Below are 57671 nucleotides of genomic sequence, written 5' to 3'. Positions count from 1 at the left end.
GTTTGTCGAACTGCAGTGGGACAAGTGTTTCCTCCCCCTTTTTTACAGTGCCCTTAATCTCTGTTCCTTCAATATAAAATGGATGCTTTTCACCGTTTATTCCTGTGATATACAATTGTACTTTTTCTCCGGTTTTTAAAGAGATGGTACCAGGATCCCATCGGTATACCTCGATTTCCTTGCCGTCTTTCAGGTTCGCTTTGTATTCTACTGTCACCATATGGATTTCACGTATTTTTCCTTCAGTGGCTGCCTGGTTAAACACAGCCGCATCCCCAGCTTTAAGCATAAACCATGCCGAAATAGCTGCCAGCATGATTCCTGCCGTCAAAAAAAATAATAGTGTCTCTTTCTTTAATACCAAGAATTTCACTTATAAACCCCCTCTGATAATTTGTCCTATTTATATCTATGCTGTAAGGGATGGAAAACTTGTCTCTTTTTTAAAATTTGTCTATTAAAAAAACTTGATGAAGGATTGACCAATAGCTAAAAGGTCAATGATGGTATAAAGAAGTTTTATACAGAATTCAATACCATTTTCCTGTGGAAACGTTTATAGTAAATTCAGGAACAAAAAATGGGTGGTCATGTTGTTGCGGTTAAGTAAAGAAAAGATTGTTAATCTACTCAAAATAATTATCCCGATGTGTTTGTTAATTCTTGCACTGGCTGAAATAAAAAAGTTTATAAGCCATTTAAATGTGGAGCTCCTAGAAAATGAAGTAAGTCAGCTGCATCTCTGGATGTTGATTCTTATTGTAGTCATTACATTTGCAGCCTTAATTCCAATGGTCCTCTATGATTTTATCCTTGTTCGGATCTTAGGAAAAAGGGTATCCAAAGTAGAGCTGTTGGAAAAATCGTTTATAGCGAATTCCTTTTCGAATTTAATAGGATTTGGAGGAATAGCGGGTGCAATGTTAAGAGCCTATTTTCTAAGTAAGCTCGAACAGGATAAACGTCGGCTTCTTGGAGCTATAGCAGCTGTATCGCTATTTTACCTAACGGGAATATCTGTTCTCGCGTGGGTCACAGCTATCGGCTTTCCACATTTTCCGCTATTTAGTGATAGTAAGTGGCTTTTTCTTGCTGTTCTCGGTGTATGTTTGTACTTGCCAATATTTTTGGCTTTTCATTCCTATAAGGCACAAAAAGACGCTGTATCGTTGATTACCGTGAAAACAAGAACTGCGCTTATCGTTGTTTCTGTTTTCGAGTGGGCGGCAGTATTTGGAGCTATCTATTTATTATCGATTATTTTAGGGATCCGAATTTCAGCAGGGGAGCTATTTCCAATCTACGTTGCGGCCGCATGTGCCGGGATTATTAGTATGATTCCTGGAGGCTTGGGTTCCTTCGATTTAGTTTTTATTTGGGGGATGCAGGAATTAAATCTTCCACAGGAAAAAGTCTTGGTCTTGTTATTGTTATATCGGATTGGGTACTATATCATTCCGTTTATCTTTAGTTTTATTTTCTTTGTGAAAATATCATGGAAAAAGTGGAACCAGTCCTGGAATGGCATTCCGAAAACGATTTTACAAGGTTTAAGTCATGTTATTTTAACGATACTTGTATTTTTATCGGGTTTAATTTTGCTTTTATCTGCAAGTATACCGGGAATCATTTCTAGGCTTAAAATAGCCAAGGAGTTAGTAGCTTTTCCTGTTATTAATATTTCCCATCAGCTTTCTGTAGCAGCGGGTTTTTTACTCTTGGGGTTATCACGCGGAATTGAATATCGGGTAAAAAGAACGTATGAATTAACCATGCTGGCATTAATCCTTGCCGCTTTATTTTCAATCTTTAAAGGTATTGATTATGAGGAAGCTATCTTTTTAATCGCCGTGGCTTTGCTCTTGAGAGCTTCAAAAGGGCATTTTTATCGGGAAAACTATTGTTTGACATGGGGGAAAACCACCTTTGATATTGCCGTTATTTTGGTTATTACTTCTATGTATTTGTTCATTGGTTATGTAAATTTACCTACAGCAAAAATGGGAATCCCCAGAACACTTGAACCATACATACTGGTCGATTATCGGGATTTATTTATTAGTGCATTAATTGGGTTAATCATTGCATCTGCTATATTGCTAGTGGGGTACCTGATAAGTAAACCCGAGAAATGGAAATATCTTTTGTCTTCCAATCAGGAAGATGAAATTTATCGACATATTCACAAATACAGCGGGAAGGGGCTTGCCCATTTAATTTTCCTGCATGATAAATTTATTTTTTGGAATCAGAAAAAGAACGTATTAATCACCTATCAAAGGTATGCTGATAAATTCATTATCTTGGGGGAACCGATAGGGGAAAAAAGCGAACTTTCAAATGCAATTGAAGAATTTCAAGAATTGGCAGATTTGCACGGATTTACCTTGGTATTTTACGAAGTGGGGGAGGCAATGCTGCCGTATCTCCATAATCATGGGTTTGCTTTTTTTAAGCTAGGAGAAGAAGGTATTGTCGATTTAATCCAGTTTTCACTTTCCGATAGTGAGATCTTCGGGAATCTAAAAAAACAATATTCATTTGAAGTAGTAAAACCACCGATTTCTAAAGAACTATTCAATGAATTGCGAACGGTTTCAACCGAGTGGCTTCAGGGGAGAAGAGAGAAAGGTTTCTCCCTTGGGTGCTTTGATGAAGATTATTTGAACAAGGCACCTGTTGCTGTAGTTCGTGATTCAAACAATCAAATGCTTGGATTTATGAGTATTATGTATGTATATGATGAGAAACAAACCATTTCTGTGGATTTAATTCGATTTAGGGCGGAACTGCCATCTGAAATTATTGATTATGCCTTCTTGGCAGTGATGGAGTGGGCAAAAGAACAGGGATATCAACGTTTTAATATGGGAATGGCTCCATTGGCAAATGTAGGTCTGTCAAAGTTTGCTTTTTTGAGTGAAAAAATTGCCGCGCAAATCTTTTTGCATGGACACTTTATCTACCAATTTCAAGGCTTACGAAAATTTAAGCAAAAATACACCGAAATATGGGAGCCAAAATATTTAGCATATCGAAAAAAATCTTCTTTGCCAATCACAATGGCACAAATTACCCTATTGATTTCTAGAGGAAGACCATAGATAATGAAACGGTTTAGTATGAATATTTTTTTTTGCACTGTTAAACGAAAATAATTTTTTAATCTGTAGATTGGAGCGGAAGGCGCTCGACTCCTGCGGGAGTACGGGGCTAAGGAGACACTACAGGCGCGGTACTCTCGCAGGAGGCTCCCCCGGCGCACATCGGCGGGTTCGCTGAGCGACTGGAGCGGAAATCAACAGCCAAATTTAGGGCAAGTCCACGTATACCATAATAACGAGTTAGGGTGTTTTATTTGAAAAAACTACTTATTCTATTTTTTGTCATTTATTTAAGTTCGACTCCAAAAATAGATGTATTGGCACAATCTTCACAGGATCAAGAGTTACAACTAAAGAGCGAGGCTGCTGCGCTGTTGGACACTGAGACTAATGCTGTTCTCTATGCAAAAAATGCTGATCAGCGTATGTATCCAGCAAGCTTAACTAAAATTGCTACGGCCATTTATGCAATTGATAAAGGAGATTTAGATAGCATTGTGCAAGTCAGTGCTAACGCTGTAAGGCAAGATGGGACGAGGGTATACCTAGAAGAAGGGGAACAAGTTCCACTTAAGAAACTGATCCAGGGAATGCTGATTAACTCAGGAAATGATGCAGCCGTCGCCATTGCTGAACATATTGATGGAAGTGTAGAAAAATTCTCAGAGAATATAAATCAGTATTTGCAAACGGTTATTGGTGTAAAAAATACTCATTTTGCAAACCCTAATGGATTGTTTGATGAAAACCATTATACTACTGCAATGGACTTGGCAATAATTACGAATTACGCTATGAAAAACCCTGTCTTTGCTGAGATATTCGGAACTAAAGAATTGCAATGGCAAGGACAATCCTGGCAGACTCAGCTTTACACACACCACTTGATGTTAAAAGGGGAACTGCCTTATCCAGGAATAACAGGTGGGAAAACAGGCTATGTAACAGAGTCAAAACAAACCTTGGCTACTACAGTAGATAATGGCAATCTGAAAATGACAGCTGTGGTATTAAAATCAGACCTAAAAAAAGATAAATATGACGATACAGCCATGTTGTTTGATTATGGAACTGCTCATTTTCAACATGCTAGCATTAAGCAGGGAGATATTTTTAAGGTGGATGATAAAGATTTTGTTCCTGATCATGACCTTATGATAACCGAGGAAAAGGATGGAGCAGTAAAAAAAGTGGATGAAAATGGCCTGTTATCGATTGAAAATAAAAGTGGACAAGTCCTCCAACAGGTTCAGTTAACCTACAAGAAACCAATAGTTAAAAAGGAATTACCGAAGAAACAAACCAAGGAGTCAAGTTCTAGTTCTCCGCTTGTATATAGTGCTGGAGGGTTTGGACTCATTTTGATTGCATTTATTGCGATATTATTTGGTGCAGGCAGGAAGTTTAACCGAAATTTATAGGCAAACGAAAAAGCCATGAACAATCATGGCTTTTTTTATAGGTTGAGGCTAATAACATGAAAAGAGGAACATAATCATGGCGATAAAGTAAAGCAAGCAAGGCCCATATTGCCGGACTCTATGGCGAGTATATGGCTGTCGGGTCCTATCGGGATATTATCCTGCAAACATCTATGAAATCGTAACAATAATGAATAGTTCAGGTATTTTTTCAGGTACTTAATTATTGCCATCACTTATGCAATAAAAAAGACTAAAGTAAAACCTTTAGTCTTAAAAATGTAATTAGGAAAGTCTGCTCTCTACAGCTTGACATACTTCGTCAGCTGACATTCCATTTGCATCAATGACAGGAGCTTTGGTTACAGTATCCTGCATACCCATCACATTAGAATCAAGGCCTGTAACAACACAGCAATCACAGTTTTGTGCATCTGTCTCTTGCTTTAATTCCACTACCTCATGCCCTTTATTCCTAAGAGCTTGTGTAATATTTGTAAGAGATTGTTCTACTCCAACTCTAGCCATATCAAACACCTCCTCCTATTAATTAGGATGCCACGGGGTTTCAGAAATATTCCGCATAATCAAGGATATTGTTTCTAAAACTATGATAGGGAGGTGTAGATAGTGGGCAAACATAAAAAAAATCCATCTAAAATGGTACTTGGTTCACCGGAAGTGGAAGGACAAGGAACCACTACAACTGAAACTGGCTCTAGGATGGAACCGTCATCGAGAAAAAAACAGAAACGACCATAATCATATAAAAGGGCACCATAATCGGTGCCCCATAAAATTACTTATACATTTCAGCAGCAAGCTTCTGTATCTCACTGCTCTCAAGATATTCATCATAGCTCATTTGCTTATCAATTAACCCGTTTGGTGTTAATTCAAAAATACGGTTTGCTAAGGTTTGAATGAATTGATGATCATGGGATGCAAACAACAACGAACCTTTGAAATTAATTAGTCCATTATTTAGAGCAGTAATCGACTCTAAATCTAAATGGTTCGTAGGCTCATCGAGTAGCAAAACATTTGCTCCGCTTAACATCATTTTAGAAAGCATACAACGAACTTTTTCGCCACCAGATAAAACTGAGGCTTTCTTTAACACCTCTTCACCTGAGAACAGCATTCTGCCTAGGAACCCACGCAAGAAACTCTCACTATCATCTTTTGGAGAGAATTGACGCAGCCAATCAACTAAGCTTAATTCACAGTTCTCAAAGAATTCGGAGTTATCTTTAGGAAAGTACGCTTGTGAGGTAGTGATCCCCCATTTAAAGGTACCACTGTCCGCTTCCATCTCACCCATTAAGATTTTAAACAAAGTAGTTTTTGCAAGCTCATTAGCCCCGACTAAAGCAATCTTATCGCCTTTGTTCATAATAAAACTAATATTGTCTAAAACTTTTACTCCATCAATGGTTTTAGATAATCCTTCGACCCTTAATAAATCATTACCAATTTCCCGGTCCGGTGTAAAACCTACATATGGATAACGGCGGGAAGATGGCCGGATATCTTCAAGAGTAATTTTATCGAGTAGTTTTTTCCGAGAAGTTGCCTGTTTTGATTTTGAAGCATTGGCACTAAACCGAGCGATAAAGCTTTGTAATTCCTTGATTTTTTCTTCTTTCTTTTTATTAGCATCTTGAGACATCTTTAATGCCAATTGGCTTGACTCATACCAGAAATCGTAGTTGCCAACGTAGATTTGAATTTTTCCAAAATCCAAATCGGCAATATGGGTACAAACTTTATTTAAAAAGTGACGGTCATGGGAAACAACAATAACAGTATTTTCAAAGTTAATTAAAAACTCTTCCAGCCATTGGATTGCTTTAATATCCAAGTGGTTGGTCGGCTCATCTAATAGTAAAACGTCAGGTTTGCCGAATAAAGCTTGGGCCAGCAATACCTTAACCTTTTCAGAACCGGACAGATCAGCCATTTTTTTGTCATGTAAATCTTCACCAATTCCCAGTCCTTTTAAAAGGATTGCAGCCTCAGACTCGGCTTCCCAACCATTTAATTCTGCAAATTCTCCCTCTAATTCAGCTGCTTTCATGCCATCCTCATCAGTGAAATTTTCTTTCATATAAATGGCGTCTTTTTCTTTCATGACCTCATAGAGCCGTGTGTGTCCCATGATAACAGTTTGCAGAACAGGAAATTCTTCGTATTCAAAATGGTTTTGCTTTAACACAGCCATTCGTTCGTTCGGTCCCATTTGAACAGAACCTGTTTGGGCTTCAATATCTCCGGCAAGGATTTTTAAAAAGGTAGATTTGCCGGCACCATTTGCCCCAATTAGCCCATAGCAGTTACCAGGTGTAAATTTAATATTAACATCCTCAAATAATTTACGGTCACCATATCTTAAACTTACATTACTTACAGTTATCATTTAATTGCATCCTCCAAAAAACATATTGCTTTAAATTATACCATTTATTCACCGTAAGAGCGAACTTTTCAAGGTGGAAAGATATGCAAACTAAATTTTAATAAATAAACCAAGGGGAATTTCCCAAAAAAAATTTTCAAGTTTTCACACTTTATTCATAAATTTGTTGTAGAATTGATTTATGAAGTAGAAGAAGGTGAGAAGGATGGCAAAAAAACAGCTTTCTGAACTCGTTAACAAATTAAAAAAGGCTGGCATTAAAGCAAGTTTAACGAAACCTAAATCCAATTACCATTTATCCTTGTTGCAGCTTAAAACCCCAACTTCCGTAAATTAATATTGGTTAATTGGACAAAACGGTTAATCTTATAGATTAACCGTTTTTTTATAATGAAGAGGGCTATTGAAGCTGGTCCATAATTTTGTCATAGACTTCCTGTTTGTTAAAATCTTTTCCCATTGGAAACTTTGTCACAAATTTGTTATCTTCATTAACCAAATAGGCAAAGGTAGTATGAATAAACTGGCCGTTGCCGGGGTCCTTATATTGAAACTGTAAGGGTTCGGTTATTTTTCGAAGCGTTTTTTGATCGGTTTCAATATTCTTGTTTTCCCCAGTTAAAAACAGCCAATCTCCATTGTTTTCAATTTTAAATCCATTCATATACTCTGTTAATTCTCCTGGTCGGTCGCGATACGGATCTATAGTGACTGTAATAAATTCGATATTCTTGCCAAAGACACTGTTCTTTTCTAAATCCTGTTTTAACTCGACCATTTTTTGGGTTGTCATTGGGCAAACATCTGGGCAATGAGTATAAACAAATTCCACCAGTTTTAACTTGGTTTTGTCTTCTCCAAATGTATATTTTTCTCCATTTTGATCGATTAAGGCAGCATCTCCGGGAATAGAGGCATTAGCATCACGGATTAGGAAAAACGATATTCCAGATGTTACCCCTATAAAAATTGCTAAACTGCATATGATATAAATCCTTTTCATTGAATCCCCTCCTATAATAAAGATAATCAAGTTTATTTAAAAAAGGTATGGATATTTTGTGAACTAAACTAACAGTTTAAGGAATCGGGATTGACAAATGGTTCCATACGATTTATGCTAAAAAATGTAAGCCCTTACTTGAAAATTAAAATATAGGAGTATGTTTTTATGTTAGGTGTCGTTCTTAACTAATCCAAACAATTGGATAATTTCATTTCAATCTGACCCCATTTTTAAAGATGGAATCCGGGTTTTATTAACTATGGATTGAAATGTAGTTAAGAACAATGGGCAAAACATAAGCATACATCAAAATTATGTAGCTGTGTACACTCGTGTAGACAGTTTTTATTTTGTTCAAGTAAGAGTATGCAAGATGATTACACTTAAGCTATATTTGCCGCATTGACTAGTTCAGTGCGGCTATTTTATTTCTGGGAGGAAAAACAAGTTGAATCTAAATACATTTGAAACATTGGAATTTAATCAAATTAAAAATTGTATAACTCGATATGCATTAACTGTGGAAGGCAAGAGCAGAATTGAACAAATGAAACCGTCCGTGAATAAGAACCAAATAGAGGCATGGTTGGAAGAAGTTTCGGAGGCAGTACAGTTATTAAATAAAAGTGCCAGTGTTCCTGTTCATGGATTGGACGGCTTAGGACAGATTCTAGGATCTTTAAATAAAGGTACGGCTTTAAGGCCGGATCAATTAACCAAGCTTTATAACTTTTTAGATAGCTGTGCAAAAATGCGGCGTTACATGAAGGAAAAAGCATATGATGCTCCCAGGGTATCTTCCTATATCCATTCCATCGAAGAATTGCCAGAATTAGGTAAAGAAATTACTCGTTGTATTAGGAATGGAAGGGTAGACGATTATGCAAACAGGGAATTATTAAAGATTAGAAAACAAATTGTGCTTCAGGAAGAACGATTAAAGGAAAGAGTCATGCAAATGATTCGCTCGAACAAATATAAAACTTATTTGCAGGAGCATATTGTCGGACAGAGGAATGGCCGCTATGTGGTTCCAATTAAAAAGGAGTTTCGGAGTAAAATAAAGGGAACAGTTTTGGATACCTCCGCATCTGGTGCTACTCTTTTCATCGAGCCCGAAGAGGTTTCTAACCTGCAAGAACAATTAAATTGGCTAATTTCTGAAGAAAAGGTGGAGGTCCTAAAGGTGCTCCAATATTTAACAGGTTTGGTGGAGGAGAAGGAGCCCGAACTTAGGTTGGCCGTTGAAACGATGATTCATTATGATTTTCTATTTGCTAAAGCAAAGTATTCCCGTTCTATCAATGGCTGTAAGCCGTTTGTTAATGAATTAGGCATTCTTGAGTTATGTGATGCAAAGCATCCCTTATTAGGGGAAAATGCGGTACCATTATCGTTAAAATTGACTCAAGATCATTCTTCACTCGTTATTACTGGACCTAATACGGGAGGAAAAACTGTAACGATGAAAACGGTTGGTTTATTAACTTTAATGGTCCAGTGTGGTCTTCATATTCCGGCAGCTGAAACAAGTAATATAAATATTTACCAGCGTATACTGGTTGATATTGGGGACGGTCAAAGTATAACTGAGAATTTAAGCACCTTTAGTTCGCGAATTGTCAATATAATTGAAATATTAAAAGATGCAAATGATCAGACATTAGCTTTGCTGGATGAACTAGGAGCGGGGACGGATCCGGGAGAGGGAATGGGTCTAGCCACGGCCATACTAGAAACATTACATGACAAAGGGGCAACCCTGCTAGCTACAACTCATTATAGCGAAATAAAGGATTTTGCTGAAAAACATCCGGGATTTATCAATGGATCGATGGAGTTTGATTTAAACACCCTTAGTCCGACTTACAGGTTAACGATTGGCCGAGGTGGTGACAGCCAAGCGTTTGCGATTGCATTAAAATTGGGGGTACACCCGAAGATTATTGAAAGGGCACATTTTGTTACTTATAAAGAAGACAAAGAGTATAGCTCTGAAAAAATGGACTATTGGATACAAAGGGAACTAGATAGGCAGATTATTATCAATAAACATAAAGTTGACAAGTCAATTTCAAATAAAGACAGCATTGTTGTCTTCCATCAAGGAGATAATGTGAAAATAACCCCGAGCAATGAATATGGAATCGTTTATAAAGGACCGGATCACCTTGGAAATTATGTCGTTCAAATAAAAGGTGAAAAGCTGACAATCAATCATAAAAGGCTAAAACTTTATATCCCTGCAGCAGACTTATACCCACCTGATTATGATTTCGATATTATTTTTCAATCGAAGGAGTATCGTAAAAAGAGTAAAATCCTCTCCAAAAGACATGATGACAACATTATAATTGACATAAACGATTGAACTTCCAACCAGCTTTAAATGCTTATTAAAAAGGGATGACATCTTGTGTCATCCCTTAGTTTTCTTCGCTTTGTCATCCTTGGGGATTGCTTGTAGAAGGGTTTTCCTTGGATTGGAAATATTTCGCTGCAAGCAGCTGTTTCACCTGGTTATAGCTCAATCCAGATTGGCTATTTAGCCTTTGGACCTCTTCGATGTCTGTTCCTACTATTGTATATCTTTTCTGATTAGATGACATATCCATCATACCTCCGATAAATTATATAATGATTGACAATGAAAAAGTAGTTTTTTGGACATACTATAAGTAAAAGGAGGCGGTTCCAATTTTTTTTGGTAAACGGGCAAAAGAGGAAGAAATAGAAACAGTCCTGGTAGAAACCGAAATTTATTCTTGTATGGATGAAAGCTGCATTGGTTGGATGAGAAAGGATTTTGCAGCAGACGATTTGCTTTGTCCAATGTGTGGAACAGAAATGTTATTAGAAATTAGAGAGTTACCAAAAATTTAATAAAAAGAGGCAAAAGACTGTCTTAGTGACAGTCTTTTATTCTGCTTCAAAGTCGAAGTAGTTCTCGTCGTAAGCTCTTTGAGCAGCCTCTAACGAAGGAAACAGCGCATCATCATCTTCAATAACGTGAAGGGTCTCATTTAAAAACAGTGCTAGTGAATTTGGATCTTTTGGATGCTGCACAATTTCTGCTTGCTTAACATTTGCCACAGATGGTACATGAGGGTTACGATAAATCACAAATACTTCATCACCGGGTTTTGCTTCGTTAATATTAAAAAAATCCATCCAGTATCCTTCCTTTATAAGTTCTCATTTTGCTGGCCAATTTCAGCCCCTGCTATCAGTGTATTAGCCTCTTCTAAGAATTCATGTTCGTCCACTGATTCTCCAGGTATGTTTTTTAAGTTTGGAAATACAGCTCCATTATTAATGGTAAATAACCTATCTTTTGGCGCGGTTGTAAGATAGTCCTTTTTCTTCGCCACCCAATCATCCCCTTTATATAACAGGTTTTACAAGGAAACTGTCATTTATGTCTGGCTTTTTCTCTCTGTTTAGGTAATTTTTTAAAAATATGCCTTATTAAACTTAACTGTTGATTTTTGCTCCAGCCGCTCGCTTTTCGGCGGCGTGCCGTGTAGGCTCCTCCAATCCCATACACTTGCATGAACCGAGTGTTTTTACACCCCAATCACCAGAGTTTAAAAAATCAACAATTATTTTGTGACAAAGTCATAAAATAAAAACCCTCCATATGGAGAGTTTTTTGGTCATTCTGCTTTTTTAGCCAAACAGCGTTCACATTCCATCATGTAGGATTCGGCTTGTTCTTCCATTACCTGACCACACTCAGGACATTCCTTTTTAGGTATGTTACGAAAGAATTCAACTGGACTCATTAACACAAAAACCCCTCCCTTTAATAGTACAGATTAAAATACTAAAACTTGTTAAAGTACGGATAGAAAAAAATATAGGATTATTCCACTTTCTCTGCTAAACAGCGTTCACATTCCATCATGTAGGACTCGGCTTGATCCTCCACTACCTGACCACATTCAGGACATTCCATTTTAGGCGAGCTGTGGAAAAATTCAACTGGGTTCATTAACACAAAAACCTCTCCCTTTAATAATACAGATAAAAGTAATGAAACTTGTTGTAATACAGGAAGGATAAAAAGGATTATTCCGCTTTTTCGGCTAAACAGCGCTCACATTCCATCATGTAGGATTCGGCTTGTTCTTCCATTACCTGACCACACTCAGGACACTCCTTTTTAGGCATGTTGCGGAAAAATTCAACTGGACTCATTAACACAAAAACCCCTCCCTTTAATAATACAGATTGAAAAATACAGATTTGTTATAATACAGAAAGGATAAAAAAATATAGCTTATTCCACTTTCTTTGCTAAACAACCTTCGCACTCCATAATGTAGGACTCGGCCTGTTCTTCCATTACCTGACCACATTTAGGACATTCCTTCTTGGGTAAATTGCGAAAAAACTCAACTGGACTTAACAACATTTAACCGCCTCCTTTATAATACAGAATGTTAAATTTAATCTTGTTATAGTACAGTATAAACAATAATAATAAAAATGTGTAGCCTTTTTTTAAAAAAAAACAGGATTTTTTTGAAGATTAAGACTTTTTGTCTACTGTTCATTTTACCTTCCCATTTCAAGCTTTAAGATCACTGAGTGATATAATTGGGAAACTAAAATTCGGATAAACTAAATGAAAAGCATTTCCTTCTTGTTGTTTTTATACTTTCATAACTTGTTGGTTTGCATTACAATCGTATTAGAAACTTTAAGAGATAGGGGAGATGCGGATTAATGAATGGTCTTATTGGGGATTTTTATCCTTACTTTTTTATAATTGCTATAGGTTTAACCTTTATGGCTTCATATACAGCATTAGATATGTATTCCATTATTCGTTCATCTGAGAAGAATAAAAGCTGGTTGTTCCTAGGTGGTACCATTGCCATGGGAATTGGTATATGGGTTACCAATTTCTTCGGGCTGTTAACATCAGACGATAAGCTGTTAGCCAATTATAATATTCCGCTTACTATTCTTTCCATTTTTATTGGAATTGCCTTTACAGCGATGGCATTTTTACCATTTTACGGAAGAAAAGTTGGCGTTTATCACTTACTATTAGGCAGTTTGTTTCTTACAGTTGCTGTACTTGCTATTCATGTTGTGAATATTTATTCGATGGGGCTCAACATCCAGTATAATATTTATTTATTTATCTTTTCATGTTTAGTCATTTTTGCTGCTCTGTTCTTATCATTATGGATGTTATTTTCCACAAAAAGCTTTACAAAAGATAATATCATTTGGTTAAAGCCTGTCAGTGCAATTATTATTACCTTAGCATTTGCCGAGGGGCATGTTCTTTTGAAAAAAGCATCGGTTATTTCTGCAGCTGAGGAAATGGCCAAGACAAGTTCAGCCAATATATTTATTATTTATTTAGTATTATTTGTTTCTATATTAATTATGGGCGGTCTTATTGTATCAAGTACCCTCATTAGTAAACAGCTGGCGGCCAGTGATACCAATTTAAAGGATATTAAAGCAGCATTAGATGCATCAACGATTGTCGCCATAACCGATGCAAACGGCACGATTATGTATGTAAATGATAAATTTGAAGAAATATCCAAGTATTCCCAGGAGGAAATAATTGGGAAGAACCATCGGATCGTTAATTCCGGCTACCACTCCAAAGAGTTTTTCCATAACATGTGGAAAACTATTCAATCCGGAAAAGTTTGGCGTGGGGAAATCCGAAACAAAGCTAAAGATGGATCACTTTATTGGGTGGATACGACCATTGTTCCTTTTTTGGATAAAAAAGGAAAACCATTTCAATATATCGCGATACGATCGGATATTACCAAACGGAAGCAAGCTGAGCAGAGTCTTTTAGAATCCATCAAGGAAGTAAGGGATATTACGTTTGCCCTTAATCAATCCTCGATTGTTGCTATTACAGATGAAAAAGGAAGAATTACCACGGTAAACGATAAGTTTTGTGAGATATCTAAATACACCCGAGACGAATTGATTGGTAACGATCATAGAATTTTAAATTCCGGTTATCATTCAAAAGAGTTCTTTAAAGATTTATGGAGAACTATTGGAACCGGGAATGTCTGGGTCGGTGAAATTTGCAACCGTGCGAAGGATGGTTCGCTGTATTGGGTGGATACCACCATTGTTCCTTTTTTAAATGACAAAGGGAAACCATACCAATATGTTGCAATACGAACGGATATATCAGATAGAAAACTGGCGGAAGAAAATCTGAAAGAAACGATTAAAGAAGTGACCGATATAAAATTCGCCTTGGATCAATCCGCAATAGTGGCATTTACGGATGCCAAAGGGAAAATTACCAATGTCAATGACAAGTTCTGTGAAATTTCCAAGTATACCCGTGAGGAAATTATCGGTCAGGATCATAGTATGTTAAATTCCGGTTATCACTCAAAAGAATTTTTTAAGAATATGTGGAGGACAATCGGCCAAGGTAAAGTATGGAAAGGGGAAATCCGAAACAAGGCAAAAGATGGCAGTTATTATTGGGTAGATACGACAATCGTTCCTTTTATCAATGAACAGGGGAAACCATACCAATACTTGGCAATTCGCAATGATATTACAGAGAGAAAACGTCAGGAAGAGGTCCTTCATCGTCAAGACAAATTAGCTGCAGTTGGCCAACTCGCGGCAGGGGTTGCCCATGAAATCCGTAATCCTCTGACGTCCATGAAGGGGTATGCCGAGTTCTTACAGCTAGATGAGAAAGATCCGGAGCGCTTGGAGTTTTTGAATATTATTCTTGATGAAATAGATCGGGTAAATAATATTGTCGAGGACTTTATGGTATTGGCAAAACCAAAAGCTGTAGAACTCGAAGAAAAGAATGTCGTACCGGTGATAAAAAATGTTGTGTCCTTGCTTGAGTTTGAAGCCAGAAAGAAAAATGTCCGAGTGCATTTTGACTGCAATCGAGAGATTATTCAAATCGAGTGTGATGAAAATCGGTTAAAGCAAGTGTTCTTAAACTTTATCAAAAACGGTATTGAAGCGATGCCAAATGGCGGCGATCTCCATGTGAAAACCATGATACAGGATGATAATGTTCATATTTCCATACAGGATACGGGAGTAGGTATTCCTAAGGATAAATTGACGAAATTAGGTGAACCGTTCTTTACCACAAAGAAAAATGGCAATGGACTAGGGCTCATGATGAGCTTTAAAATTATTGAAAGCCATAATGGGAAAGTATTTGTAGAGAGTGAGCCAAATAAAGGGACCACGTTTAATATACTGCTGCCGGCCAAAACCGCTTAAAAATAACGGAAAAACTTTTTTCCGTTATTTTTTTGTCTGAAATTCAAGATATTAAAAAAATCGATATCGTTTGCTAGGAGGTCACAGGGCGATGTCTAAGGCGGTTGTGTTTACCAAAAGATGAAATACCTGCTAATGGAGGAAAGGATCGGTCGGATGGAAATGTTATTGTAATATAATTGAAGTGGTTGTAAACCAATTATCATCCTCTTGTTCTTTTAATCGTCATATTTCATGTTAAGATGAACCTAACAGTTAGCTTTAAAGAACATGGGAGGTATGAAAATGCTTTATAAATTCAAAACATTTATCGCTGCATCAGTACTCTCAATATCTGTTGGCGCTAATGTTCAAGCAGCAGTACTAACTGTTGGAACCGGTGGATTTTCGCTGGATGCCCAACAATCTGCTGTAAAAAATCTTGAAAAATGGAATACGATTTCATCAAGAATAATTCCTACTGATTTGCAACCGATTATTGGACAGGCTAATCAGAATACAGTGAACGCTGGTCATTCATTTTGGTTGAAAACAAATGCACTTCAAACAGCTGCACCGGTTATTACCACAGAACCTTCAACAGAGAATGTACAGCAAAGTGTAATCTCAATGCCTGCAACTATATCAAATACTCAACTGGTAGCGACACAACCAGATTCAGTTCAGGAGAATGTGGCTAACAAGGTAGAAGAAACCAAGACTGAACAAAAATCAGAGCAAATAGCCGAAGCTACTGAACAACCTGTAGAAAAGGTTGTAAGCGAAACACCTTCTGAACTGCCGGAAGTTGCTAATACTGAATTAAAAGTGGACGAGCAGGTTCCGTCTGAAGACGAGATAAATACCAGCACTGAAACTTCCGAAACGGCTGACACTAATACTGCTAAAGAACTAACTGTTACAGCCACAGCCTATACAGCATCTTGCGAAGGTTGCTCCGGAATTACAGCCACAGGTGTTAACATAAAATCTGATCCTAACCAAAAAGTAATTGCTGTCGACCCTAAAGTTATTCCTCTTGGTACGAAAGTGTATGTGGAGGGGTATGGGGAAGCGGTTGCTGCTGATACGGGAGGCGCCATAAAAGGAAATCGTATTGACGTCTTTATACCTGAAGAACAGGATGCAATGGATTGGGGACGAAAAGAAGTAAAATTGCAAATAATAAATTAAAAAACAAAGCTGCATGTTTGTTTGCAGCTTTGTTTTTTTTATCCCAAAAACTTGGATAAATCTTTCTCCTCTGTAAATTTGCCTACATAATTTTTAGTTTTTCCGGACTCGTCCTTGATGGCAGTTATGATTAGCCACTCTTTGTAAATATCATTATTTTTTCTCTTATTCCAGATGTATCCTTCCCAAATCCCATTTGTTAATAAACTATTCCACATATTTTTATAAAACTGCAGGTCGTGTTCTCCGGATTGCAGGACACTTGGCGTTTTGCCGACTACATCATCTTGAGTATATCCGGTAATTCGTGTAAAGGCTGGGTTAATCCGTTCGATGATCCCATCTGCATCTGTAATGCAAATACCATCAATAGTTTGGTCCACAATTTTAGCCGAAATCTCCAATTTATCATGATAGTAAAGCCAAAAGACAATGACCAAACTGGCTAATGAGAATTCCGATAGTGACATAAACCCAATTGCATAAGATCCTGTAAAATTAAAAAGAACCGATAAAATGACTGGTGGGAAAAATCCACCAAGTGCTCCCAGAGATGATACAATACCATTCACAATGCCGTCTTGCCTTGAAAAATAAAAGGGCACCAGTTTGAAAATGGTCCCGTTTCCGACGCCGGCAAAAATAGCAACCAATAGGCAGCCAAATGAATAGATAGGCAAAGAGGGTGTAAAGGATAGCAAAAATCCAGCAAAAGTTAAACAAAAAAATACGGCTATCAAAATTAAAAAAGGATTAAACTTGTCTCCTAGCCACCCTCCCAAAGGTCTTAGCAAGGTGGTGATAATGATAAACCCTGCAGTCCTTAAACCCGCGTCTACACTGGATAATTCAAAATGATTTACCAAAAAGGAGGGAAGGTAAATGGTAAATGCCAAAAACGAACCAAAGGTAATAAAATAAAACAAGCTTAAAAACCATAGTTTTGGATTTTTATATACATGAAGGAATTGTTCCTTTACTGGAAGAGTAACTTTAGGTTCCTTTTTGTCACCAAAACAAAAATTTAAAAAAGCAAAAAGTAATAAAACAACCAAATAAAACCTAATGGTTGTTCTCCAGCCAAACGCATCAGCAAAAAATGGAGCCAAAAAACAAGTGAACGCTGTGCCGATATTTCCTGCTCCGTAAATGCCATTAATTATCCCCTGTCTTGACTTTGGAAAATATTTAGGCAGAGATGTTACACCAACAGAAAATAAAGCACCACCGATACCGAGAATGATGCCACCTGCTATCAGCGAGTAAAATGCATGTGCGTAACTAATGATCATAATGGGTAATATTAATAGGAAAAAACTAATCGTTAAAACGACCCTCGCTCCAAAACGGTTTGTCCAGTAGCTAAGTGGAATTCGAAACAAAGAACCCAGGATAATTGGAACGGCTGCAGCCCAGGAGATTTGTGTTGAAGATAGTGGGACTTCTGCATTAATAAATGGCATTAAAGAAGAAATAACCACCCAAACCATACATCCTGAAACGAGACTCCCAGTTTGTATGGTAAGTTGTATGTTTCCTTTTTTCATTGGGGTCCCCCCTGATACCTTTTGAAAAATAAGTACTTAAAAAACATAAGAAAGGTTTATTTATATTCTAAACGAGTATAATACAATTTTTCTTTGCCATCAGTGACGAATGGCACAATACTTCGCAGTTTCTGATAAATCTTTAGGAAAGTGCTAGTATCATTTGGAAATAAGGACAGTTCCTACTATAAATATAAGAAAATAAACCAAGGAAGCATGGACACGATTTTCTATATCATAATGAAATCATAATAATGGTATAATTGACTTCGAAAAAAAGAGAAATCAAAAGGGGAGAGCGCATTGAATTTCCAAACGGCAGTAACAAGTGAAGAACGGCTCAACATTATGAAGGACCTATCCAATCGTTTTCTTTCAAGAGCACATGAAGTAGATATGGATGGCCGATTTCCTTATGAAAACATCCAGGATCTTAAGAAGACAGGCTATACGGCTTTAACTGTCCCAAAAGAATATGGCGGCCAACAAATAACGCTTAACGAATTGATTCGCCTCCAAGAATTGATTGCAATGGGCGATGGTTCCACTGCATTAGCAATTGGCTGGCATATGGGAATTATCATGAATTTACATGAAAAACAAAGCTGGCAGGAGCCAATTTATAGGGAAATGTGCGAAAAGGTAAAATCAGGAGCATTGATAAACAGTGCTGCAACCGAACCAAGAACTGGAAGTCCAACAAGGGGAGGGAGACCGGAAACCACCGCAAAGAAGTCTAATGGTAAGTGGACTATTAACGGAAGGAAGACCTTCACTACTATGTCCCCAGTTTTAGACTATTTTATTGTTAGCGCCAGCATAGAAGGGACAAATGAGACTGCAAACTTCCTGATTCCTAGAGAAGCCGAGGGGTTAACAATTGAAGAAACGTGGGACAGTATTGCCCTTCGAGGGACAGGAAGCCATGATTTAGTATTAGAGGACATAAGAATTCCTGAGGAAAATCTTGTAGAAAAAATAGTACCGAGCAAAAAAAGTGCACAAGGATGGCTCTTACATATTCCTGCCTGTTATCTTGGAATTGCCAAAGCTGCCAGGAAGTACGCGATTACGTTTGCCAACGAATACACACCAAATAGTATACAGGGGCCGATTATCAGCCTGCCGAATGTTCAGCAAAAAATTGGCGAAATAGAATTGAAAATTATGCAAGCCGAATACTTCTTGTATGGAACTGCTAAACAGTGGGACAATGCCGATTTAGAAGAGAAGAATACGATGGGACCAGCCCTAGGGGCAGCAAAATTAACCGTTACTAACCTAGCCTTGTCAGTTGTAGATTTAGCCATGCGAGTGGTTGGTGCTAAAAGTCTTTCTCTAAAAAATCCACTGCAGCGCTATTATCGTGACGTAAGAGCGGGACTACATAACCCTCCAATGGATGATATGACGATTCAACTACTTGCAAAACACAGTATTAATTCACAGCTTCAGAATTGAAAGGAAGAAGTTAAGAGTAAGATGATGCTTTGTGGGATACCTTATTAATCAAAGGGGTGAGGGATATGCCAAGAGGCAAAGAACTAGAGCAGCTTCCGATGGCCAATACGCTGCCAGGTGCCGGAAAAGATGTGAGTAAATATCGAAGAGAAAAGGTAACGGGTATAGTGGGAAATGAGCGACCGCACCCGAGCAATATAGATAAAAATTAGGCAGGAACTTTATTCCTGCCTAATTTTTTATTCCTCCACAAGTTCATTTATTTCCACAACGGTTCGTTCTTCAAGAGGTCCACGCAAATGGACAGTAGCAGTTCTGCCATCTTCATTCAATTGGTCGATCCATATAGAAACACCATTGTATTTTACTTCAATATCTGCGGATGAAGATAAAATTTGTTTAATTCGTCTTGTATCCATATTGCCACTCCTTATATTTTGATATTTTTTTCTTTATAGTTGACTCTGTTAAACAATAATGTAGATTTTTTAACTCTGTTGATTTGAACGGATAAGCTCGATTCCTACGGGAGTACAGGGATGGGGGATCCCGCGGGCGCTTTCATCTTCGTGGAGACTCCCCGGCACGCCCTCGGATTCGCTGAGCGACTGGAGCGGAAATCAACAGCTAAATTTAACAAAGCCTTATAGATATAAAGGGTCGATCCTGATCCCGTTTATCGTTCCAGGCTCGTCAATCGTTTCTAAATCTTTAATATAAGTATCAAGCTCTTCCTGGAGTGCTTTGGGTGCACCAGGTTTAAAATGCCAATTCCCGGGTTCATCAACAAAATAAGGACTCTTTGTAAATTCAGGCCTGATTCGCGGCACTACATCTCCCTCATTTCAAGTTTCTTAATACAAAAATAGGATTTACAACCCGAATATAATTCATACAAATATGAGTCTAAAATCGTATTGCACAAATAACAGTTCAAGTATATGATATGTAGAATAATCTAACAGTCAAAAAATTGTAAATATAAACCAATTCTAAAAGCAATAATAAAGAAGAAAATGTTGAAACTAATTAGCAATATTATCGTCTTATATAAATGAGAAAACACAGTCATGTCCAATTAACCCCGTGCATACACATAAAAAGGGATTATAAGACCGGAAAAAAAGTCCAAGCTTTGGTAAAATTAACGCTGATTTATTGTTTTTCTTTTTTTATAAAATGTGCTATAGTAATTGGGGTTCGTTTACCGATGCTAAATCTGGTAAGTGAGAGGAGAATTAAAATGGAACAAATAAGTTTCACAAAAAAATTAACTAAAAATAATTTTACATTTTTTGTGATTGCAGTAGTGTTATTTTGGATTAAAACCTACGCAGCCTATCAGATTGAATTTAATTTAGGAATTGATAATAAGCTTCAGGAATTTTTATTGGTGATCAATCCACTGAGCTCTGCGCTATTCTTCTTTGGAATCGCCTTGTTGTTTAAAAAACGGACTAAACTTGTTATGATTATCACAAACTTTATTTTGTCATTCCTGCTATATGCAAATATTGCCTATTATCGCTTTTTTAGTGATTTCATTACAATTCCAGTTATCATGCAAGCTAAAACCAATGCAGGTCAGTTGGGAGACAGTGCCCTGTCATTAATGTCACCGCTAGATGTTTTTTATTTTACGGACTTTATCATTCTAATTGTTCTAGCTTTAACACTCTTTAAACAAACTATGGAAACAAATAGAAAGTCCTATAAAATTGTCCTATTGTTTTCCATCACTACGTTTTTATTTAATTTAGGGCTTGCTGAGAAGGATCGTCCACAGCTGTTAACACGTTCTTTTGACAGAAATTACTTAGTCAAATATCTTGGTGCTTATAATTTCACAATTTACGATGCAATACAAAATATTCGTTCTTCTAGTCAGCGTGCCTTAGCAGATTCTAGTGATGTAACCGAGGTTGAAAATTATCGTAAAGCCAATTACGCTGCTCCAAATCCAGATTATTTTGGTAAGGCAAAAGGCATGAACGTAATTTATATTTCCCTGGAATCCTTCCAGTCGTTTATGATTGATTACAAAATGCCTGACGGACAGGAAGTTACTCCATTCCTTAACTCGTTAACACGCAACCAGAATACATTTTATTTCCCTAACTTTTTCCACCAAACTGGACAGGGGAAAACATCTGATGCCGAGTTCTTAATGGAAAATTCGCTTTACCCAATGAGCCAGGGAGCGGTATTTGTGAATAAAGCACAAAATACCTACCAGGCGATGCCTGCTATTTTAAAAGGGCAGGGATACACTTCTGCCGTATTCCATGGCAATTACAAAACATTCTGGAACCGAAATGTTATGTATAAAGCCTTTGGTTATGACCAGTTCTTTGATGCCGAGTATTACAACATGACAGAGGAAGACACAAAGAACTATGGCTTGAAGGATAAACCATTCTTTACTGAATCTATGCCGCTGTTGTCTAGCTTAAAGCAGCCATTCTATACGAAGTTTATTACTTTATCGAATCATTTCCCATTTGAAATGGATCCAGGTGATACTGATTTTCCTGCTGGAGATACAGATGACCAAGTTGTAAATCAGTATTTCCAATCTGCCCATTATATGGACCAAGCATTGGAACAGTTCTTTAACGATTTAAAAGCCTCTGGTTTATATGACAATACAATGGTCGTAATGTATGGTGACCATTATGGAATTTCAGAGAACCATAATGATGCGATGTCAAAAGTGTTGGGTGTAGATGAGATTACACCAGTTACGAATGCTAATTTGCAGCGAGTTCCATTATTTATCCATGTTCCTGGAGTAACTGGCGGCATTCAGCAGCAATACGGTGGTGAAGTGGATGTTCGTCCTACAGTGCTGCATTTATTAGGAATTGATACAAAAGACTACCTTGAGTTTGGTTCCGACCTTTTATCACCAACCCATCGAAATTGGGCACTATTTAGAAATGGTGACTTTATGTCACCTGATGTGATACAGGTTAAAGGTAAGTGTTATTCCACGCTAACTGGGGAGTTATCCGAAAATGCCGAAGCTTGTAGCGCTATTCAAGATAAAGTAAATACTGAGCTTCAAATGTCAGATGAAATTGTCTATAAAGACTTGTTACGTTTCTACAAGCCAGAAGGCTATACGTCGATTAATCCTGATGATTATGAATATTTAGGACCAAAAGGCAAAACAACTAAAAATGCAAAAACAACAGATAGTACAAAAACAACAGAAAGTGATTGATGAGGGAGAAGAGTAATCTTCTCTCTTTTATATTCTTAAAGTGGCATTGTCGGATGCAAAAAAAACTTTAATTTACCCCCATAGAATTGACAGTTACAACGAATAATTTGGTATCAAACAAATCAAGTTACTCGGGAGGTTAGATCTATGGGAACAACAATCATTGATATCGACAAATTACTCGAGGCTACATCCAATCTGCCATCTGAGAAAAATAATTACATAATAAAACGAGTTGAAATTGATAAATTACTTGAATGGACAAAAGATTGGTAAATAACGTAAGCTCCTCCAAATAGAAAAAATACATACATGAACCCTCTAGTGAACTAGAGGGTTTTTTTCTGTTCTACTAGGCTGTTGATTTCTGCACAGTCACGCAGCACAACCCGCAGAAGTGTTGGGGGACACCTCGGGGGTGAAAGCATCCGCGGGGTTCCACCACTGCCCCGTATTCCCGCGGGAGTCGAGTGCCTTCCGCCGCTCCAATCAGCAGAGTAATGAATCAACATTATCGTTTGGGAAATAATCTAATGCTTCTGCTGCTTTAAAGCAAAAAATTAATTTATGGATATCTATTGCTTTTGAACCAGAAAAATACTAGAATAATTTTTAATATAATAAATATTTTAAAAAATCAAATTAAGGGTATTGAGGGGGATCTTTATAATGAAAAAAGGGAGAACAGCACTTTCCTTGGCATTAGTGGGACTGTTGCTTTTATCAGGGTGTGGGAAAAGCGAGACATCAAGTGGCTCTAATGAGGCGGATTCAGGTAAAGAAAAAAACGAATTTACGATAGGAATTTCCCAATTTGCTCCGCATCCATCACTTGATGCGGCAACTGAAGGATTTAAGAAGGCATTAGAAGACAAAGGGATCAAGGTGAAATACGATGAGCAAAATGCTCAGGCGGATATGAACAACACCGCGACCATAGCTAAAAACTTTGTTGGTGACAAGGTGGATTTAATTTTTGCTAATGCTACACCTAGTGCCACAGCTGCGTTAAATGCCACAAAGGATATTCCAATCGTTTTTACTTCGGTAACAGACCCAGTAGGGGCGGAATTGGTGGAAGCGTTTGATAAACCAGGCAAAAACATAACGGGAACAACCGATAACCATCCTGAAGCGACCAAAAAGACTATTAGCTTTATTTCGGATGAAGTAAAAGCGAAAAATATTGGTGTCATTTACAATTCGGGTGAACAGAACTCTGAGGTTCAAGTAAAAGAAGTCAAAAAGATAGCAGAAGATAAAGGCGCAAAAATAATAGAAGTATCCGTGTCCACCACAGCAGAGGTTAAACAAGCTGCAGAATCACTGGTTGGACGGGTAGATGCTATCTATGTACCAACAGATAATACTGTTGTCACAGCCCTCGATACAGTTATTGATGTTGCCAACTCGAAAAAAATACCACTATTCGTCGGTGAATTGGATTCTATGAAAAAGGGAGCTGTAGCTGCTAGTGGTTTTAGTTACTATGATTTAGGTTACCAGTCCGGAGTTATGGCAGCAGATATTTTAAGCGGAAATAAAAAGCCATCAGAAATCCCAGTTGAACTGCCAAATAGCTTGAAACTTGTAATAAATAAAAAGGCTGCAGAAGCCCAAGGACTGAAAGTCAAAGATGAATGGAAAAGTCTTGGCGAATTCTATGATGGAAATGAATAAATAAAACAAAACAAGAGGAGCCCTTTTCTACGGGACTCCTTGATTATTTTAATTGAAACGAGGACTGCGATTGCAAAATAGTCCTAAAGAGAGGATGATCTCAATGTTTACAGCCATATTTGGATCATTTGAAGCAGGTATCATCTATGCGATTATGGCACTGGGCGTCTATCTTTCCTTTCGTATTCTGGATTTCCCAGACTTAACGGTGGATGGAAGCTTTGTAACTGGAGCTGCTGTTACAGCGGTGATGATTGCTGGTGGAGCAAATCCATTCTACGCAACGATTATGGCTTTGTTTGCTGGGTTTGCAGCCGGTTGTATGACAGGACTGCTTCATACTTTTGGAAAAATTAATAATTTGCTATCAGGAATTTTGATGATGATCGCACTATACTCCATTAATTTGCGAATCATGGGAAGGTCCAATATTCCTCTATTAAATGCGGATACTACGTTTACGAAAATCAGAGGTGTCTTTGATGAGGCAGGAATTGACTCATTCTTTAACGGGATATTGTCAACAGTAGGGCTTTCAGACAGCCTTCCTGAAACTTGGGGAATTCTCATTGTGATGATTTTTGTTACTTTCGTGATTAAATTCATTACGGATTGGTTTCTGCAAACGGAGATTGGTTTGGCTATTAGAGCTACCGGGGATAACAAACGGATGATACGTAGTTTGTCAGCGAATACAAGCATCCTTGTCGTGCTTGGATTAGGTTTATCCAATGCCCTAGTTGCTTTTTCTGGTGCCCTGATTGCCCAGCAGGGCGGCTTCGCTGATGTCGGAATGGGAATAGGCATGATTGTAATCGGTTTAGCTTCAGTGATAATTGGTGAAGCTCTCTTTGGTACCAAGACGATTGCCAGGACAACTCTTGCAGTAATTGGAGGTTCAATTATTTACCGCATAGTCGTAACTTTGGCATTAAGAGTTGAATTTTTAGATCCAGGGGACATGAAATTAATTACAGCCATTATCGTCATTATTGCCCTAACTACTCCAAAGATTATCGACAGTTCAAAAGAAAAAAAGCGCAAAGCCCAAAAACGGACCCGCATGATACAGGCGTCTGCACAGACTAGGGGGGAGAACCATGCTGCAATTAAATCAGATTCATAAGATTTTTAATGAAGGCACCCCTGACGAGAAAATGGCAATAAACCAAGTAGATCTTACGCTTAAACCCGGTGATTTTGTTACGGTAATTGGAAGCAACGGTGCCGGAAAGTCTACCTTAATGAATATCATTTCAGGTGTTTTAATACCTGACGTAGGAGAAGTTCGTATTGCAGATAAAGATGTTACGAATATGTCAGAATTCAATCGATCGAAAATGATTGGTCGTGTTTTTCAGGACCCGATGGCAGGTACTGCCCCTAGTATGACAATCGAAGAAAATCTAGCAATGGCCTATTCGCGAAATAAAACACGTACACTCCGCAGAGGAGTAACGAAGAAACGGAGAGAATACTTCCGAGAGGTCCTCGAATCCCTTCATTTGGGGCTTGAAAATCGGCTCAACGCTAAAGTAGGCCTATTATCAGGGGGAGAAAGACAGGCATTATCATTATTGATGGCTACGTTTACGGAACCTTCTATTTTGCTTTTGGATGAACATACTGCCGCTCTTGACCCTTCAAGAGCAGAATTAATTACAAATTTGACAAAGGAAATTGTAGATAAATATCATCTGACTACCCTAATGGTGACACATAATATGCAACAGGCGATTGATCTAGGCAACCGGTTAATTATGATGGATAAAGGCCAAATTATTTTGGAAGTCAATGAGGAACAGAAGAATAAACTTACAATTGAAGGACTTCTTGCCGAGTTTAAACGAATTCGCGGTGCGCAAATGGCAAGTGACAGGGCAATTCTCGCTTAAGGTAACGCCACACAGTGACAATCCAACTGTACTATTAGTTGGATTGTTTTTTAAATTAGGTGACTATAGTACATATAGTGTTATTCTATAACTAAGGATAATTTCTAAGCGAGGTGACGAAATGGAACTCGATACGATTTTAGCTAAGTTAAAAGATCATACATCAACCATTTTAGGCAGTAATAAATATTCGAAATATGCTGTACTACTTCCTCTAATCCAAAAGGAAGATGGAATACATGTATTATTTGAGAAACGTTCCCTTAATTTAAGAAGGCAGCCGGGGGAGATTTGTTTCCCAGGTGGAAGAATGGATTCTTGTGATACGGACGAAAAATCTACAGCGATCCGTGAAACAGTGGAAGAATTGGGGCTTCCTAAAGAGGATATTACTGAAGTATTCCCATTAGATTTTATGGTTACCCCTTTTGAGATGATGGTCTATCCTTTTGCAGGAATTATTGCCAATCCGGATAAGATTTGCCCGAACCCCTCAGAGGTTGGAGAAATATTTACTGTACCCTTAGCTTATTTTATGAATCATAAGCCAGAAATCTATCATATAGAATTTAAAGTCGAGCCGGAAAAAAACTTTCCCTTTGACTTAATTATCGGCGGTGTAAATTACAATTGGAGAACAAGGGGAATGGAAGAATATTTTTACCGCTATGAAGATAAAGTCATATGGGGACTTACGGCAAGAATTCTTGCCCATTTTATCGAGATTATCGAATAGTTTTTTAAAGGCTCTGTTAAACAAGAATATTGATTTTTTACTCTGTTGATTGGAGGAGAAGGCGCTCGACTCCTCGAAAATGCTTTCGCATTTTCTTCGTGAGTGGGCGGATTCGAGGATGAATTTCAATGTCCTGCGCGCGTGCGGGGCTGGGGAGACCCCGCAGGTGCTTTCTTTCATCGCCTAGGAGACTCCCCGGCACGCCCGCGGGTCGCTGAGCGACTGGAGGGGAAATCAACAGCCAAATTTAACTGAGCCTTTTTCAAAGTAATTCGCTTGTGGATATTACTTTGACAGTATTTCTTATATGGACAATTGTACGCATTGATAGGAAAAAGTGCTTGAATATTTTAAAATATGCACTAAAATTAAGCTTATATTTTGTAGTTTAGGGAGTTGTAGGAATGAAGGTCGTAAAGTTTGGTGGGTCCTCCTTAGCGTCTGGTGGACAGATAAACAAAGTATTTGAAATTGTCACTTCAGACTCAGAGCGGAAAGTGGTCGTGGTTTCTGCTCCCGGGAAAAGATATCCAGATGATGCAAAAGTAACTGATTTATTAATTGAGTGTGGTCAAGCAAGTTTGTTGGAACAAGATTATCAGGAGTTAGCTGAGAAAGTTTTACAGAGGTATTCAACAATTGCAGAAGAATTGAGACTTCCTCTTGCTATCATGGACGAAATCCGTGCTGATTTATTATCGCGGCTTGAAAGTGACAAAAGCAAGCCTGACCGGTTCATGGACAGAATCAAAGCAAGCGGGGAAGACAATAATGCCAAGCTGGTTGCCGCTTATTTCCGAAAAATGGGAGTTGAGGCTTACTATGTTGACCCCAAGAAAGCGGGTTTACTCGTCAGTGATGAGCCTGGGAATGCCCAAGCGTTGCCTGAGGCATATGAACAATTGCAGGTACTCCGTAGTTATCCTGGCATAAGTATTTTTCCAGGTTTTTTTGGATACAGCAAAGAGGGAGATGTTTATACCTTTTCTAGAAGCGGTTCGGATATCACTGGCTCCATTTTAGCTAATGCACTAAAGGCAGAATTGTACGAAAATTTCACAGATGTAGATGCTGTTTACTCGGTTAACCCGTTTATTGTGGAAAAGCCAAAGGAAATCAAAGAATTAACCTATCGGGAAATGCGAGAGCTATCTTATGCTGGTTTTAGTGTACTGCATGATGAGGCACTTGTGCCTGCGTTTCGTGCCGGGATTCCAGTGCAGGTGAAAAATACCAATAACCCCAGCGCTCCCGGAACGAGAATTGTCGCAGTACGGGACAATACCAATGGCCCGGTAATCGGAATAGCCAGTGATGATGGTTTCTGCAGTATATATGTTAGTAAATATTTAATGAACCGAGAAATTGGCTTCGGGCGTAAATTGTTAGGGATTTTAGAAGATTTTGGGCTCAGCTATGAACATACTCCTTCTGGAATAGATGACATTTCGGTTATTTTAAGAGAAAGTCAGTTGGATGAAACAATTGAAGCGCAAATTAAGGAGCGAATCATGAAGGAGCTCCATGCCGATGAAGTAAAATTTGAACACAGCTTGGCTCTCATCATGGTGGTAGGGGAAGGTATGCGGCGCAATGTTGGTACGATGTCTAGAGCTTCGAAAGCCTTATCGAATGCCCATGTAAATATTGAAATGATTAATCAAGGATCATCCGAAGTCAGCATGATGTTTGGTGTCAAACAAGTGGATGAAAAACGTGCCGTTCAAGCTCTATATGATGAATTTTTTGCACCAGTAACAGTATAAGTGTTAAAATAGGCGAAAACGGCTGATCTGTACGAAATGGGTCAGCCGTTTTATACATTTTCCTTAAGTTTTTTTCGTTCGCACCCCAGCCGATAAAGCAATTAACAAACCACCGACCGTATCGGAAATTAAGTCAATCATCGTATCTTTGTTACCTCCACCTTGCAGGGTCATACCAAATAGTTGGTCACTGCTAAATTCATAAACCTCCCATAAAACTCCTCCTAGTACAGCAAAGCCCAGAGTAAATAAAAAGATGAACCATGGTGATATTGCATCACCTGCGGTCCTGTGAATGAGTCTTTCATATAGAGCGATCCCAGTGAAAGCCAAAATCATGCCGCTGATAGCATGAAGAAAAGTATCCCACCAGCCCAGCCCATACCAGCCGCGAATAGAACCTAAATATTGGGAACCAACTAAGAAAATCAAATACGAAATTACAATTGGCAGGTTAAATTGAAGTTTAGTAAAAGCAGCTAATAATAGCGGGATGGCTCCACAGACAATACCCCCAATGGCAACAGAAGCTTTAAAAGTTTCATGTTGATCATAATAAGAAAAAGCTAAATAAGCCATAAAAATGACATATAATCCACTTAACAAAATGACGAGCTTTTTTTTCACAGTCTGTCACCTTACCTATACTTTTGGTTTACGAATGAAAGCATAAAATGCAATGATTAAACTCCCAGCCAATCCGCAAAGGAGGTCAAGCATGGTATCTTTGTTTCCGCCTCTTTGCATAGTATGGGTAAATGTCATATCTCCTAAAAATTCGTAGATTTCCCAAAGAGCACTAGAAAGAACACCGAGTGAAAGGACAAACAGAAAAATAATCCATTTGGAAACACTAGAGCGTGCCTCGGCCGGAATAAACAATTTATACAAAACAACAGCAATTGTGCCAACGTAAAATGCCTTAACAAAATGAAGAGTTGAATCCCACCACTTATAGTGAAGATAAAAAGTGGAGATGGAGCCTAGGAATAGTGAACAGAATAAAAATAAATAATAGCCAATAATGATAGGAAGATTAAATGGGTTATTTTTTACCTTTAATAAAATTAAGGGCAAAGCGCTAGCGAAAATGCCACCAAGGGCCACCTGCCACCTTGAGGAATCATGTTTCACCAGATAATATACAAATAAAACGGCCATGAAAAGGATAAAAGCAATACTTAAGATAATGATTACTTTTCGTTTCATGGTTTCACCTCCATAACTTCCATTCAAAAAGTGTTGATTACATATTAATAGTATTATGTCCTTAGACATTAAAAACTAACAAATCAAGCAATGGGACTCGCAAATAACTGCATAAACAGGTATAGTGGAATCATGAACGAAGATAAGATAAGGATAAAAAAGTTTTGACGGGGGTCTTTATGCAAAGGGCACAGATACCTACATATGAACGAATTGCAATTGATATCGCTAATCGTATTAACGATGGTGAATTTAAAATAGGGGATAAAATTCATGGGCGATCTACATTAGCAAGTGAGTACAAAGTTTCACCAGAAACGATCAGACGCGCAATAAAAATACTCGAGGATGTTGAAATAGTCCAGTCTTCCAAAGGCAGTGGTATTCTCATCTCATCAAAGGAAAATGCTTTTAAATATATTTCTCGTTTCTCCAATTTGGCAAGTATTAAGGATCTTGAAAAAGAGATATATTCCATTATGGGCGAGCGAAATAAATTGGATGAGCAACTTTTTGATGCCTTAAGAAAAATCATGGACTATTCAGGAAAACTGCGTCATACCAATCCTTTGGCACCAATTGAGGTGGAAATACATCGCGGCTGTGCCCATATCGGTAAGACTGTTTCAGAAGTGAAGTTCTGGCAAAATACCGGCGGTACGGTCATCGGCATTAAAAGAAATGGAGAATTAATTATTTCACCGGGTCCTTATGTATTAATCCTAGAAGGGGATGTATTTCTTGTCATTGGTGATGAAAAATCTTATGACCGAGTAGTCCATTTCCTACAAGAATAGGCAAAAAAGAAACTGGCATTCTGGATGCCAGTTTCTTTTTCAAAATATTAGATTAACCCTTCTTGTTTCAAAAATTCTTTTGCCACTTTAGCAGGCGACTGTTTTAAGCTGTCAACTTTATAGTTAAGTTCTCGCATTTTATCATCTGAAAGTTTACCGGCAATACTGTTGATTACTTTTTTTAATTCTGGATGCTCCTTCAAGGTATCTTCCTTAATAATTGGCACTGCGTAATAGGGAGGGAAGAAGTTTTTATCATCCTTCAAGACTTTTAACTTAAACGCCTCAATTAACCCGTCAGTGGAGAATGCGTCAATTACATCGCTCTTATGGTTGTTCAGTGCGGTATAACGCAAACCCCCGTCTACCGCTTTTACATCTTTAAACCCCATTTGGTAGGTCTTAGTAAGACCTTTTAATCCATCCTCACGATTTGGAAATTCAATTGTCGGACCGATAATTAATTCATTACTGACTTTTGCTAGATCAGAAATAGTGTTCAAACCAAATTGGTTAGCAGTGTCTTGGCGAATCGCCAATGCATACGTGTTATTAAATCCGAGCGGTTTCAATAATTGAATTCCATACCTATTGTTAAACTCTTTTTGGACCTGGTTATAAACTTTTTCTGGGTTATTCTGGGGTGGTTGATTTAAAATGTTGACTAAACCTGTTCCTGTGTATTCAACATATAAGTCGATATCCCTGCTGTTTAAGGCTCCGAATGTTACTTGTGAACCTCCAAGATTCAGCTTTCTCTCCACTTTTATATCAGTCTTATTTTCTATTAAATCAGCAAGCATATTTCCCAGTATTAGCTGTTCAGTATAGTTTTTGGAACCAACAACAATCGTATCTTCTGCCTGCGCCTTCGAATAAATGGTGAATCCGCCTGCGAAAATCAAAATAATGCATGCAGCAGAAATAATGACCCTCTTTGCTGTTTTACCCATTTTTTTAGATGTCTTTTGCTTTTGTTCATAAGAAATGGAAGACTCCAATTTACCTACAACAAAGTCAATCAACAATGCGAGGATACAGGCTGGGATCGCACCAGCTAGAATCATGGCGTTGTCGACGGTCTGAACTCCGGAGAACACAAGATAGCCAAGGCCGCCTGCACCAACAAAAGCAGCAATAGTCATTAAACCGACAGCTGTAACAGCTGAAATTCTGATACCCGCCATAATCATCGGGAAGGCTAGCGGAAGCTGGACCTTTCTCATCGTTTGACTCTTAGTTAAACCGATACCTTTGGCGGCTTCCAGAATATCCCGGTCGATATTGGTTAATCCTGTATACGTATTTTTAACAATTGGAAGCAGGGAATAAAGGACAACCATGACGATAGCTGGTGTACTTCCAATCCCAATGAATGGAATTAAAAATCCGAGCAAGGCTAAGCTGGGAATCGCCTGCATGATATTAGCGATACCAATAATTGGCTTAGACAGTTTCTGCTCTCTAGAAATTAAAATCCCTAACGGAACCCCAATCAAAACGGCTATGAACACGGAAATGATACTTAGATAAAGATGTTGGCCCAATAAATCGAGAATTTGATTGTAATTTGCAGTTACATAATTCCAGAATGTACTCACTAAAATGCCACCTCCATTTCAATTAACTGGCTGCTTAATGCGGATAAAATACTGCTTCGTGTTATAAGACCGGTTAATTGATTTGTGTTGTTTACCACTGGAACGTAGCCAATTTTATGTTCATTCATTGTAGCCAGCACCGACAGTAAATTAGCTTCGTCGGAGACTGACAGAACATTCCGCTCCATGACCTCTTCAATAGTTGCATTACGGTTTACTAGTTGGATGCTTTTTAATGTTATCAGTCCGATAAGGCAGTTGCTTTTGTCAGTAACCATTAGACTATCAACTTTGTTTTCTTTCATAATCTCAATTGCCTGCAAGACATTCCGCTTTGCGTGTATTTTAACAGGATTAGATATCATGATGTCTTCAGCGAGTAATAATTCAGGATTATTCCATACTCTGCGTTTACCAATAAAATCGGCAACGAAATCATTGGCAGGGTTTTTTAGGATGTTTTCGGGTGTATCGAATTGTACTATATCACCATCTTTTAAAATACAAATTTTATCTGCTATTTTAATAGCTTCATCCATATCGTGGGTAACAAATACGATGGTTTTGTTCAATTCTCTTTGCATCTGGTAGAGTTCGTCTTGAAGGGAAGTGCGTGTGACAGGATCTAATGCGCTGAATGGCTCATCCATTAAAATAATTTCGGAATTCGTAGAAAAGGCCCTAGCTACACCAACTCTTTGCTGCTGGCCGCCGCTTAATTCTTTTGGGTACCGATGCAAATATTCTTGTGGGCTAAGTCCAACTGTCTCTAATAATTCAATCGTTTTTTTCGCAATATCCTCAGGACGTTCCCCCTTTAGTTTTGGTATTAATTCTAGGTTTTCTTTTATTGTCATATGTGGAAAAAGTCCTGTATTTTGTATGACATAACCAATATTCCTTCGAAGCTCTATTGGGTTCATCGTTGAAATTTCAGTTCCGTTAACAAGGATTTGCCCTGAGGATGGCTGGATAAGTTTATTGATCATTTTAAGTAATGTGGTTTTTCCACAGCCACTAGGACCAATAAACACGACTAATTGCCCGGATTCAATGTCCAACGAAAATGATTGTATAACTGTTTTGGCTTTGTATTTTTTCACTACGTTTTTAAATTGTATCAAATTGTTTCCTCCTTCTATATCTAACAACTTAACAATATCATTAAAGTTGTTACTTGTCGATAAAATTGAATTACTGGAGGGAAGGGTACTTGAAAGATAATCCCGCATAAGTTTAAATTGTTCTTCCTAGTAAAGAGCGTGATAAAATAAAATAGTATACAATTTTGAAATATGGGGGAAGTTAATGTGAGGTTTGTTCGGGCAAACTTAAGTTTAAAATTTTTCATTTTCCTCATTGCGGCGTTTTTACTGATTCATGCACCATTAATAGGGAACTATTTTAGGGTAATTAATACCCTGTTTCATGAATCCGGTCATGCATTGGTTGCTTTAATGGGAGGGAAGGTTGAACGAATATCTCTGTTTATGAACTCTGAAGGTGCAACCTATAGCAGGCAAACTACTTGGATTGGCAGTTTTGTAACCAGTATGTCGGGATATATATTTTCATCTTTTATGGCCTTTTTATCTTTTTTACTAATCGGGAAGAAAAAACAAAACCTGTTAATAGATATTCTGTTAGGGTTTATTGCGTTGAATCTAATCTTTTGGGTTAGAAATCCTTATGGGGTATTTTGGTTGTTATCTTTTGCTTTATTTTTCTTATATTTATTGATAAAAGGAAGTCAAGGCTTACGAAACCATTTATTATTGTTAATTGCTTCCGTGTTACTGGTAGATTCAATAAAAAGTTCCTATGAAATTCTTTATCTTTCTTTTATTCAGCCTAGTGCTGCCGGGGACGCGGCCAATCTTGCCAGACTATCACTTATCGTTCCAGCCCCCATTTGGGGTGCATTCTTTTTTATTCAGGCTTTATGGTTTGGATATTTTGGGTTAAAAAGAGGCTATTATCGTATAAATGTTTGACTATATTGTTTCTGCAGGATAGGCGAGTACCGCTTAAAAGGGTATTTGCTTATCCTATCTTTTTCTCCTCTTTTCTTTACTGGGAAAGCTTTAAGTAATATAATTTATAAATCGTCGAAAAAATGTATAAGATAGGTCGAACGATAATACACTAACTTTCATGGAAAGAAATTGAATGGTGGTACGCGCTATGGTAAAACTTTTTACAGATATTGATTTAGATGGACTGGGCTGTGGGTTAATCGCTAAACTGGCATTCGGAGACCAGGTTAAAGTGTCGTATTGTTCATACCGCAATTTAAATCAAAGGGTTGAAGCGTTTTTAGCTAATCCGGACAATAATCAGGAACAACTATTTATTACAGATTTAGCAGTAAATGAGCATGTTGAAAAAAAATTACAAAGTAGATATCAGGAAGGGAAGCATGTTCAGGTTATTGACCACCATGTAACGGCTATGCATTTTAACGATTATGCTTGGGGCAGTGTGATTCCGAAATACGAATCGGGTAAAAAAACATGTGCTACTTCTCTATTTTATGATTACTTAATAGAGCATAAACAAATGGAACGGAACAAAGCACTAGAAGAATTTATTGATTTAGTTCGTCAGTACGATACATGGGAGTGGGATGAAAATAATAATATTGCCGCAAAACGATTAAATGACTTATTTTACATAATGAACAGGGAACAATTTGAGGAAGAAATGATTAAACGGTTGTCTGGAGATAAAGAGAATTTTTCTTTCACGGACACTGAAACGATGATTCTTGATATCGAAGATCAAAAAATCAATCGGTATATCCAATCAAAGAGTAGACAAATGGTGCAAACATTTGTTGGAGATTATTGCATTGGGATTGTCCATGCTGAGCAGCATCTTTCTGAATTGGGGAATGCATTAAACAATTTAAGTCCTCACTTGGATATGATTGCTCTATTAAATATGGGTACAAAGAAAATGGGCTTTCGTACAATTCATGACGAGGTAAATGTCGCGCAATTTGCAAAAGAATTCGGAGGAGGGGGCCATCCCAAAGCGTCAGGGTCCGAATTGACAAAGCAAGCTTTTCAAACTTTTGTTGTTAATGTATTTAATGTACTTCCGCTTAAACCAGACGCAGACAGGAACGAATTTAACGTGAAAGAGTCCAATGTTGGGACAAGCTATATAAATCATAATGGGGAATTTTCCTTTATCATACCAAACGGGAGTGGGGGCTATGACCTAATCCATAATGGGGTGAATGTGGAACATACTTTCCCTAATTTTACTGAAGCAGAACAGTTTGTTAAAAGAAATTACTCAGCTTGGCTTAGATACGATAATGAATTCTTACCGCAGACAGCAGCGTTGCTAGGAATTCCAGTGGCAGAATTAAGAGAAAATTACACCGATATCATGAGTTCCCGGCTAGTTGATATCATGGTTGCAAAAAAGGCATAGACACTATGCCTTTTTTTGCTGACAAATAGGTGAATGCGGAATAATAGGAAATTAATCGTAGTAATATTTTATTATTATATTGGAAATGTAAATCAGTTGAAATTAAACGTAATTGCACAAACACATTTCTGTAATATTTATGGTGTAAACTATAAAAAAGGTATTAAAATTAAAATAGTTATCTTTCTAGATATTATTTTATAACCAACATATATGATAATAAAATAACAATATTACTATACCTTTTGATTGAAATCCGTATCAGGAGGGATAGAATGGCTTCTGGATCTAAAAGAAGTGAATACTTTGATAATGCTAAGTTTATTTTAATTTTTCTTGTCGTCTTTGGACATGTCATTAGCCCGTTGAAAGAGTACAATAAGGTTTTGTATACGCTGTATACGTTCATTTATTTATTTCATATGCCGGCATTTATCATGATTTCCGGGTATTTTGCTAAGAATTTTAGAAAAAAGGGATACTTAATAAAGACATTCAAGAAAATACTGATTCCTTACTTTATATTCCAGTTTATTTATTCCATCTTTTATTATGTAATTGGCAAAGAATCAACTCTTCACTTTGATATTATGGAACCGCATTGGTCTTTGTGGTTTTTACTGAGTATGTTCTTTTGGAATGTTTTCCTATATCTGTTTTCAAAACTGGGATGGACTGGCTTTTTTGTGGCCGTGGGTATGGGGATTGCAGTGGGATACGTGAATGAAATAGGAAGCTTCTTGAGCTTGTCAAGAACGTTTGTATTCTTTCCTTATTTTTTTATCGGCTACATGCTTAAGGGGAATCAATTAAAAAAGCTAGTCAGAAATCGATTTTCACTTCCGATTGGCTTAGTGATTATTGTCTCAACAATCATATATTTTGCTATTGGTTTCCCTGATAGTGCAATTCCTTGGCTATTGGGTGATACCTCCTATGCCGGTATGGGAGGGGAGCAACTGCATGATGGAGCGTTGCGGGCCGTCCAGTATCTTGCCACACTTATTGTAACGTTTGGCTTTCTAACCTTAATTCCGTCATCAAAATTAAAATTGACAAAGATTGGCGAGAGAACACTTTATGTCTACTTGTTCCATGGATTTATTATCAAACCAATTCAGACGGTTTTACCGGAAGAAAGTTTAGATTTAGTTTCTGGAAATTACTTGATCCTGATAATGTTCTCGTTTATAATCTGTACGATTTTGGGAAGTTATCTGGTGAAGAAGTATACGAAACCAATTGTAGAGCCGAAATTGCGGCTAGGTAGCGGAGGAAGTTGAATAACATGAGAAGGTAATTCCTTGATGGGATTACCTTTTTTAGGCATTAAATTAGCTGGACATTTTCTATGTCCAGCTGGTGGTTGCATGAATTAAAAACCAAATAGGGAACTGACAAAGTTTTTTTTCTTCCGTTTCACTTTTCCGTTGTTTAACACCATTGGTTTATCCTTTAGCTGCTCTTCTTTCATTTCGGCCAGCTCTAATTGGAGACGTTCAATTTGCTGACTTAATTCTGTCACATGACTTTGCAATTCTTCTATTTCACGCCTGTGCTGAAGAAGTTGATAGGATACCACGGAATCGGCTTTTCCATCCAAGTCCTTTTCTAAGCTTTTTATTTTTGCATTTAGCATTTCAATTGCTTCATCTGATCCGGCAGTTTTAATTGTTCCTCTCCTAACAGTTTTATCCTTTGGGGGAGTAATTTCCTGCAATAGAATCCCATTTTGTAATTGATCGTGAATTTTTTTTAATACATTAATATCTTCTTCCCTAAAAAAGTAATGGCCTCGTTCGTTTCGCTCCATTTGTAAATCAAGCTGTTTTATCCACCGTTGAATTGTACTAACAGAGACACCTAATAATTTTGCCACCTCACCTGTATTCATGAGCATACCTCCACTTTTTTAAAATGGCCTCAAACACGAGTGACGAGTTACAAATTGCTTAATCCCAAAATCTCCACCATTTCTTTTCTTTAGCAGCAGCAACCTCTCGAAAATTGGTTAGCATTTGTTGAAAAGCTGCTTCTCTTTGTCGAATATCCCTACGAAATTGCTCACGGTCCTCCATAAGAAAATCACGGTCTTGGGCTAAATTTTCTGCTAATTGGTATATTTCATTATTGGTATGATCGAAATATCTTGTGATTTCCTCAGTAGTATCATCGAGTTGTTTGGAAAGATTGGTGATCTCTTCATAGGTCTCAATAGAAACATTTTGAATGCTCTTTGATAGGTATTGGATCCTATCAGCTGTAACCTCTGAGGCTTTATTGATGCTATGAGAAAGCTCCTTAATTTCTTCTTGTGTGTTGGCATTAGATTTGTATACCGAATCCGATATTGATTTGACCGTTAGTAATGTTCCTTTTGAGATTTCCTTTTTTACCTCGTCGATGACTTCTTTGCGGACGGTAGTACGGATTTCCTCCTTTACCTCATTTAGAAAGTTTTTGGAATAAGTATCCATAGCCTCGAAGAACAAACTCGTATTAGAAGCAGTAAACTCCATAGCTTGGGGTTCTGGTTCAGGTATAACTTCTAAACTAATTTCATCAGGAGGGGTATATTCAACCCGCATCTCCTCTTTTTCCTGTTTATCGTTAGTAATTTCGATTTCCTGGCTGCCATTAAGTATTTGCCGGATTTGCTCCTTAGATAATTTTTGGGCATACAGTTGTTTAATCTCTTTCATCTGATTAATTTCCGTGACAGTATAAATCCTTGCGCCCTGTTTTGAACGCGGAATTTCAAGTAAGCCTGTTAAATCCTTTTCCCACTGCCGGATGGTCCCAGGAGTTACGTTTATTTTTTTTGCTGCCTCTTTAAGTGTATAGGATTTCACTAAAACCATTCCTTTCTATTTATCTCGGAATATCTGTCTTTTAGTAATTCACCATTTTATAGTCAATTTTCCTGCTTCATGACAAAAGCTATCAAAACAAGACTGTAATCTTGAAATAACAACATTTTTTTAGGTAATTGTCCTTGATTGCCGAAAATTTTAATGAAAATGTTTTATTTTGCAGAAAAAAACAAAAGAGGATCACTCTTTATGAGTCATCCTCTTGTTATGTAAAAATCGTGGAGTTATTCCACCAAACCAATCTTCTTTAAGCCATTGTAAATTCCCGAATTTGTTACTGTTGTAGTTTTATGTTTTGCATATCGAAAAAGGTCTGGATGGCTATTTCCCATCGCAAAACTTTCCCCGACACTTTGTAGCATTTCTTTGTCATTCATACCATCGCCAAAAGCAATCGACTGTACCTTATCAATTCCTAGATGCTGTAAGACTTGATTTACTCCGTAGCCTTTATTAACTCGTTCATGAATCACATCATAACAATGCTGCATGTTGCCTATGTTTACTTGAGATAAGCGAATTCCTGCATTGTTAGTGTAAAGAGATGTGTCTCCCGGTCTTAAATTGATTAAGGTCATCCCCAACACACGGTGATCAATGGCTGGAGTGTAAGAATGGTTTTTAGAAAGCGAAAAAACTTTAATGAACTCTTTTATGAAAGGAGACTGTAAATCTGTAAAAGCATTTGAGCTGTTTGTATAAAGTACCGCCTCATGTTGGTTTTCCTTTGCAACTTTTAAAAACTGTTTGACGATTGGCTCCTCCATAGGAAACTGGTATAAATCTTGTCCGTGATAGGTGGCATAAGCACCGTTATAACCAATAAAGCTTTTTACATTTAATTGTTGGGCCAAATCTTCCATCTCATGAAGCGGTCTTCCTGTTGCTATAAACACCTCAATGCCCATGGACTGGACTTGAGCAATTGCGTTTTTGGTTGATTCTTGAATGGTGTGATCAGGGGGGAATATGGTCCCATCAACATCTAAAAATAAAATTTTATATTGGGTCATAAAAGTTCTCCTTTTATATTCACTACGATTAGTTTACACGAAAATCATTCATCCATAAAGGAACATTTTCCACTAAAGATTAGGGAGAATTTATTGGTGAAATAATAATAAAATGATACCTAGGGAAGGCGGGGTTTTATGAAACAGTTGATTATAGTTTTTGTAACATGGCTTTTATTAGGAATTTCGACTACTGCCAATGCTTCAGAAAAAGTACCTATTCTTGTCTATCACTCGATTGCGGAATTTACTGGACATGGTCAGAAAGAATTGTACGTAACTCCGGAAAATTTTGAAATGCAAATGCGTTATCTACGGGAAAACGGGTATACGATGCTGACCTTTGAAAGCTGGCAAGAAACAGAAAACGTAAGCAAACCAATTTTTGTCACCTTTGATGATGGATATAAAAATAATCTTAATGTTCATCAGATCTTCCATAAGCTTAAAAATGACCAGTTTCTACCCGCTGCAACGATATTTGTCATCTCTGATTTCATTGGACGGAACAATCGATTATCAGTCAGGGATTTGAAAATGCTCGCAAACTCAGGGATGTTTTCGATTCAATCTCATACAGCTACACATCCGGATTTAACCAAAGCTGCAAATCTAGACGATGAACTGAAGCGATCAAAACTGAAAATTGAACAAATCACTGGTAAGCCGGTAATTGCTCTTGCATATCCATTTGGCAGCTATAATAATCAAATCATCCATCATACTCAGAAATATTATTTATACGGCTTGACGACTACACCAGGCCCTTATATTAAGAGCGGTTTGAAAGATGAGTATCTACAGCTGCCAAGAACGTATATTAAATACTCAACAACCCTAGATCAATTTAAAGAAATCGTCCAAACTAAATAACGGGAGCAGTAGTAAGAAAAGAAGATATGAAAATCCAATGTAACCTGTCCGAAACTTCCGTGTAATCTAATTTTGCTAAAATAAACAAAAGAGCAAATTTAAATACGGCGGTGTAAAGATGGAAGAGACAATGGTGAAATCTTATGTGCAAAAGTCATTAGAGGAATGGAAAGAGGATATACACAAGGTGCTTGATGAAATTGAAAAAGAATACGAAGAAGTAGCACAGGAATTAAAGGTATATTCGTATAAATATGGCATAACCAAACAAGTGATACAATCGACAGTGAATGAAGAAATTATTGAAAAGATTCGAGAAATGTATCATAAACCTTTTGAGGAAAATTATAACCAACTAAAAGAATACATACGAGACCTAGAGGAAAAAAAGAGAGTGTTTCAAATGTTTGTCCAGAAAATTGATGAAGTAAACCGCAAAGAATCGGTTAAGGTAACAACATATTAATTAAAGTGTGAATGACCCGCCAGATGGCGGGTTTTTGCTTATTCTTCTCGACCACTTGCTCTTTTTGATTTATCTACATGATATAAGCTGATGCATATAGTAATAACAAGACTTATATAAAGGGGTGGGATTGTGATTAACGCAAAGATTGGAACGAAATCTTTCCGAGTCCCGGAAAATCTTGAAGCATATTTTAAAGCCTTTCGCCCCCATGTAATTGGGATTGCCCAGAAGTTTGAGTCGCCTTATGGAACCAAAGAGATTATTTATGCTGACTGGACTGCCAGCGGCAGATTGTACCGTCCAATTGAACAAAAAATCACAGAGGTTATTGGACCGTATATGGCCAATACCCATACAGAATCCAATATAACTAGTTTAATGATGACAGGACTTTACCATCAAGCCAAACAAATGATAAAGGACCATGTCAATGCGGATGCAAATGATGTTGTCATTCTGGATGGCTTTGGGATGACTTCTGTGATCAATAAGTTTCAGCGAATGCTAGGTCTTAGAGTTCATGAAAGCTGGAAAGGCCGGCTTCGGATTCAGGAAAAAGATCGCCCCGTTGTTTTTATCACCCATATGGAGCATCATTCGAACCAGACTTCTTGGCTGGAAACCATAGGGGATGTGGTAAAAATTAACCCGGATTCCTCTGGTCTTGTAAATATTGGCCATCTGAAAGAATGCCTGAAATCGTACCAAGATAGGCCATTGAAAATTGGGGCGTTTACGGCTTGTTCTAATGTGACCGGGATACAGACACCCTATCACCAGCTGGCAAAAGTTATGCATGAGAACGGTGGTATTTGCCTAGTGGATTTCGCGGCATCGGCACCCTATGTGAAAATAAATATGCATCCAAAAGATCCACTTGAAAAATTGGATGCTATATTTTTTTCACCCCATAAATTTTTGGGCGGACCCGGTACGAGCGGGGTAATGGTGTTTGACTCTAGGATTTACGCAAACAAGGTTCCGGACCATCCGGGGGGCGGAACTGTGGTTTGGACAAATCCCTGGGCAGAACACCAATACCATAAGGATATTGAGATTCGGGAGGACGGGGGGACGCCGGGGATTCTACAAGCCATCCGTACAGCTTTCTGTCTCAATTTAAAAGAGTCAATGGGAATCGACAATCTTTTGAAACGGGAAAAGCAGCAGACAGCTTTGGTAATGGCCGAGCTGGAGAAGCTCCCAAATCTCCATATTTTGGAAGGGTATATAAAAGACCGCTTGGGTATTATCTCCTTTTATATTGAGGATATCCACTACAATTTGATTGTCCGTCTCCTTAATGACAGATACGGGATACAAGTTAGGGGGGGCTGTTCATGTGCTGGTACGTATGGACACTACTTATTAAATATAGACAAGAAAACATCCAAACAAATTACAGAAAAGATTAATCAAGGTGATATGTCAGCAAAACCAGGCTGGGTTCGTTTTTCACTTCATCCAATTATGACGGATGAGGAGCTGCTATTGTTTGTTCATGCACTACGGGAAATAATTGATAATATCGATCATTGGAAAAAAGACTATCGATATGACCCTTCTAATAATGACTATTATTTTATTAAATTTAAACGGGAAGACATGACGCCATACTTTAGGCTAGAGAGTTAATCTGAATATAAAAAGGGGCAGAAACGCTTTCAACAACCAAGGATCCCTCTAAAAAAGAGGCTAACATTGTTAGCCTCTTTTTGAACTATTCAGCTTTTGCTGCTTGTATTTGAAGATTAATTTTTACTTTGTCTCCAACCAGCACTCCGCCAGTTTCAAGTGCTGTGTTCCAAACTAAGCCATAGTCGGAACGGTTTAATGAACCAGTAGCGCTAAAACCAGCTTTTTCATTGCCCCAAGGGTCTTTTCCTTGACCTTCAAAGGTAACTTCGAATGTTTCTTGTTTAGTCACCCCGCGAAGAGTTAAATCACCGGTTACTTTATATTCACCTTCGTCTGTTTTTTCAATATTTGTTGCTTTGAAGGTCATAGTTGGGTGATTTTCAACATCAAAGAAATCTGCTGAAACGAGATGCCCGTCACGATCAGCGTTACGGGTGTCAACACTTGAAGTTTCAACCGTAAATTCGATGGAAGCAGTTGTTAAATCAGCTGGGTCGGCTTCAATTACTGCGTTAAAGCTGTTAAATGTTCCTTTTACATTTGCAATCATCATGTGACGAACTGAAAAATCTACACTGCTGTGCGCAGGGTCTAATGCCCATTTAGTTTTTGCCATGAATAATCTCTCCCTTTGTTTTGAAATCTTTTATCTTGAATTTGAAATAATTTAATTCAAGATAAATTATAGAGGGGATACATGTTGATTGTCAATCGTTTTTTATTCATTTTTCTAAAGAGATTTCAAATACTATAAATTGTACGTCTTGTTACTGTCAAGGAGAAAAATTACCTCCAATAAAAAAAACGCCATTTGGCGTTTTTAAGTACAGTTTTAAATTAAATTGTTGAAATATTTAATTGAAAATGATAAAATGACTTTTGGTATTACACTCGCATATTTATTTGCTGTATAAAAACCCTATTATAACATTACCACATTTTCATTCTATTTGTCAAACATTTTGTTAAAACTTTTCGAGGAGTGGTTAGATGAGTGACATACAAAACAAAGACTGGCAGCAGGAACAAGAACGGGTTGAAATGGTTGTTAAAGAAGTAGATAAAAAAATCAAAAAACTTAAACGGAATACCAGTAAGGTAAGTTCAGATGTCCTCGAGATTCGCAAAACCTTTTGGCAGGATGTAACGGTTAATTTAGATGAACCAGATGATGTAATTGAAACTGCAGCCAGCATAAAACAGCAGTCTGAACTGTTATCTGAGCGAGAACGGACACATAATCAGTTGGATAAGCAACTCAATACCCTTGAAAGGTTAAAATACTCTCCGTATTTTGGACGGATCGATTTTTTGGAGGCAGGGGAAAAGTCTCCAGATCAAATATATCTTGGCATCTCTTCTTTGATGGATGAACAAGAACAAGATTTTTTAATCTATGACTGGCGTGCGCCAATCTCGAGCATATATTACGATTTCTCGCCAGGTCTCGCTAGTTATCAAACACCTGAGGGACTGATTGAAGGAGAAATGGAATTAAAGCGGCAATTTATTATTCGCGATGCAGATATAAAGAGTATGTTTGATACGGGTGTAACGATTGTGGATGAAATGCTTCAAGAAGTACTCGGAAATAATGCCAGCACCCAAATGAAAAGCATTGTGGCTACGATCCAACGTGAACAAAATGCTATTATCCGTAATGTAAGTAGTAAAGTATTAATTGTACAAGGGGTCGCTGGAAGCGGTAAGACTTCAGCTGCCCTACAGCGGGTTGCCTACTTATTATATCGTTATCGGGGAACCATAAAATCAGAAAATATCATGTTGTTCTCACCAAATCCTTTGTTCAATAGCTATGTTGCTACTGTGCTTCCTGAATTGGGTGAGGAGAATATGCAGCAATCCACATTCCAGGAATATCTAAATATGCGTCTTGGTAGGGAATATGACGTGGAAGATCCTTTCATGCAAATCGAATATTTATTAAACGCTGAGGCTCAGGAAGGATATCAAACAAGAGTAAATGGGATTCGCTATAAAGCGAGTCTAGATTTTAAAAACATCATTGATGACTATGTAATAGCACTTTCTGAAGGAGGGCTCATCTTTAAAGATTTAACCTTTCGAGGTGATTTGTTAATAGCTAAAAAGGAAATTAGAGATTTCTTTTATTCTTTGGACCGAAGTATTTCTATTCCTAATCGGCTGCAGCAGGTGCAGGATTGGTTGAAAAAAGAATTGAGACGCTGGATGAAGCGGGAGCTTTCACGCGAATGGGTGGAGGAGGAAATTCAGTTTCTAGAAAAGGAAGACTATCTAGAGGTTTATAAACAACTTCAATCCCAAAATCAATTTACTGAGAGTTCATTTGATGATTTTGACCGGGAACAAAGGCTGCTTGCTGAAATGGTGGTAAAGGAAAAATTTAAACCGCTGTTTAAGGCGGTAAAACAATTAAAGTTCCTGGATCTGCAGCAAATATACCTACAATTATTTAATCAAAGTCATATAACTGCAAACTCCCTACCGGAAGATTGGAAGGAAATTTGCAGTCAAACCATTGATAAGTTGGAAATATTCTATATTCCATATGAGGATGCTACACCATTGGTCTATTTGGAGGATTTGCTTGAGGGACGGAGAACGAACACTGGAATTCGCCATATTTTTGTTGATGAAGCGCAGGACTATACTCCTTTTCAATTTGCCTTTATTCAAAGGTTATTCCCATATAGCAGAATGACTTTATTAGGAGACTTTAATCAAGCTATCTTTTCAGGTGCAACTGGAGCTGAGACGGTTTTAACTGACCTATCCTTAAAAGAAGATGAAGTGGAAACTTTTGTTTTAATGAAAACCTATCGTTCAACAAAGGAAATAGTTGAATTTACAAAAGGATTGATTGAAGGAGGAGAAGCTATTAAGCCGTTTAACCGCTTTGGGAAGAAGCCAGCAGTGACGATGGTCAACAAGGAAAGCTTAAATGAATTAGTTGTAACCAAGGTGAAGGAACTAAAGCAGGAGGGTCATAGAACCATCGCAGTTATATGCAGAACAGCTGATGAGAGTTTAAAGGTATTTGGAGCAATAAAGCAAGATGTAGATGTACATTTAATTGAAAAGGGAACCCTTTCTTATGAAAAAGGTGTTCTCGTGATCCCATCATACCTGGCAAAGGGGATTGAATTTGATGCCGTTATTCTTTATGATATTTCACAATATCAAAGTGAACGAGAGCGGAAATTGTTCTATACAGTATGCACAAGAGCCATGCACGAACTCCATTTGCTGACCACAGCTGGCATTAATCCGCTTATGGAACATGCTTCAAAAGATACCTATTTGTTCATAGACAATCATTAACATAAAAAGCTGTATGGATTTCAAAAATCCATACAGCTTTTTAATTTATTTAAGCTTTTTCCATTGCTTTTGAACTTGTTCATACGCCATACGCTGAATTTCTTCATCAGGAGTACTGTTGTCTGCGATCACATTAGTTAGGTATATTTTCCCTTCGAATTGAATCATGACTTCTACTTGTACCATATAATCTATCACCCTTCTTAAAAAATTATAATATTTTTCATGTTTAAGTTGGTATAATGAATAAAAATGAGGAGTTGTTGTCACGAGATGCCCATGTATTTTGAAGAAATAAAGAAAGACACACTGTATATAGCGCTTGAAATTATCAATACCAATCAAGCGTACAATATTATGGAAAATGGCCATTCTACAAGAAGCTTTACAGATATGGAAAGTGAGTTTCTAAACTCATTTTCCCAGAGCAAGTTTATAAAACTAGATGATACTTATATTGGAGTTTTGGATTATTTGGAAGAAAACCCAAATGATCAATTTCCGTGGCTAGGCGTGCTTATGATTCATGCTGACTATCAAGGATTCGGTTTTGGAGAGCAAGCATATGCTCTGTTTGAAAATGAGATGATAAAACGAGGTTTTAACACGGTTCGAATTGGTGTGATAAAAGAAAATCTAAAAGCTAAACAGTTTTGGGAAAAATTAGGATTCATCTATTATAACACAACCATGATAAAAAATGAAATTGAAATTTTATGTTATCAAAAGCAAATTAAGGATGAGCGGCATTAAACCTCTAACACGAGAAACTCTTCGGCAAACTGCTGTACTTGATTTTTATCAATTTTATTTTTTTTCAGAAAGGACTCTGTAAATGCTATATGGGTCTGCAATGATGGTTCCCTTTTTAAATCTCGAATTGAAACATCGCCATTCAATAATTGGATGGCTTTATTCTTGATGTTTTGATCCCTGGAAGAGTTGTAAAGAAGATAGGCGATACAAGTAATTTTATCCACATCAACACCCCTTAATGAACAAGAATCGAAGCAATAGTTATTAATTCGACCTAATTATATATTCACCTGCCATAATTCTGGAAAGTTTTAAAAATAAAGACGAAAAGAGAGCTTCTATCTTTAATTAGCAGGCAATTTGTTGATTATTGCTTATTAGCGGCGATTTATATATAATATGGAAGGGATAAATCATGCGGTAAACAAGCATTGCCTTTCTTCCCAAGGGGATGGGAGGTTTTTTATTTTACGGCAGGCTAATAGGGAGATGCCAGGAAACTTTTCAACCGTATGTTTTAGGAGGGAAATCATGAAACAATCTTTAGTTAAAGAATTGTACAGAAATACTGAAAGTTTTATCGGCCAAAAAGTACAAGTTTCAGGCTGGATCCGCACCATACGTGATTCGAAGACTTTTGGTTTTATTGAATTAAATGATGGAAGCTTTTTTAAAAATGTCCAGATTGTGTTTGACGAGCAAATGGAAAATTTTAAAGAAATTGCGAAGCTGCCAATCAGTTCTTCCATTAAGGTAGAAGGAGATTTTATCCATACACCTCAAGCTAAACAGCCTTTTGAAATTAAAGCAACAGCGATTTCGATTGAAGGCACTTCAAATGTTGACTATCCATTGCAAAAGAAACGTCATACGTTTGAATACTTGCGGACCGTTGCCCATCTTCGTCCAAGAACTAATACGTTTGCAGCTGTTTTTCGTGTAAGATCGTTAGCAGCATATGCAATACATAAGTTTTTCCAAGAACAAGGATTTGTTTATGTACACTCACCAATTATCACAGGTAGTGATACAGAGGGTGCGGGAGAAATGTTTAGAGTAACCACCTTGGATATGGATCATCTCCCTAAAGACGAGGAAGGCAAAACGGATGCCTCCAAAGACTTTTTCGGTAAAGCAAGCAATTTAACTGTAAGCGGCCAACTCTCTGCTGAAGCCTTTGCATTGGCGTTCCGCAATGTGTATACATTTGGTCCAACATTTAGAGCGGAAAATTCCAATACAGCCCGGCACGCTGCTGAATTTTGGATGATTGAACCGGAAGTTGCTTTTGCTGAACTGCCAGATATTATGGATATTGCTGAAGATATGGTGAAATATGTAATTGGATACGTCCTTGAGCAAGCACCGGAAGAAATGGCATTCTTTAATAGCTTTGTGGAAAAAGGATTACTCGAACGTCTTAACAATGCCTTTACTGCGGAGTTTGGCCGTGTAACCTACACGGAAGCCATTGAGTTGTTAAAACAATCTGGTGAAAAGTTCGAGTATCCGGTAGAATGGGGTACAGACCTACAAACTGAACATGAACGGTATTTGTGTGAAAAGATATTTAAGAAACCTGTGTTTGTAACTGACTATCCAAAAGAAATTAAGGCATTTTATATGCGGTTAAATGAGGATGGCAAAACGGTTGCAGCAACAGATTTGCTGGTACCAGGAATTGGTGAACTTGTGGGGGGCAGTCAGCGCGAAGAGCGTGAGGATGTCCTTGCCAACAAAATTAAAGAGCTCGGGATGAATGAAGAGGATTATTGGTGGTACTTAGAATTAAGGAAATATGGCGGTACAAAGCACGCTGGATATGGTCTCGGTTTTGAACGCCTCATTATGTACTTGACAGGAATGGGTAATATCCGTGATGTCATCCCATTTCCACGGACTCCTGGAAATGCGGAGTTCTAATGAAATATTGAACAGACTCAGTTAAGAGTCTGTTTTTTATTGTTCATTTTTGGTGACAATTGGGTACAAAAAAGGCTCCTTAATTAGGGTTAGGAGCCTTTTGATTATGCGCTATATTCTTCTGCTTCTTGCATTTCCTTAGGTTGTGCATTTAAATCACACTGTTGTAAAGGAATCAGTTTTGTCTTCTTGGCAAATTTATATCCTAACCATAAAATCAGGAATAATGGTATCCCAATGTAGGAAACTAATACACCATTCCAATCAACTTGGTTGCCAATAAACGCTGAGTAGTTTTGTCCCAGAACGACAATCCCACAAACAACAAACGCGAAAATTGGACCGAATGGATATAACTTGGATTTAAAAGGGAGCAAATTTAAATCTCTGCCTTGTGCAACATAAGCACGACGGAAACGGAAATGGCAGATTGCGATGCCCAGCCAGGCAATGAAGCCTGACATGCCAGAAGCATTCAACAGCCAAACGTAAACAGCACCATCTCCAAAAAAGGAGGCAAGGAATGCGAGTGTACCCACTAAGGAAGTGGCGATTAAAGCATTCACTGGTACACCGCGCTTATTCAGTTTTCCAAGGAATTTTGGCGCTTTTCCTTGACGTGCCAAATCCCAAAGCATGCGGGTAGATGCATACATACCTGAATTGCCTGCAGAGAGCACTGCTGTTAAAATAACGGCATTCATAACAGATGCTGCAAAAGCAATTCCAGCCCTTTGGAAGACTAATGTAAACGGACTGACCGAAACATCGCTGTTCGATAGGTCTCCATTTGTATATGGAATCAACAGCCCAATCACTAAAATAGCCAAAATATAAAATAACAGAATCCGCCAAAATACGGATTTTACTGCTCTGGGAATTGATTTTTCCGGGTCATCCGTTTCGCCAGCAGCAACCCCTAATAGTTCTGTCCCTTGAAAGGAAAATCCCGCAGCCATAAAAATCCCTAACATTGCCATAAAGCCGCCGTGGAATGGAGCATCACTTATGGTGAAATTTTTGAAGCCGATTGCCTGATGACTGCCCATGATGCCGAAAATCATCAAGACACCCACTATGATAAACAGTATAACAGTCACCACTTTAATAAGTGAAAACCAATATTCCGCTTCTCCAAAGCCCTTTACTGATAAATAGTTTAATAAAAACATAATGATTAGAAAAATACTGCTCCATAATAAGGAAGGCGAATTAGGAAACCAGAATTTCATAATCATTGTTACAGCAGAAAGTTCCGCCGCGATGGTAATCGCCCAGTTATACCAATAGTTCCATCCAAGTGCAAATCCTAAAGCGGGGTCAACAAACTTTGATGCATACGTACTGAAGCTTCCGGCTACCGGCATATAGGCTGCCATTTCTGCCAAGCTTTGCATTAAAAAGTAAACCATAATCCCAATTACGAAATAAGATAATATCGCTCCGCCAGGTCCCGCAGTATGAATGGCGCCGCCGCTGGCGAGGAAAAGTCCGGTGCCAATCGTACCTCCGAGTGAAATCATGGTTAAATGACGGGATTTCAAATTTCTTCTTAACTCATTTTTATTCTGTGATATATTTTTTTTGGTCAAATTCATAATCGGCGTAACTCCTCTTCTTATTATTGGGAAGGAGTTGGGAATAAAAAATGCCAACGAAATAGTTCGATGGCAAGGTTCATACCCGCATCATACCTTCCGAAAGATAGCTCAACACACTTTGCTGGGAGGTCAAAGTGTGACAGTTCTGTTCCTATTTGGAGACAGCCCCAGCATGCATTATCAGAGACCAATGCACACTTCGGCAGTTTTTCCTTTCAAACGGAGTCAAGGATGTCTCAGCATCTCGTCCGTTTTACTATTAAAAACCGCGACCTCTACCTCATCGGTATTTGATGAGGATTTTTTATTAATGATATATTTATATAGTATATATAATAATGCTTAAATGTCAATGATAGAATACTAAGCACTTCTTTTATTATGGTAAAAAAATAATTTCATTTACATACGAAGAGAGAATCTGTATTATTTTTTTATAGTTGTCGAGAGGAGGAAAAGACCTTGCAGCTTTTTGGTTTAATCTTTGGTTCCCTCATAGTCGTAGTTGGCTTCAACTTTTTCCTAATTCCTCACCAGGTATTAAGCAGCGGACTTAGTGGAATATCAATGATATTGGGTATGATTACCCCGATAAATACGGGATTGGCGAATTTTCTCTTAAATTTGCCATTATTAATTATTGGCTATAAACAGCTGGGAAGAAAATTTATTACCAATTCGATTTTTTCCGTTATCATTATTTCTTTGGGTTTATTTATTGTACCGGTTCATAGCATTGCAAATGGTACGATTCTATCCTCGATCTTTGGCGGTGCCTTAACAGGCCTGGGGGTAGGTATTGTTTTTCGCTGTTCAGGGTCTACTGGGGGATTCGACATAATCGGTGTCATTATTTCAAGAAAAAGGGACTTTCCCATTGGTTTTTTACTTTCAACGATGAATGCCATTGTCATTGTGATAAGCGGTTTTTTGTTTGATTGGGACTCTGCCCTTAATACGTTAGTTTCTATATATGTAACCGGGAAAGTGGTAGATGCCATTTACACAGACCATGTGAAACTAACATTAATGATTATTACGGAAAAAGGTCAGGAAATGAGACAGCACTTGTTAAACAATCTGTATAGAGGTTTGACCATTTTGGATGGTGTCGGAGGCTATTCAAATGATAAACGCAATGTTTTATTTACTGTAATATCGCGTTACGAATTGAATGATGTGAAAAATTTAATTACAGAGATAGACCCTCAAGCATTTGTGAATATTACACAGACCATCGAAGTGATGGGGCTGTTTCACCGCGGAAAACCATAAAAGAACCAAAATCCCCCCAATTAGATTGATTGGGGGGATTTTGGTTCTAGAAAGTTGTTCCTATTCTTTATCAGTTATTAATATATTTTTCAAAGATATAGCCAAAGTCTTTTATCCGGTATTGTTTTTTACTTTCCTCCAGCCACTGGAAAGCGGCCTGGTTCAGCATTTTGAATTGAACTACTAGATTAGCATCCTGACTAGATACCCGGCCAAGTGTAGTGGAAGCAATATCGAGGCTTTGTTTTGCATATTGCAAAGAAATCTCATTTTCATGGGCTATTTCTGAAATTTTGATAAGCGCTTTATATAAGTCCTTAACTTCCTCAATATGCTTCTTATGCACATCAATGGAAAATGGTACTGAACCGATTTTAAATTTAATTTCAACATCTAAGTCGACAGTTCCTGCAGTCTCTAAATAAACATCTGTAATTGGATTGGTTGCATAGCTATAGCGGTAAAGCATCCGTTTTTTACTTGTGGCGCTTGTTCCATCCAGATGAATCAAGGCATTATTAGTAAAACAATATTCATCTGATTTTGATTTTATTAAAAAATAAATCTTCTCTTGGTCTTCGTGCATGACATAATCATCAGCATCGACTTTATCATAGTCTGCAGGTTTTATTACTGAGCCAACATCACTTAACCCTAACATATCTGCTGCAACTTTCCCAAACATTCACTCAACCTCATTTCATTCAATAATTTAGCCAGTCATTACTAAGTATAATACTAACTAAAAGATTCAAAGAGTAAGACGTTTAACAACCAAAATACTATATGACTGCTAACAAAGGATTATTCCCTCTACAAGGATATTAACAAAAGATTCAGATTTCTGCTATACTGGAGTCATAACAAACTGAGAATCGGGAGGCAGTCCAATGTAAATAAGGCCCATCCTCATAAAAAAACTAAATACAAGGACGGGGTATGTATGTCTACATTCGGAAAAAAGTCTTCCTTCCGGTTTCTTTGGTTTGGACAAATGTTTGCTAATTTAGGAGATATTTTATATGTAGTATCCTTAATTAAATTAGTCAGCGATATCACGGGTTCAGTTACCTATATGTCACTAGTTCCCTTTTTAAATACTTTTTCTGGATTAATTAGTGGAGTGTTGGCCCCATTAGTGATTAATAAATACAAGTTGAAGTCACTCTTGGTGTTCTCACAATCTGGAAAGACCATCCTTTTTCTGGGATTAACGAGTTTTTCCGGAATGGTAAATGCACATTCACTTTCGTGGGTCTTTTTGCTGTTATGCATGATTTCATTTTTGGATGGTTGGGCAACACCTTCAAGGAATGCGCTGGTCCCAAGTTTAGTAGAGGAAAGCCAGTTGGTAAAGACAAATAGTCTTTTGTCTTCCTCGGACCAAATTGTACAGTTAATAGCTTGGCCAGCAGGCAGTATGTTGTTAGTAATGGTTGGGGCTGAAAACGTTCTTTGGGCGGCCTTAGGTTTGTTTTCCATTTCAACTATATTCATGGCGCTTATCTCCCAACAAGGGCAAAGACCCGATCAAGATGAAATCCCGCGGATGGAGGCATTGAAGCAGGGCTGGAGTATAATTTGGAACTCGAAGCAACTAAGGACCATTAGTTTCATGAATGTACTGGAAACATTGGCAAACGCGGTTTGGATTGCGGCGATTTTGTTTGTCTATGTTACTAAGGCATTAAACAAAGGAGAGAATTGGTGGGGTTTCATAAATGGAGCCTTTTTTACCGGAATGTTAGTGGGCGGAATTCTAATTTATCGGTTTTCTCCGATTTTAGAAAAAAATCTGGGTAAAACCATCCTTTTGTCCACCTTAAGTCTCATTGTTATTACTTTCCTGTTTGGAAACACATCTATTCCATGGTTCGCTCTATTTCTCTCATTCTTGTTTGGTATTCCACAAATGGCCAGGGATGTAGCAGAAATAACGATTATTCAAAGAAGTGCACGGGAACAATTGCTGGCAAAGGTTTACTCTGCACGAGGAACAATTATTTACGCTTGTTTTGGGCTCTCTTCGCTATTAATGGGATGGATTACGGAAGAGTTTGGCGTCCGGACTACCTTCAGGCTAGCAGCTATCCTGTTTGTCTGTTCTTTTTTGATTGCGGTAAAAAACCGAAAATATCTTTATAAAAGTCAAATACGAGCTTTGGATTAATTTACGGAAAATGAGACATTTCTTTACTAAGGGGGCGGAATCATTTTAAAGTGGTCCAGCCCCATTTAGTCTTTTACTGCGAAGGAGACAATTGAAATGAAACCACTTTTTTTGGGCATCTGCGCGGCCTTCTTTTTTGCTTTCACCTTTGTTTTAAATAGAGCAATGGAACAGGAGGGAGGAGGCTGGATTTGGAGCGCATCATTACGGTATTTTTTTATGATTCCTTTTTTGTTCATAATTGTCATAACTCGAAAAAATCTTAAACCGTTATGGCGAGAAATGAAAAATAAGCCGGTGGCGTGGCTACTTTGGAGCTTCGTAGGTTTTGGCTTATTTTATGCCCCCCTTTGTTTCTCTGCTGCGTATGCACCAGGTTGGCTGATCGCTAGCACATGGCAAGTTACGATTATTTCAGGTTCCTTGTTGGCACCATTGTTTTATGAGACCAAACCAACAGCTAGTGGACCGATAAAAATAAAAGGAACGATACCTGGCAAAGGATTAGCTATGTCACTGATTATTTTAGTGGGTATCTTGCTTATGCAGGTAGAGCAAGCAGGACATCTTTCAAATACAGAAATCTTTTTAGGCGTTTTTCCTGTCATTATTGCATCGTTTGCTTATCCTTTAGGAAACCGAAAGATGATGGATGTTTGTGGTGGACGATTGGATGTTTTTCAACGTGTTCTAGGAATGACACTGGCCAGTTTGCCTGTTTGGATTATTTTATCCATTTATGGTTTCTTTACTGAAGGAGTACCAACTGTCAGCCAGACCATTCAATCGGGTATCGTTGCCCTATCATCGGGGGTCATTGCGACCGTGTTATTTTTCCAAGCAACTGATCTGGTTAGAGGAGACATGCAAAAGTTAGCGGCCGTTGAAGCCACCCAATCAATGGAAGTTCTATTTGCCTTGATTGGAGAATTAACGGTATTACAGGCTGCTGTTCCATCTGTATTGTCATGGTGCGGTATTGTTTTAGTTATGGGAGGAATGGTTCTCCATAGCTATGTTTCTCACAAAAAGGAAATGCCACGCGGAAGAAATGTGAGTGCGTAAAGTTTGCCATTACAAATAGTAAATTTTATAGGCTGGTCGGTATATTATTTCATCCAGCCTATACTAAGTCATCCATTTAGGTAGGGGATTAGTCTATCAATCGTTACTTTTAGTACTTCAGCATTTTCTTTAAACATCGATTTGAAACTCTCCTGCTCTGTTGACAGCGAAAAAATTTCCATGTCTGCATGGGCTTTTTTTAGTGTTGCCAGCAATAGTGGACGTTCCTGCTGTTTTGGAACCTGTATTTGGTCATCGTAAAGGTCAACTGCTAATTCACCATAGGAATTGACTTCACCAAGAAATACATTTTCTAGTGTAACATTTAACCTATCCAATTCCATATAAAGCCACCCGCGGCCCTTCCCGGTACAGCGTAATGCCTCATTAATAATATTTCCGTCCATTATAACAGTCTGAGGTATTACTTCATGAGAAAGTTTCATTTGTAAATCCCGAGGGGTTAAGGGCTGATATTCTCTTTTAAGCATCGCACTCAAATTCCCTCTTGGTTCCAAAACAGCATATTCTACATCTGAAATTCGAAAAATATTTTTTTGTCTAAGCAGCGAGGAAACTTCATCGATTGTATACTTTTCTTTTTTTAGATTTTCTTCTAAGATTTTTCCATCCTTTATGATGACCGTCCCTTTTCCTTCAATAAAATCCCGGAATTTTTTGCTTCGTATTGATAAAAAGTCTGCCATAAAGGTTAGAGACCCGAATATAATAATTGCCAAGGCGCCGTGATAAGCATTGCTTTCTAAACCCGTCACCACTTCACCAGCGATACTGCCAATAGTAATCCCGGCAACATATTCAAAAAAAGATAGTTCTGAAATTTGTTTCTTACCTAGAATTTTTGTAGTTAAAAATAACAGGAGTAAAAAAATGAACGACCGAGTAATTATAAACAACCAACCTGGCATTTGTCCCACCTCGGGTTTTGCTAACTTTTTTAGTTATTAGGTCTTTTAAGCTCTTGATCCAAGAGATAGTTTTGTAAATCTTTTTTTATCTTTTCTACGGTCATCATTGATTCGTGAAAGATGGTTTGTGCTTCTTGGTCTAAAGAATTTAGTGCAAATAACGATAACTGGGATTCGATCCCTTTTAATGTTACTAGGCATTGTTTAATTGTTGTATTTGGAGATCCCGGCACAAGGTAACTTCCTCTCGGCAAGTGATTTCAATTGTTCTATACTTTTTATTATTTCAATAAATGGTTTATCGATACATGGTCCATAGTCCAATGTCTTTAAAACCAAGGCGTTTATAAATTCTGCCGGCATCAGGATTATCATAGAAGAGACAGAGTATTTTACCTTCATCTAATACATCTTTAAACAACTTTATCATAATCGCAGTAGCCAAGCCTTGGCGTCGGTACTCCTGTTTTGTACAAACACCGACAATCATTGCCGAAATCGAATTTTCCGCAGCAGTGGATACACAGGCTGTGACGGAACCATTGTCTTCTGTAAAGTAGGTTTTAGCAGTATGGCTTTCCATAGATGATACCATCATTTCCCTGGCATTTTTTTGAACGGTGAACTCTTCAATGCTTTTCCTAAGTTCAAGTATCCGGTCAATATCGTTTATACCTGCCTGATGAATAGGCGTTACTCCTTTACCATTAAAATTGCTGATTAATTGATCTGTGGAACGACATTCGGCAAAGTACGTAACCTGTTTCTTTCCAAGTTTAGACTCTAGTAATCTATCAAACTGCTCAACAATGTTTGACTTGCCCGATAGGACAATTTGCTGATCATGATTCATCATGATACAAGCAAATCCAGCTACATCAAATTCACCTTTAGCATAAGGAATAAACGAATTAAAATATCTTAATAAGACTGCATTTAACTGGTTATGGGCATTGAACTCACCCCAAATCTCCTGAAATTCTGATTCATATCCAAATGCCTCTATATCTCCTATAATAAATAGGTTCATTGATGGCTCACTACTTAAAAAGTCCATCACTTGTGTATTGTCTGATTTCGTTAGTTTTCTAATCATGGATACCACCCCTTTATTGTTATAATAGATTAATCAAACTCGCTAGAACTTTCAAGTTATTTCTATAAAAATAACTTGAAAGTTCACAATGTTGTAACAACCGTTCGACCATTTTAAATTATCCGGTGTTATAATTTAGGTGTAAAGAAGATAAGCCTTAACATCTTAGGAGGCTCAACCATATGTGTTCGTTCCGTTTGCGAACGAAAATGTAAGGGTATTCCTAGCCGAGCATTTGGAGTCAAGCAATGAAGTCATAAGAAAAAAGCAGTAACCTTAATCTTTTTCCTTCATAGTTGGTTCCTAGTTTATCAAATAGCAATCAATAAAAAAGGGTGCCTAAGGCAAGTGATGGTCTTACCAAAAGGCAGTAAAAAGAGCGGATTACTAGCGAAGATATCAGTAGATATCGGTGCAGCTTTTATCTAACGATAACGTTGTAAGACATATTTCCAAATCTTTGGAATAAAGAGTCTGATTGGTCTCAAACCGATAAAGGTTTCTTTGAGGAATTTGAATTCCGTATCAAAATGTGAATTAATTCCTTCAACGGAACAAACACGCATCGGCTGATGGTTCATAGTTTCCTTTTGGAGTGTTATTTACTAAAGGGAAATGAAAAACGAACACTAATTGGCTGGTGTCATGGTTGGGTCTCCTAAGGTGTGAATGCAAAAAAGGAACTGTTTAAAGAACAGTTCCTTTCAGATTGTAGACAAAAGGCCTTCCGAATGTCCCCATTGGGGTGCCTTTTTCTAATTATGACCCTTTTTACCATAGATTTTTATTCCAACCGACCCCTTTGGGGTCAATTTTTATTCCATTTTTGGATTAGCCCAAATCCATGTCGCCATCTTTTTTAAATTCATGGCAGCAAAAGTAAGCATCTCCTGCATGGACAATTTTTTA

At 37.7% G+C, this 57671-nt stretch carries 59 protein-coding genes and 1 riboswitch (1 of these 60 running past the window's edge); of the genes, 30 read left to right on the top strand and 29 right to left on the bottom strand.

Annotated features, from left to right (window positions below; all coding sequences use genetic code 11):
• On the bottom strand, positions 1–373 hold the 5' portion of the coding sequence (locus tag BN2425_RS04975; RefSeq protein ID WP_042455783.1) for a cupredoxin domain-containing protein. Its footprint begins 86 nt before the window's first position; the window shows 373 of its 459 coding nt (coding positions 1–373); the start codon lies at positions 371–373; the stop codon falls past the left edge of the window.
• Between the two features lie 217 nt (positions 374–590).
• On the opposite strand from BN2425_RS04975, the gene mprF reads away from it, so the two are divergent.
• The gene (gene mprF / locus BN2425_RS04970; RefSeq protein ID WP_042455780.1) at positions 591–3104 is read left to right on the top strand and encodes a bifunctional lysylphosphatidylglycerol flippase/synthetase MprF; all 2514 of its coding nucleotides are present in this window, start codon (positions 591–593) and stop codon (positions 3102–3104) included.
• Between the two features lie 254 nt (positions 3105–3358).
• Positions 3359–4525 carry a D-alanyl-D-alanine carboxypeptidase family protein gene (locus BN2425_RS04965; RefSeq protein WP_052352782.1) on the top strand — a complete coding sequence of 389 codons (1167 nt, stop codon included), beginning with the start codon at positions 3359–3361 and terminating at the stop codon, positions 4523–4525.
• A gap of 285 nt (positions 4526–4810) precedes the next feature.
• On the opposite strand, the gene BN2425_RS04960 is transcribed toward BN2425_RS04965, so the two are convergent.
• Positions 4811–5053, bottom strand: coding sequence for a YkuS family protein (locus BN2425_RS04960; protein WP_042455777.1), 243 nt, complete (start codon positions 5051–5053; stop codon positions 4811–4813).
• A 99-nt stretch (positions 5054–5152) separates the two neighbouring features.
• On the opposite strand from BN2425_RS04960, the gene BN2425_RS04955 reads away from it, so the two are divergent.
• Positions 5153–5287, top strand: a complete 135-nt coding sequence (locus BN2425_RS04955) for a YuzL family protein (RefSeq protein ID WP_154663460.1) — start codon at positions 5153–5155, stop codon at positions 5285–5287.
• A 37-nt stretch (positions 5288–5324) separates the two neighbouring features.
• Here BN2425_RS04955 and BN2425_RS04950 read toward each other — a convergent pair whose 3' ends face one another.
• Positions 5325–6944: an ABC-F family ATP-binding cassette domain-containing protein gene (locus BN2425_RS04950; RefSeq protein WP_042455774.1), complete on the bottom strand. Its 1620-nt coding sequence runs from the start codon at positions 6942–6944 to the stop codon at positions 5325–5327.
• A gap of 205 nt (positions 6945–7149) precedes the next feature.
• On the opposite strand from BN2425_RS04950, the gene BN2425_RS23310 reads away from it, so the two are divergent.
• Positions 7150–7281 (top strand): hypothetical protein, encoded by a 132-nt coding sequence (locus BN2425_RS23310; RefSeq protein WP_264757799.1) that lies wholly within the window; start codon positions 7150–7152, stop codon positions 7279–7281.
• 63 nt (positions 7282–7344) lie between these two features.
• Here BN2425_RS23310 and BN2425_RS04945 read toward each other — a convergent pair whose 3' ends face one another.
• Positions 7345–7947, bottom strand: a complete 603-nt coding sequence (locus tag BN2425_RS04945; RefSeq protein ID WP_042455771.1) for an SCO family protein — start codon at positions 7945–7947, stop codon at positions 7345–7347.
• Positions 7948–8398: 451 nt separating this feature from the next.
• Here BN2425_RS04945 and BN2425_RS04940 point away from each other — a divergent pair, with 451 nt between their 5' ends.
• Positions 8399–10321, top strand: coding sequence for an endonuclease MutS2 (locus BN2425_RS04940; RefSeq protein ID WP_042455769.1), 1923 nt, complete (start codon positions 8399–8401; stop codon positions 10319–10321).
• Between the two features lie 73 nt (positions 10322–10394).
• On the opposite strand, the gene BN2425_RS22700 is transcribed toward BN2425_RS04940, so the two are convergent.
• Positions 10395–10559, bottom strand: coding sequence for a hypothetical protein (locus BN2425_RS22700; RefSeq protein WP_042455812.1), 165 nt, complete (start codon positions 10557–10559; stop codon positions 10395–10397).
• 88 nt (positions 10560–10647) lie between these two features.
• Between BN2425_RS22700 and BN2425_RS23305 the strand changes: the two genes are divergently transcribed.
• On the top strand, positions 10648–10833 hold the full coding sequence (locus BN2425_RS23305; RefSeq protein ID WP_074433013.1) for a cold-inducible protein YdjO-related protein: 186 nt from the start codon (positions 10648–10650) through the stop codon (positions 10831–10833).
• Positions 10834–10869: 36 nt separating this feature from the next.
• On the opposite strand, the gene BN2425_RS04930 is transcribed toward BN2425_RS23305, so the two are convergent.
• The 6 genes from BN2425_RS04930 to yhfH (BN2425_RS04905) all read right to left on the bottom strand — a co-directional run bounded on the left by BN2425_RS04930 (position 10870) and on the right by yhfH (BN2425_RS04905) (position 12367).
• Positions 10870–11121, bottom strand: a complete 252-nt coding sequence (locus BN2425_RS04930) for a transcriptional regulator SplA domain-containing protein (RefSeq protein ID WP_042455766.1) — start codon at positions 11119–11121, stop codon at positions 10870–10872.
• Between the two features lie 14 nt (positions 11122–11135).
• Positions 11136–11321: a hypothetical protein gene (locus tag BN2425_RS04925; RefSeq protein WP_042455763.1), complete on the bottom strand. Its 186-nt coding sequence runs from the start codon at positions 11319–11321 to the stop codon at positions 11136–11138.
• A 285-nt stretch (positions 11322–11606) separates the two neighbouring features.
• The gene (gene yhfH / locus BN2425_RS04920; protein ID WP_074433012.1) at positions 11607–11741 is read right to left on the bottom strand and encodes a protein YhfH; all 135 of its coding nucleotides are present in this window, start codon (positions 11739–11741) and stop codon (positions 11607–11609) included.
• Positions 11742–11815: 74 nt separating this feature from the next.
• Positions 11816–11944 (bottom strand): protein YhfH, encoded by a 129-nt coding sequence (gene yhfH / locus BN2425_RS04915; RefSeq protein WP_081798007.1) that lies wholly within the window; start codon positions 11942–11944, stop codon positions 11816–11818.
• A 77-nt stretch (positions 11945–12021) separates the two neighbouring features.
• Positions 12022–12156 carry a protein YhfH gene (yhfH, locus tag BN2425_RS04910; RefSeq protein WP_074433010.1) on the bottom strand — a complete coding sequence of 45 codons (135 nt, stop codon included), beginning with the start codon at positions 12154–12156 and terminating at the stop codon, positions 12022–12024.
• 76 nt (positions 12157–12232) lie between these two features.
• Positions 12233–12367, bottom strand: a complete 135-nt coding sequence (gene yhfH / locus BN2425_RS04905) for a protein YhfH (protein ID WP_074433009.1) — start codon at positions 12365–12367, stop codon at positions 12233–12235.
• Between the two features lie 314 nt (positions 12368–12681).
• Here yhfH (BN2425_RS04905) and BN2425_RS04900 point away from each other — a divergent pair, with 314 nt between their 5' ends.
• Together BN2425_RS04900 and BN2425_RS22940 are read left to right on the top strand one after the other, a co-directional pair.
• Positions 12682–15222 (top strand): PAS domain S-box protein, encoded by a 2541-nt coding sequence (locus tag BN2425_RS04900; protein WP_052352781.1) that lies wholly within the window; start codon positions 12682–12684, stop codon positions 15220–15222.
• A gap of 285 nt (positions 15223–15507) precedes the next feature.
• Entirely contained in the window at positions 15508–16395 is an 888-nt protein-coding gene (locus BN2425_RS22940; protein ID WP_042455760.1) for a 3D domain-containing protein, read from the top strand.
• Between the two features lie 38 nt (positions 16396–16433).
• Here BN2425_RS22940 and BN2425_RS04890 read toward each other — a convergent pair whose 3' ends face one another.
• Positions 16434–17942, bottom strand: coding sequence for an MFS transporter (locus BN2425_RS04890; RefSeq protein ID WP_042455757.1), 1509 nt, complete (start codon positions 17940–17942; stop codon positions 16434–16436).
• A 303-nt stretch (positions 17943–18245) separates the two neighbouring features.
• Between BN2425_RS04890 and BN2425_RS04885 the strand changes: the two genes are divergently transcribed.
• Positions 18246–19403: an acyl-CoA dehydrogenase family protein gene (locus tag BN2425_RS04885; protein ID WP_042455753.1), complete on the top strand. Its 1158-nt coding sequence runs from the start codon at positions 18246–18248 to the stop codon at positions 19401–19403.
• 65 nt (positions 19404–19468) lie between these two features.
• A complete protein-coding gene (locus BN2425_RS22695) occupies positions 19469–19615 on the top strand; it encodes a hypothetical protein (RefSeq protein WP_042455750.1) in 147 nt (48 codons plus the stop codon).
• 27 nt (positions 19616–19642) lie between these two features.
• Here BN2425_RS22695 and BN2425_RS04880 read toward each other — a convergent pair whose 3' ends face one another.
• Both BN2425_RS04880 and BN2425_RS04875 read right to left on the bottom strand, forming a co-directional pair.
• Positions 19643–19822, bottom strand: coding sequence for an H-type small acid-soluble spore protein (locus BN2425_RS04880; protein WP_042455747.1), 180 nt, complete (start codon positions 19820–19822; stop codon positions 19643–19645).
• A 225-nt stretch (positions 19823–20047) separates the two neighbouring features.
• On the bottom strand, positions 20048–20233 hold the full coding sequence (locus tag BN2425_RS04875; protein WP_042455744.1) for a hypothetical protein: 186 nt from the start codon (positions 20231–20233) through the stop codon (positions 20048–20050).
• Positions 20234–20646: 413 nt separating this feature from the next.
• Between BN2425_RS04875 and BN2425_RS04870 the strand changes: the two genes are divergently transcribed.
• The 7 genes from BN2425_RS04870 (at position 20647) to BN2425_RS04845 (ending at position 28706) form a co-directional block, all read left to right on the top strand.
• The gene (locus BN2425_RS04870; RefSeq protein WP_042455741.1) at positions 20647–22629 is read left to right on the top strand and encodes an LTA synthase family protein; all 1983 of its coding nucleotides are present in this window, start codon (positions 20647–20649) and stop codon (positions 22627–22629) included.
• Positions 22630–22776: 147 nt separating this feature from the next.
• Positions 22777–22905 (top strand): hypothetical protein, encoded by a 129-nt coding sequence (locus tag BN2425_RS23300; RefSeq protein WP_264757798.1) that lies wholly within the window; start codon positions 22777–22779, stop codon positions 22903–22905.
• 393 nt (positions 22906–23298) lie between these two features.
• Positions 23299–24309: an ABC transporter substrate-binding protein gene (locus tag BN2425_RS04865; protein WP_042455737.1), complete on the top strand. Its 1011-nt coding sequence runs from the start codon at positions 23299–23301 to the stop codon at positions 24307–24309.
• A gap of 103 nt (positions 24310–24412) precedes the next feature.
• Positions 24413–25435, top strand: coding sequence for an ABC transporter permease (locus tag BN2425_RS04860; protein WP_042455734.1), 1023 nt, complete (start codon positions 24413–24415; stop codon positions 25433–25435).
• Positions 25410–26204: an ABC transporter ATP-binding protein gene (locus BN2425_RS04855; protein ID WP_042455732.1), complete on the top strand. Its 795-nt coding sequence runs from the start codon at positions 25410–25412 to the stop codon at positions 26202–26204. The genes BN2425_RS04860 and BN2425_RS04855 overlap by 26 nt, the downstream gene beginning before the upstream one ends.
• 121 nt (positions 26205–26325) lie before the next feature.
• Complete coding sequence (locus BN2425_RS04850; protein WP_042455730.1) at positions 26326–26940, top strand: NUDIX hydrolase; 615 nt, start codon at positions 26326–26328, stop codon at positions 26938–26940.
• 404 nt (positions 26941–27344) lie between these two features.
• Positions 27345–28706 (top strand): aspartate kinase, encoded by a 1362-nt coding sequence (locus tag BN2425_RS04845; RefSeq protein WP_042455728.1) that lies wholly within the window; start codon positions 27345–27347, stop codon positions 28704–28706.
• A 63-nt stretch (positions 28707–28769) separates the two neighbouring features.
• Here BN2425_RS04845 and BN2425_RS04840 read toward each other — a convergent pair whose 3' ends face one another.
• Both BN2425_RS04840 and BN2425_RS04835 read right to left on the bottom strand, forming a co-directional pair.
• Entirely contained in the window at positions 28770–29333 is a 564-nt protein-coding gene (locus BN2425_RS04840) for a hypothetical protein (RefSeq protein WP_042455726.1), read from the bottom strand.
• Positions 29334–29348: 15 nt separating this feature from the next.
• Complete coding sequence (locus BN2425_RS04835) at positions 29349–29915, bottom strand: hypothetical protein (RefSeq protein WP_052352780.1); 567 nt, start codon at positions 29913–29915, stop codon at positions 29349–29351.
• 179 nt (positions 29916–30094) lie between these two features.
• Here BN2425_RS04835 and BN2425_RS04830 point away from each other — a divergent pair, with 179 nt between their 5' ends.
• Positions 30095–30712 carry a TrkA C-terminal domain-containing protein gene (locus BN2425_RS04830; protein ID WP_042455722.1) on the top strand — a complete coding sequence of 206 codons (618 nt, stop codon included), beginning with the start codon at positions 30095–30097 and terminating at the stop codon, positions 30710–30712.
• Positions 30713–30759: 47 nt separating this feature from the next.
• Here the strand turns inward: BN2425_RS04830 and BN2425_RS04825 are convergent, their stop codons facing one another.
• Both BN2425_RS04825 and BN2425_RS04820 read right to left on the bottom strand, forming a co-directional pair.
• Positions 30760–32313 carry an ABC transporter permease/substrate-binding protein gene (locus tag BN2425_RS04825; RefSeq protein WP_042455719.1) on the bottom strand — a complete coding sequence of 518 codons (1554 nt, stop codon included), beginning with the start codon at positions 32311–32313 and terminating at the stop codon, positions 30760–30762.
• Positions 32313–33437 carry an ABC transporter ATP-binding protein gene (locus BN2425_RS04820; RefSeq protein ID WP_042455716.1) on the bottom strand — a complete coding sequence of 375 codons (1125 nt, stop codon included), beginning with the start codon at positions 33435–33437 and terminating at the stop codon, positions 32313–32315. The genes BN2425_RS04825 and BN2425_RS04820 overlap by 1 nt, the downstream gene beginning before the upstream one ends.
• Before the next feature lie 186 nt (positions 33438–33623).
• On the opposite strand from BN2425_RS04820, the gene BN2425_RS04815 reads away from it, so the two are divergent.
• From BN2425_RS04815 to BN2425_RS04805, 3 genes are all read left to right on the top strand, one after another.
• Positions 33624–34307, top strand: a complete 684-nt coding sequence (locus BN2425_RS04815; protein ID WP_052352779.1) for a M50 family metallopeptidase — start codon at positions 33624–33626, stop codon at positions 34305–34307.
• Between the two features lie 190 nt (positions 34308–34497).
• Positions 34498–35757: a DHH family phosphoesterase gene (locus BN2425_RS04810; protein WP_042455710.1), complete on the top strand. Its 1260-nt coding sequence runs from the start codon at positions 34498–34500 to the stop codon at positions 35755–35757.
• A gap of 275 nt (positions 35758–36032) precedes the next feature.
• Positions 36033–37040 (top strand): acyltransferase family protein, encoded by a 1008-nt coding sequence (locus BN2425_RS04805; protein WP_042455708.1) that lies wholly within the window; start codon positions 36033–36035, stop codon positions 37038–37040.
• A 92-nt stretch (positions 37041–37132) separates the two neighbouring features.
• Here the strand turns inward: BN2425_RS04805 and BN2425_RS04800 are convergent, their stop codons facing one another.
• From BN2425_RS04800 to BN2425_RS04790, 3 genes are all read right to left on the bottom strand, one after another.
• Positions 37133–37651 carry a MerR family transcriptional regulator gene (locus tag BN2425_RS04800; RefSeq protein ID WP_042455705.1) on the bottom strand — a complete coding sequence of 173 codons (519 nt, stop codon included), beginning with the start codon at positions 37649–37651 and terminating at the stop codon, positions 37133–37135.
• Positions 37652–37709: 58 nt separating this feature from the next.
• Positions 37710–38609, bottom strand: coding sequence for a MerR family transcriptional regulator (locus tag BN2425_RS04795; RefSeq protein WP_052352778.1), 900 nt, complete (start codon positions 38607–38609; stop codon positions 37710–37712).
• A gap of 245 nt (positions 38610–38854) precedes the next feature.
• Positions 38855–39643, bottom strand: a complete 789-nt coding sequence (locus BN2425_RS04790) for an HAD family hydrolase (protein ID WP_042455699.1) — start codon at positions 39641–39643, stop codon at positions 38855–38857.
• 138 nt (positions 39644–39781) lie between these two features.
• On the opposite strand from BN2425_RS04790, the gene BN2425_RS04785 reads away from it, so the two are divergent.
• The 3 genes from BN2425_RS04785 (at position 39782) to BN2425_RS04775 (ending at position 42620) form a co-directional block, all read left to right on the top strand.
• Positions 39782–40516, top strand: a complete 735-nt coding sequence (locus BN2425_RS04785; RefSeq protein WP_052352777.1) for a polysaccharide deacetylase family protein — start codon at positions 39782–39784, stop codon at positions 40514–40516.
• Between the two features lie 118 nt (positions 40517–40634).
• A complete protein-coding gene (locus tag BN2425_RS04780; protein ID WP_042455696.1) occupies positions 40635–40982 on the top strand; it encodes a hypothetical protein in 348 nt (115 codons plus the stop codon).
• Between the two features lie 132 nt (positions 40983–41114).
• Entirely contained in the window at positions 41115–42620 is a 1506-nt protein-coding gene (locus BN2425_RS04775; RefSeq protein ID WP_154663459.1) for an aminotransferase class V-fold PLP-dependent enzyme, read from the top strand.
• Positions 42621–42705: 85 nt separating this feature from the next.
• Here the strand turns inward: BN2425_RS04775 and BN2425_RS04770 are convergent, their stop codons facing one another.
• Positions 42706–43239 (bottom strand): YceI family protein, encoded by a 534-nt coding sequence (locus BN2425_RS04770; protein WP_042455691.1) that lies wholly within the window; start codon positions 43237–43239, stop codon positions 42706–42708.
• Positions 43240–43613: 374 nt separating this feature from the next.
• Between BN2425_RS04770 and helD the strand changes: the two genes are divergently transcribed.
• The gene (gene helD / locus BN2425_RS04765; RefSeq protein ID WP_042455689.1) at positions 43614–45947 is read left to right on the top strand and encodes an RNA polymerase recycling motor HelD; all 2334 of its coding nucleotides are present in this window, start codon (positions 43614–43616) and stop codon (positions 45945–45947) included.
• Positions 45948–45992: 45 nt separating this feature from the next.
• Here helD and BN2425_RS04760 read toward each other — a convergent pair whose 3' ends face one another.
• Complete coding sequence (locus tag BN2425_RS04760; RefSeq protein WP_042455686.1) at positions 45993–46133, bottom strand: BA3454 family stress response protein; 141 nt, start codon at positions 46131–46133, stop codon at positions 45993–45995.
• An 87-nt stretch (positions 46134–46220) separates the two neighbouring features.
• Between BN2425_RS04760 and BN2425_RS04755 the strand changes: the two genes are divergently transcribed.
• Positions 46221–46700: a GNAT family N-acetyltransferase gene (locus BN2425_RS04755; protein WP_042455683.1), complete on the top strand. Its 480-nt coding sequence runs from the start codon at positions 46221–46223 to the stop codon at positions 46698–46700.
• Here BN2425_RS04755 and BN2425_RS04750 read toward each other — a convergent pair.
• The gene (locus BN2425_RS04750; protein WP_042455679.1) at positions 46697–46927 is read right to left on the bottom strand and encodes a hypothetical protein; all 231 of its coding nucleotides are present in this window, start codon (positions 46925–46927) and stop codon (positions 46697–46699) included. The two genes, BN2425_RS04755 and BN2425_RS04750, sit on opposite strands and share 4 nt — an antisense overlap.
• A gap of 307 nt (positions 46928–47234) precedes the next feature.
• Between BN2425_RS04750 and asnS the strand changes: the two genes are divergently transcribed.
• Positions 47235–48626 (top strand): asparagine--tRNA ligase, encoded by a 1392-nt coding sequence (gene asnS / locus BN2425_RS04745; RefSeq protein WP_042455677.1) that lies wholly within the window; start codon positions 47235–47237, stop codon positions 48624–48626.
• Between the two features lie 104 nt (positions 48627–48730).
• On the opposite strand, the gene BN2425_RS04740 is transcribed toward asnS, so the two are convergent.
• Positions 48731–50224: an amino acid permease gene (locus BN2425_RS04740; protein WP_042455674.1), complete on the bottom strand. Its 1494-nt coding sequence runs from the start codon at positions 50222–50224 to the stop codon at positions 48731–48733.
• 99 nt (positions 50225–50323) lie between these two features.
• Positions 50324–50513: riboswitch (Lysine riboswitch) on the bottom strand.
• A gap of 176 nt (positions 50514–50689) precedes the next feature.
• On the opposite strand from BN2425_RS04740, the gene BN2425_RS04735 reads away from it, so the two are divergent.
• Positions 50690–51502 (top strand): YitT family protein, encoded by an 813-nt coding sequence (locus BN2425_RS04735; protein ID WP_042455671.1) that lies wholly within the window; start codon positions 50690–50692, stop codon positions 51500–51502.
• A gap of 70 nt (positions 51503–51572) precedes the next feature.
• Here BN2425_RS04735 and BN2425_RS04730 read toward each other — a convergent pair whose 3' ends face one another.
• Positions 51573–52187: a PH domain-containing protein gene (locus tag BN2425_RS04730; RefSeq protein ID WP_042455668.1), complete on the bottom strand. Its 615-nt coding sequence runs from the start codon at positions 52185–52187 to the stop codon at positions 51573–51575.
• Between the two features lie 258 nt (positions 52188–52445).
• Here BN2425_RS04730 and BN2425_RS04725 point away from each other — a divergent pair, with 258 nt between their 5' ends.
• Both BN2425_RS04725 and BN2425_RS04720 read left to right on the top strand, forming a co-directional pair.
• Complete coding sequence (locus BN2425_RS04725; RefSeq protein WP_042455665.1) at positions 52446–53672, top strand: MFS transporter; 1227 nt, start codon at positions 52446–52448, stop codon at positions 53670–53672.
• A gap of 96 nt (positions 53673–53768) precedes the next feature.
• Positions 53769–54737 carry a DMT family transporter gene (locus BN2425_RS04720; RefSeq protein ID WP_042455662.1) on the top strand — a complete coding sequence of 323 codons (969 nt, stop codon included), beginning with the start codon at positions 53769–53771 and terminating at the stop codon, positions 54735–54737.
• A gap of 68 nt (positions 54738–54805) precedes the next feature.
• Here the strand turns inward: BN2425_RS04720 and BN2425_RS04715 are convergent, their stop codons facing one another.
• The 3 genes from BN2425_RS04715 to BN2425_RS04705 all read right to left on the bottom strand — a co-directional run bounded on the left by BN2425_RS04715 (position 54806) and on the right by BN2425_RS04705 (position 56762).
• Positions 54806–55666: a DUF421 domain-containing protein gene (locus tag BN2425_RS04715; RefSeq protein ID WP_042455659.1), complete on the bottom strand. Its 861-nt coding sequence runs from the start codon at positions 55664–55666 to the stop codon at positions 54806–54808.
• A gap of 29 nt (positions 55667–55695) precedes the next feature.
• On the bottom strand, positions 55696–55899 hold the full coding sequence (locus tag BN2425_RS04710) for a DUF1657 domain-containing protein (RefSeq protein WP_042455657.1): 204 nt from the start codon (positions 55897–55899) through the stop codon (positions 55696–55698).
• Positions 55900–55964: 65 nt separating this feature from the next.
• Positions 55965–56762, bottom strand: coding sequence for a GNAT family N-acetyltransferase (locus BN2425_RS04705; protein ID WP_042455652.1), 798 nt, complete (start codon positions 56760–56762; stop codon positions 55965–55967).
• Between the last annotated feature and the right edge of the window lie 909 nt (positions 56763–57671).

The organism is Neobacillus dielmonensis (assembly GCF_000612665.1).
GTDB lineage: Bacteria > Bacillota > Bacilli > Bacillales > Cytobacillaceae > Neobacillus > Neobacillus dielmonensis.
The sequence above is the reverse complement of the archived record's forward strand: the minus strand, read 5'-3'. Positions and strand labels throughout refer to the sequence as shown.

Bases quoted from the DNA above. Each gene is read 5' to 3' on its own strand.
- mprF (WP_042455780.1), top strand. From the start codon at position 591: ATGTTGTTGCGGTTAAGTAAAGAAAAGATTGTTAATCTACTCAAAATA.
- BN2425_RS04960 (WP_042455777.1), bottom strand. From the start codon at position 5,053: ATGGCTAGAGTTGGAGTAGAACAATCTCTTACAAATATTACACAAGCT.
- BN2425_RS04950 (WP_042455774.1), bottom strand. From the start codon at position 6,944: ATGATAACTGTAAGTAATGTAAGTTTAAGATATGGTGACCGTAAATTA.
- BN2425_RS23310 (WP_264757799.1), top strand. From the start codon at position 7,150: ATGGCAAAAAAACAGCTTTCTGAACTCGTTAACAAATTAAAAAAGGCT.
- BN2425_RS04945 (WP_042455771.1), bottom strand. From the start codon at position 7,947: ATGAAAAGGATTTATATCATATGCAGTTTAGCAATTTTTATAGGGGTA.
- BN2425_RS22700 (WP_042455812.1), bottom strand. From the start codon at position 10,559: ATGTCATCTAATCAGAAAAGATATACAATAGTAGGAACAGACATCGAA.
- BN2425_RS04930 (WP_042455766.1), bottom strand. From the start codon at position 11,121: ATGGATTTTTTTAATATTAACGAAGCAAAACCCGGTGATGAAGTATTT.
- yhfH (WP_081798007.1), bottom strand. From the start codon at position 11,944: ATGAACCCAGTTGAATTTTTCCACAGCTCGCCTAAAATGGAATGTCCT.
- yhfH (WP_074433009.1), bottom strand. From the start codon at position 12,367: ATGTTGTTAAGTCCAGTTGAGTTTTTTCGCAATTTACCCAAGAAGGAA.
- BN2425_RS04900 (WP_052352781.1), top strand. From the start codon at position 12,682: ATGAATGGTCTTATTGGGGATTTTTATCCTTACTTTTTTATAATTGCT.
- BN2425_RS22940 (WP_042455760.1), top strand. From the start codon at position 15,508: ATGCTTTATAAATTCAAAACATTTATCGCTGCATCAGTACTCTCAATA.
- BN2425_RS04890 (WP_042455757.1), bottom strand. From the start codon at position 17,942: ATGAAAAAAGGAAACATACAACTTACCATACAAACTGGGAGTCTCGTT.
- BN2425_RS22695 (WP_042455750.1), top strand. From the start codon at position 19,469: ATGCCAAGAGGCAAAGAACTAGAGCAGCTTCCGATGGCCAATACGCTG.
- BN2425_RS04880 (WP_042455747.1), bottom strand. From the start codon at position 19,822: ATGGATACAAGACGAATTAAACAAATTTTATCTTCATCCGCAGATATT.
- BN2425_RS04870 (WP_042455741.1), top strand. From the start codon at position 20,647: ATGGAACAAATAAGTTTCACAAAAAAATTAACTAAAAATAATTTTACA.
- BN2425_RS23300 (WP_264757798.1), top strand. From the start codon at position 22,777: ATGGGAACAACAATCATTGATATCGACAAATTACTCGAGGCTACATCC.
- BN2425_RS04865 (WP_042455737.1), top strand. From the start codon at position 23,299: ATGAAAAAAGGGAGAACAGCACTTTCCTTGGCATTAGTGGGACTGTTG.
- BN2425_RS04860 (WP_042455734.1), top strand. From the start codon at position 24,413: ATGTTTACAGCCATATTTGGATCATTTGAAGCAGGTATCATCTATGCG.
- BN2425_RS04855 (WP_042455732.1), top strand. From the start codon at position 25,410: ATGCTGCAATTAAATCAGATTCATAAGATTTTTAATGAAGGCACCCCT.
- BN2425_RS04850 (WP_042455730.1), top strand. From the start codon at position 26,326: ATGGAACTCGATACGATTTTAGCTAAGTTAAAAGATCATACATCAACC.
- BN2425_RS04845 (WP_042455728.1), top strand. From the start codon at position 27,345: ATGAAGGTCGTAAAGTTTGGTGGGTCCTCCTTAGCGTCTGGTGGACAG.
- BN2425_RS04835 (WP_052352780.1), bottom strand. From the start codon at position 29,915: ATGAAACGAAAAGTAATCATTATCTTAAGTATTGCTTTTATCCTTTTC.
- BN2425_RS04830 (WP_042455722.1), top strand. From the start codon at position 30,095: ATGCAAAGGGCACAGATACCTACATATGAACGAATTGCAATTGATATC.
- BN2425_RS04810 (WP_042455710.1), top strand. From the start codon at position 34,498: ATGGTAAAACTTTTTACAGATATTGATTTAGATGGACTGGGCTGTGGG.
- BN2425_RS04805 (WP_042455708.1), top strand. From the start codon at position 36,033: ATGGCTTCTGGATCTAAAAGAAGTGAATACTTTGATAATGCTAAGTTT.
- BN2425_RS04800 (WP_042455705.1), bottom strand. From the start codon at position 37,651: ATGAATACAGGTGAGGTGGCAAAATTATTAGGTGTCTCTGTTAGTACA.
- BN2425_RS04790 (WP_042455699.1), bottom strand. From the start codon at position 39,643: ATGACCCAATATAAAATTTTATTTTTAGATGTTGATGGGACCATATTC.
- BN2425_RS04785 (WP_052352777.1), top strand. From the start codon at position 39,782: ATGAAACAGTTGATTATAGTTTTTGTAACATGGCTTTTATTAGGAATT.
- BN2425_RS04780 (WP_042455696.1), top strand. From the start codon at position 40,635: ATGGAAGAGACAATGGTGAAATCTTATGTGCAAAAGTCATTAGAGGAA.
- BN2425_RS04770 (WP_042455691.1), bottom strand. From the start codon at position 43,239: ATGGCAAAAACTAAATGGGCATTAGACCCTGCGCACAGCAGTGTAGAT.
- helD (WP_042455689.1), top strand. From the start codon at position 43,614: ATGAGTGACATACAAAACAAAGACTGGCAGCAGGAACAAGAACGGGTT.
- BN2425_RS04760 (WP_042455686.1), bottom strand. From the start codon at position 46,133: ATGGTACAAGTAGAAGTCATGATTCAATTCGAAGGGAAAATATACCTA.
- BN2425_RS04755 (WP_042455683.1), top strand. From the start codon at position 46,221: ATGCCCATGTATTTTGAAGAAATAAAGAAAGACACACTGTATATAGCG.
- asnS (WP_042455677.1), top strand. From the start codon at position 47,235: ATGAAACAATCTTTAGTTAAAGAATTGTACAGAAATACTGAAAGTTTT.
- BN2425_RS04740 (WP_042455674.1), bottom strand. From the start codon at position 50,224: ATGAATTTGACCAAAAAAAATATATCACAGAATAAAAATGAGTTAAGA.
- BN2425_RS04730 (WP_042455668.1), bottom strand. From the start codon at position 52,187: ATGTTTGGGAAAGTTGCAGCAGATATGTTAGGGTTAAGTGATGTTGGC.
- BN2425_RS04725 (WP_042455665.1), top strand. From the start codon at position 52,446: ATGTCTACATTCGGAAAAAAGTCTTCCTTCCGGTTTCTTTGGTTTGGA.
- BN2425_RS04720 (WP_042455662.1), top strand. From the start codon at position 53,769: ATGAAACCACTTTTTTTGGGCATCTGCGCGGCCTTCTTTTTTGCTTTC.
- BN2425_RS04715 (WP_042455659.1), bottom strand. From the start codon at position 55,666: ATGCCAGGTTGGTTGTTTATAATTACTCGGTCGTTCATTTTTTTACTC.
- BN2425_RS04705 (WP_042455652.1), bottom strand. From the start codon at position 56,762: ATGATTAGAAAACTAACGAAATCAGACAATACACAAGTGATGGACTTT.